Below are 55,876 nucleotides of genomic sequence, written 5' to 3' on the forward strand. Positions count from 1 at the left end.
TCCGGACAAAGTGTGGGCAACGACACCCAACACGGGCACACGCCCCGGAGGCCCCGTGGATCACGGCCCGACCCCGTACGGGCCCACGGTTCCGGGCCCGTACGGGGTGCGGCTCCGCCCTCCCGGGGACGCGATCGGCCCTCGTACGACGGGTGCCGTACGAGGGCCGTGAGGGGCGCCGGGGCGGGGGCGCGAGGCTCCCGGAGGGGCGCACGGACCGAGGTCACGCTCCGTGCGGGCGGGGCCGGATCAGACCTCCTCCTCGACGGGGACGGCATCGCTCGCCAGATCCCACTCGTCGGCGTCCCACGCCGCGTCGGGGTCGTAGTCGGCCCGTTCCTCGCAGCTCCAGGACGCCTGCGCGAGGGTCGTGCCGGGGACGGCGCTGACCAGGTCGGCCGGGTCGACGAGGTGGGCCAGCGCCTCCGCCGGGTCCTCGCGTACCGCCTCCTGGGCCTGCCGGCGTCCGCCGTCCGGGAGGGAGGGGTCGGCGGCGACGTGGTCGAGCGCCGCGGCGGTCAGCAGATCGGCGTCGGTGACCTCCATGACCAGTTCGATATGAAGCCGTACAAACCGTGATGTCTCGCCATTGTTCATGGGACGGAGGGTAAGCACTGCGGGGCCTGACTTTCCCGCGACCCGCGGCGGTCACTAACATCTGAGGTCAGCGGCCAATTCGCCGGATCTGCAAGGGGGATTGTTCTGTGACCGCACGCCGACCGCTGCTGACCGCCGCAGCCGCGGGGTCGGTGCTGATCGCCCTGTGGTTCGTCCCGTCCGCTCATGCGATCGTCGACGCCCCCGACACCGGTACGCGGACCACCGCCGCCACCGTCCCGAACGGCGGAACCCGGGCCTCCGATGCGGTGACCGCCGATCGGACCGCACCGGGGCACCACCCCGACGGCGCGTCCGCCCGCTCCCTCGCCGAGACCGGCTCCCCGGACACCACGCCGTACGTCATCGGCGGCGCCGCCTGCCTGGCCTTCGGCGCCGGACTGGTCAGCTACTCGGTCCGACGCAGCCACGGCGGGGCCCACTAGGGGACGGACTTCATGGGGCGGCCCTGGGGCCGGCCCATGAATTTTCGCTCCCGGCCGCTCAGTCCAGCGGGCCGGTGACCGTCTCCGCGGCCGTGATCGGCGCGCCGGAGCGGACGAACGCGTAGGCGCGCTCCAGGTCGGGGGCGAGGAAACGGTCACCGCCGGGGCCCGCGACACCGGCCGCGCGGGCCGCGTCCACGACGGCGCGGGTGGCGGGCGACAGACGGTCGCCGTCCCGCAGCTCCACCGCACGGGCCGCCGCGTACAGCTCGACGGCGAGGATCCGGGCGAGGTTGTCGACGGCGGTCCGCAGTTTGCGCGCCGCCGACCAGCCCATGGAGACGTGGTCCTCCTGCATCGCGGAGGACGGGATGGAGTCGACGGAGGCGGGCGCCGCCAGCCGCTTCATCTCGCTGACCAGCGCCGCCTGCGTGTACTGAGCGATCATCAGACCGGAGTCGACGCCCGGGTCGTCGGCGAGGAAGGCGGGCAGACCGTGCGAGCGGTTCTTGTCCAGCAGCCGGTCGGTGCGGCGTTCGGCGATGGAGCCGAGGTCGGCGGCGGCGACGGCGAGGAAGTCCAGGGCGTATGCGACGGGCGCGCCGTGGAAGTTGCCGTTGGACTCGACCCTCCCGTCGGGGAGAACGACCGGGTTGTCGACGGCCGCGGCCAGTTCGCGGTCGGCGACCAGCCGGGCATGGCCGATCGTGTCCCGGCCGGCGCCCGCGACCTGCGGGGCGCAGCGGATCGAGTAGGCGTCCTGGACGCGCGGCGCGTCGTCCTGGTGGTGGCCGGTGAGACCGGAACCGGCAAGGACCTTGCGCATGTTGGCGGCGGCCGCGGCCTGGCCGGGGTGCGGCCGGATGGTGTGCAGCTCGGGTGCGAGGACCTTGTCGGTGCCGAGCAGCGCCTCCAGGGAAAGCGCGGCGGTGATGTCGGCGCAGGTGTAGAGCCGGGTGAGGTCGGCGCAGGCCATGACCAGCATGCCGAGCATCCCGTCGGTGCCGTTGAGGAGCGCCAGGCCCTCCTTCTCGCGCAGTGCGACGGGGGTGATGCCGTGCGCGGCGAGGAGGTCGGCGGCGGGCGCCACGGTGCCGTCGGGCCCCTCGGCGTCGCCCTCGCCCATCAGCGTCAGGGCGCAGTGCGACAGCGGCGCGAGGTCGCCGGAGCAGCCGAGCGAGCCGTATTCGTGGACGAGCGGGGTGATGCCGGCGTTGAGCAGCGCGGCCATGGTCTCGGCGACGACGGGGCGGACGCCGGTGTGGCCCGAGGCGAGGGTCTTCAGGCGCAGGAACATCAGGGCGCGGACCACCTCGCGCTCGACGTACGGACCCATCCCGGCGGCGTGCGAGCGGACGATGTTGCGCTGGAGGCGGGCGCGCAGATCGGGGCTGATGTGGCGGACGGCGAGGGCGCCGAAGCCGGTGGAGACGCCGTAGACGGGGTCGGGCCGGGCGGCCAGGTCGTCGATGACGGCACGGGAGGCGGCGACGGCCGTGAGGGCGTCCTCGGAGAGCGCGACCCGGGCGGCGCCGCGGGCCACGGCGAGGACGTCCTCGGCGGTCACGCCGGACGTCCCGAGCACCACAGTGTGCATATCCATATTCACGAACAGTAGAGAGTGAATCTCGGGATGTCACCACCCCGCGTCCCACCGACCCCACCCCACCCCGAAGCCCCAACCTCCACCTGCGGACCGGCCGTTACGGGGTCGGACCACAGACCTCCGGTACGGACCGCGCCCCGCCCGCGACCGGGGCGCCCCGCACCGCACCGGCCCTCATCTGCGGAACCGCCGCCGCTCCGTCCCCGGCCGCCGCTCCGGCGTATCCGCGAGGCGGACCACCGGATCGTCCGCACCGCCGTGCCGGCCCGCCACCACCGGCTCCCGGGCGCGGGCGGCCTTCGCGCGGTACTGGGCGGCGTCGGCGAGGCGGAAGAGACGGCGGGCGGTGCGGACCGGGCCGATCGGGTCGCCGGTCGACGCGACACCGACCGCGACACCGTCCCCGAGCCCCAACTCCGCGGCCCGTACGCAGAGTTCGGCGGCGACCTCGACCACGTCGTCGGGCGGCGGGCCGACCGCGAGGAGGCAGAACTCGTCGCCGCCGAGCCGGGCGGCCAATGTGCCGGGCAGCCGGGCGCCGCAGAGCGAGAGGACCGAGCCGAATCGTTCCAGCAGCCGGTCGCCGACCGCGTGGCCGCGTGTGTCGTTGACCTGCTTGAGGCCGTTGAGATCGCAGACCACCAGGCTGACCACGGCCCCCTCCCGGCGGTGCGCCTCCAGCGCCTCGTCCAGCCGTATGTCGACGGCGCGGCGGTTGGCGAGCCCGGTCAGCGCGTCGGTGAAGGCCAGCCGCCGCGCCTCCGCCAGCCGCTCGGTCTGCGCGATCCCGGCGGCGGTCACGGCGGCCAGCACCGTCGCGAACTCCGCGTCCGCCGCCCCGAACACCGGCTCCCCCGCCGCCCGCGCCACATACAGCTCACCCCACGCCCGCCCGCGCAGCACCAGCGGCACCACCACACAGCAGCTCCGGCCCCGGCGGCGCAGCGCGGCCACCCGCCGCCGGTTGGCGCTGCCGGTGCGCCCGCCGCCCTCCGGCGCCACGGCCGTGACCTGCGCCGGGGCGGACAGCGGCGCCTCCTGGGGGCGGGCCGCCGAGGGCACCACCGTCAGCGGCGCGCCGCTCGCCGCACACGGGCCGTCGGCGCGCTCCACCCAGGCGTCGGGGCCGCCGCCGGGGCTCCGCCGCTCGTGCGGGAGGCCGACGATCTCGGGGAACTCGTGCACCGGGTACGACTCGTCCTCCGGGAATTCCTGCTCGTCGTCGGCGAGTTCCCCGACGTTGACCAGCACCCGCAGCTTTCCCCGCTCGCGCTCCCACTTCGAGATCGCGGCGAAGGAACCGCCCAGGGCCAGCCGTACGCTCTCCGCCGCGGCGTGCGCGGATTCGCGTGGTGTGTGCGCCGCCGCCATCGCCTGCGCCAGCCCCACCACGACCCGCAGCCTCGCGTCATCCGTCACCGGGCCCTCACATTCCGTCACCGTGAGCACACTCTGCACTACAGCGTAGGAATGTTTAACCCGTTTCGCCCCTTACGTGCGGCTCCACACGCGGAGATCGTCCTCACCCACGGTGATCTACGCCGCCCGCGGCGACGGCGGGGCGGACCGGGCGCGGGGCGCCGGGGCGCGCGGCGGCGGGCCGCCGGGGGCGCGGGGCGCCGCGCCCCGGGCCCGCGGTCTCACTCCCCGGGCCACTCCGGGTCCCGCTTCTCGTTGAACGCCGCGACGCCCTCGGCGCGGTCGCCGGAGAAGGCCACGCTGCGCCAGGCGGCGTCCTCGACCTCCAGTCCGGCGCGCAGGTCGAGACCGTGCCCCAGCCGCATCGCCCGCTTCGCGGCACGCAGCCCCACCGGCGAGTTCCGGGCGATCCGCGCGGCCAGCTCCAGGGCTCGGTCCCGGTCCGCACCGACGTCCGCGAGCTGGTCGACCAGCCCCAGCCGGACGGCCTCCTCGGCGCGCACCCGGCGCGCGGTGAAGACGAGCTCCGCGGCGCGCGCCGCCCCCACCCGCCGCGGCAGCAGCTGCGTCCCGCCGCCGCCGGGGACGACGCCCACCGACACCTCGGGCAGCCCGACCACCGCGCTGCCGTCCGCGACGATCAGATCGCAGGCCAGCGCCAGCTCGAAGCCGCCGCCGAGGGCGTAGCCGTGCACCGCGGCGACGGTGGGCTGCGGCAGCTCCAGGACGCCGGTGTAGGCGGCGCGGGTGCGCGGGCGCTGGCGCAGCAGGTCCGCGTCGGTGAAGGAGTTGCGCTCCTTGAGGTCGGCGCCGACGCAGAACGCCCGCTCATGGGTGGAGGTGAGGACGACCGCCCGTACGGCGGCGTCGGCGGCGAGCGCGGCGCACGCCTCGGACAGCGCGTCGGCCATCGCCGTCGAGACCGCGTTCATCGCCTCGGGCCGGTCCATGACCAGCTCCGCCACGTAGCCGTGCCGCTCCACGCGGACCCATTCGCCGAACCTCTGCATACGACCCTCCCGGTGTTAACGACCGTTGATTCGGTTCCGCCGGGATCATGTCAGCTCGGCGCGGGCGGGAACAGGGCCGACCGGCCCGGAACGGGCGCCCGGGCCGCCCCGGGCGCCCCGCCTCAGCCGCGCCGGCTCAGCTGCCAGGGCTCGATGACGCCCAGCCCACGCACCGGGCGCTGGTACATCGGCTGGAGCGCGAAGCGGTACGTCGGCAGCTCCGGCGTCAGACCGCTCGCCGCCGCCTCCGCCGCCGCCTTCTCGGCCGCCGCGGCGGCCGCCTCGGAGACCGGGGCGTCGCCGGTGCGGCCCAGCTCCTCCGCGAACGCCTGGTCCACGAAGACGGCGTCCTTCGGCGCTATCGACGTCAGCCGGCTGGCGAGATTGACGGTCGTGCCGAACACATCGCCCATCCGCGTCGTGACGGTGCCGAAGGCGATGCCGACGCGCAGCTCCGGCATGGTCTCGTCGTGCGTCATCGTCTCGATGAGCCGCAGCCCGATCTCGGCGGCGACCCCGGCGTCGTCGGCGGAGAACAGCACCTCGTCACCGAGCGTCTTGATCAGCCGTCCGCCGTGCGCCGCGACCAGGTCGGAGCAGGTGGTCTCGAACGCCTCGACCAGCTCGCCCAGCTCCTCCTCCTCCAGGCGCCGGGTCAGCCGGGTGAAGCCCACCAGGTCCGCGAAGCCGACGGCGAGCCGCCGGTCGACCATCTCGTCGTCGTCCTGCGCCCGCACGACCCGCCCGGTGGCGGCCGCCAGCTGGCGCCGCCAGACGTACACCAGGAACTCCTCCAGCTCCGGCAGGAGGAGTTCGACCAGCGGATAGGTGATCTCCGTACGGGTCATCCCGGAGTCCTGGGGCTCGGTGAGGCCCTCCAGGAAGGAGTCGATCTGCCAGTCGGCGAGCCGGGCGGTGGTCTGGCCCGTGGAGCGCGCCACCTGGACGGCCATCGCCTCGCTCAGCAGCCCTGCCTCGACCAGACCGGCCAGCCGCCGCAGCGCCAGCACATCGGCCTCGGTGAGCGCCTTGACCTGCCCGATGTCGGCGAAGCCCATGGCGCGCCAGAACCGGGCCGCCAGATCCATCGAGACCCCGGCGCTGCGGGCCGCCTGGAACGGTGTGTAGCGGCGGTCGGCGCCGAGGATCAGCTGTTCCAGGCGGATGGCGATGGTGTCGTCGGAGTCGGCGGCCGCGGGCGGGCCGCCGCCCGGCGCCCCGGAGCCCGCCCCGGGCGGGGGCTCGTCCGCGGCCGCGGGGGCCGCCGCGCCGCCGGGGCCCCGCTCGCCGGGGCCGTCGTCGGATGCGGCGTCGCCGGAGCCCGTGGCGGGTCCGTCCGGCGTGGCCGCGCTCTCGGGCGGTCCGCCCGCGTCGCCGGCGGTCACCCGCCGCTCCCTGTCCGCTCCCTGCGCACTGCCCTTCCGATCACTGCTCGCCGGTGGCCCGCTCCCTGGCGAGCCGCCTCAACGATACGGCAGGTGTGCTCTGGCTCACTCTCCCGTGCCCGGCCGGAGCCGTCCGGCCGGCGGCACCGTTCGGCGTTTCGGCCACCGGCGCCGCCGTCCGGGACGGTCAGCTGTAGCCGCCACCCTCCGTGTCGGGCCGCAGGTGGACGATGTCCCCGGCGCCCACCGGCTGCTGCACACCGTCCTCGGTCGCGAGGATCAGCCGCCCGTCACCGTCGAGGGCCACCGCCTCACCGCGGACCGTCCGGTCGCCGGGCAGCTCGGCGCGGACCGCGCGCCCCAGGGTCGCGCAGCCCGCGGCGTACGCCTCCTGCAACCCGCTCGCCACCGGGTCGCCGTCCGCGTCCTGCCAGGCGACGTACCAGGTCTCCAGGGAACGCAGCACGGCCCGCAGCAGGGTGTCGCGGTCGGTGGTGTGCGCACCGGCCAGGGCGAGGGAGGTGGCGGTCGGCACCGGCAGCTCGTCCTCGTGCAGCGACACGTTGAGGCCCATGCCGAGGACGACGCCGTCCCCGGCGCGCTCGGCGAGGATGCCGCCGGCCTTCCGCTCGGCGCCGCCCACGGTCAGCAGGACGTCGTTGGGCCACTTGAGTGCGGTGTCCACGCCCGCCGCCCGGGAGAGCGCGGTGGCGACGGCGACCCCGGCGAGCAGCGGCAGCCAGCCCCAGCGCTCCTGGGGGACGCGCGGGGTCAGCACCACGGAGACGAAGATCCCCGAGCGCGGCGGCGCGCTCCAGCGGCGGTCCAGGCGCCCGCGGGCCGCGGTCTGCTCCTCGGCGACGAGCACGGTGCCCTCGGGCTCACCGGCGGCGGCGCGCAGCGCGAGGTCGGTGTTGGTGGAGCCGGTGGCCTCGACGACGTCGAGCGCGGTCCACAGCGAGCCGGGCCGCACCAGCGCCCGCCGGAGCGCCCGGACGTCCAGCGGCGGCCGCTCCAGATCGCTCCAGCGGCCGCCGCCGGATGCGGCGGACGCGCCCGACGCGCCGGGGCCGTCCCCGGGCTCCGGCGAGCGGCCGTCTTTGTCCTGGTTTTCCGGCGGTTGAGGTGTCATGGGACCACCCTAGGTGTGGTCAACGACGCACTGCCGCCGAGCACCCCCGCCGATACGCTACGAAGCGGTAGCAAGGCCGTACGTCCCCCCGTACGCGCACCAGTCCAGGACGAGCAGGAGCCGCATCCCGATGTCCGAGCCGGAAGCACACCTCACCACCACCGCGGGCAAACTGGCGGATTTGCAGCGGCGGATCGACGAAGCCACCCACGCCGGTTCCGCCCGTGCGGTGGAAAAGCAGCACGCGAAGGGCAAGTTGACCGCGCGTGAGCGGATCGGGCTGCTGCTCGACGAGGGCTCGTTCGTCGAGCTCGACGAGTTCGCCCGGCACCGCTCGACCAATTTCGGGCTGGAGAAGACCCGCCCGTACGGCGACGGCGTGGTCACCGGCTACGGCACGGTCGACGGCCGTCCGGTGGCGGTGTTCTCCCAGGACTTCACGGTCTTCGGCGGCGCGCTCGGCGGGGTCTTCGGCGAGAAGATCGTCAAGGTGATGGACTTCGCGCTGAAGAACGGCTGCCCGGTCATCGGCATCAACGACTCCGGCGGCGCGCGCATCCAGGAGGGCGTGGTCTCGCTCGGCATGTACGGCGAGATCTTCCGCCGCAACACCCATGCCTCCGGCGTGATCCCGCAGATCTCGCTGGTCGTCGGCCCGTGCGCGGGCGGTGCGGTCTACTCCCCCGCGATCACCGACTTCACGGTGATGGTCGACCAGACCTCGCACATGTTCATCACCGGCCCGGACGTCATCAAGACCGTCACCGGTGAGGACGTCGGCTTCGAGGAGCTGGGCGGCGCCCGCACCCACAACGCCACCTCCGGCGTCGCGCACCACATGGCGTCCGACGAGAAGGACGCGATCGAGTACGTCAAGGCGCTGCTGTCGTACCTGCCGTCCAACAACCTCTCCGAGCCGCCCGCCTTCCCCGAGGAGGCGGACCTGGAGACGTCGGACCACGACCGCGAACTGGACACGCTGATCCCGGACTCGGCCAACCAGCCGTACGAGATGGTCACCGTGCTCGAGCACATCCTGGACGACGGGGAGTTCCTGGAGGTCCAGCCGCTGTACGCGCCGAACATCCTCACCGGCTACGGCCGGGTCGAGGGCCACTCGGTGGGCATCGTCGCCAACCAGCCGATGCAGTTCGCCGGCACCCTGGACATCAAGGCGTCCGAGAAGGCCGCCCGCTTCGTGCGGACCTGCGACGCGTACAACATCCCCGTCCTGACCTTCGTGGACGTGCCCGGCTTCCTGCCCGGCACCGACCAGGAGTGGGACGGCATCATCCGCCGCGGCGCCAAGCTGATCTACGCCTACGCGGAGGCGACGGTCCCGCTGATCACCGTCATCACCCGCAAGGCGTTCGGCGGCGCGTACGACGTCATGGGCTCCAAGCACCTGGGCGCGGACCTCAACCTCGCCTGGCCGACCGCGCAGATCGCCGTCATGGGCGCCCAGGGCGCGGTCAACGTCCTGCACCGCCGCACCCTCGCCGCCATCGAGGACCCCGAGGCCCAGGACGCCCGCCGCCAGGAGCTGATCCAGGAGTACGAGGACGCGCTGCTCAACCCGTACGTCGCGGCCGAGCGCGGCTACGTCGACGCGGTGATCATGCCGTCCGAGACGCGGCGCCACATCGTCCGCGGGCTGCGCGCGCTGCGCAACAAGCGCGAGGCGCTGCCCCCGAAGAAGCACGGCAACATCCCGCTGTAGCCCGCGCGTCACCGTCGCAGGAGGTCGAGACCATGATCAAGGTCGTACGGGGCAACCCCACGCCCGAGGAGCTGGCCGCCGCGCTCGCGGTGGTGCAGGTCCGCGCCGCCGCTGCCGGGAGCGCCGAGCCGGACGCGGCGCCGGTCTCGGAGTGGTCCGATCCGGCGGCGCGCATCCCGTCCCGCCGGCCCCCGCAGCCGGGGCCGCGCGCCTGGCGCACCAGCTACTGGCCGCGCTGAACCGGGGCCACTGCGGCGGTATGTGAGGTACGCCGCAGGCGCCGCGTCCGTCCGGCTCGTCCGGGTGCGGGCGATCCGTGCCCAGGGGCGCCTGAGTACGCGTACTCAGGCGCCCGCGGCGCCGCGGGCGCAGGATCGGAACCATGCTGTGGTCAGATCCGCCCGACGAGCCTCCCGAGGAGCTGCGCCATGCGCAGAGGCGCCTCCGCCGGCTGGGTCTGGTGATGGCGGTGGCCTCGATGCTGACCATGGTGTTGGTGGCCGGGCGCTGACGTGTAATCGTTCCCGCCGTCCCGCCCGGGACCGCTCCACCACCCAGGACGCGCGGCGGACCGCGGACGGTTCCCCGTCCGTCCCCGGCGGTTGTCCACAGGCCCCGCCGCGCCGCTCCGGCGCTCCGTACGATGGCGGGCATGACCGAAGAGCCCCGCCCCCGCCGTCTCGTCCTCGCCTCCCAGTCGCCCGCACGCCTGGGCCTGCTCCGCCAGGCCGGGCTGGCCCCCGAGGTGATCGTCAGCGGCGTCGACGAGGACGCCGTCACGGCACCCACCCCCGGCGAGCTGGCCCGCGTGCTGGCCGAGGCCAAGGCCACCGCCGTCGCCGCGCGCCCGGAGGCCGCCGGGGCGCTCGTCATAGGCTGCGACTCCGTGCTGGAGCTGGACGGCCGGGCGCTGGGCAAGCCGGTCGACGCCGAGGACGCCACCGCCCGCTGGAAGTCGATGCGCGGCCGCTCCGGCGTGCTGCAGACCGGGCACTGCGTCATCGACACCGCGAGCGGCCGCCGCACCTCCGCCACCGCCTCGACCACGGTCCGCTTCGGCGAGCCCGACGACGCCGAGATCGCCGCTTACGTCGCCGGCGGCGAACCGCTGCACGTCGCCGGTGCGTTCACCCTCGACGGCCGCTCGGCCCCGTTCATCGACGGCATCGACGGCGACCCGGGCAACGTCATCGGCCTCTCCCTCCCGCTCCTGCGCCGCCTCCTGGCGGAGCTGGACGTCCGCATCACGGATCTCTGGGCGTGAGGGGCGCGGAGGCGTAGGGGCCGCACCCCGCCGTCCCGCGGGCGCACGCCGAAGCGTCCGTACCCGCCGGGCTCACGCCGACGTGGGCGCCGCCGGGGCCGGATCCTCCGGCTCGGTCCGGAGGTCCGGGGCGGCGGGCCGCTCCCCGTACGCCACCAGCGTCAGCACCAGCAGCGCCAGGACGGCCATCAGCGCGGCGAAGGCGAGCCAGCCGGCCATGCCGACGGAGAAGGCGCCGAGCACCGCGTGCGCCACCGCGCAGACGATCAGCGCGATCCGGGCGAAGGTGCCGGGCGGGCGGTCGCGGAGGGCGGTGCGCAGCAGCAGGGCGGCGCAGCCGAGGAGGAAGAGCGCGGCGAGGGCGCCGGCCGCCAGCGCGCCCGCGGTCATCGCGCCGGGCCGCAACCCCGCCAGGGACATCTGCTGCCGGTCGACGACGATGCTCAGGATCCAGTTCAGCAGGACGATGCCGCCCGCCTCCAGGATCAGCACCACGGCCGCCACCACCGCCACCGGTCTCCGCACCACCGCCGCCACCTGCTTCCGTCCGTACCGAACCGCCCTTGCCGACGGGGCGTACGCCCACCGTCGTGCGCCCGCGCGCCGCGGGCCGTGCCGTGTTACCGCGAGTACAGAAGACAGCGCGCACGCTACTAACGGGTAATGGCGGGGGCAAGGGGTGTGCACGTCCCGGCCGGCGGGCGGGCCGACGCGCCGTCCGGGAGATCGCGGGCGCTGCGCCGGGCGCAAACTTTCCTTCGGCCATTCGTAGGGACTCCACAAAGAATTGACGGTCCGCCGCGCGCGGCGGCGCAGAGACCTAGACCACACGGAGGCGTCCGTCCGCCGCCGTGAAACCGGGCCTACCCTGGGCTGTCAGGGGGCTTCGCGCCCTCACTGGGCACACGTGCCACGCTCCGTGTGGGGAACGTCACCTCGGGGAACGGCTCGGCACGCGGTGTCGCCAGTCCCTAAACTCGCTGCGTTCAGTGTGTTGCGGCGTAGCGCCAAGGAAGGACCCATCGTGCGCAAGGTGCTCATCGCCAACCGTGGCGAAATCGCTGTCCGCGTAGCCCGTGCATGCCGGGATGCCGGAATCGGGAGTGTGGCGGTCTACGCCGACCCGGACCGGGACGCCCTGCACGTCCGCGCGGCCGACGAGGCCTACGCCCTGGGCGGTGACACCCCGGCCACCAGCTACCTGGACATCGCCAAGGTGCTGCAGGCGGCCAAGGACTCCGGCGCGGACGCCATCCACCCCGGTTACGGCTTCCTCTCCGAGAACGCCGAGTTCGCCCAGGCCGTCCTGGACGCCGGGCTGACCTGGATCGGCCCGCCCCCGCACGCCATCCGTGACCTCGGTGACAAGGTCGCCGCCCGCCACATCGCGCAGCGCGCCGGCGCGCCGCTGGTCGCCGGCACCCCCGACCCGGTCTCCGGCGCGGACGAGGTCGTCGCCTTCGCGAAGGAGCACGGCCTGCCGATCGCCATCAAGGCGGCGTTCGGCGGCGGCGGCCGCGGCCTGAAGGTCGCCCGCACCCTCGAAGAGGTCCCGGAGCTGTACGACTCCGCGGTCCGCGAGGCCGTCGCCGCGTTCGGCCGCGGCGAGTGCTTCGTCGAGCGCTACCTCGACCGCCCGCGCCACGTCGAGACGCAGTGCCTGGCCGACAAGCACGGCAACGTCGTCGTCGTCTCCACCCGTGACTGCTCGCTCCAGCGCCGCCACCAGAAGCTGGTCGAGGAGGCCCCGGCGCCGTTCCTGAGCGAGGAGCAGAACGCCGAGCTGTACCGCGCGTCGAAGGCCATCCTGAAGGAGGCCGGTTACGAGGGCGCGGGCACCTGCGAGTTCCTCGTCGGCCAGGACGGCACCATCTCCTTCCTGGAGGTCAACACCCGTCTCCAGGTCGAGCACCCGGTGACCGAGGAGGTCAGCGGCCTCGACCTGGTCCGCGAGATGTTCCGTATCGCCGACGGCGAGGAGTTGGGCTACGACGACCCGGCGGTGCGCGGCCACTCCTTCGAGTTCCGCATCAACGGTGAGGACCCGGGCCGCAACTTCCTCCCGGCGCCCGGCACCGTCACCACTTTCGAGGCGCCGTCCGGCCCGGGTGTCCGCCTGGACGCGGGTGTGGAGTCCGGCAGCGTCATCGGCCCGGCCTGGGACTCCCTGCTGGCCAAGCTGATCGTCACCGGCGCCACCCGGGAGCAGGCCCTGCAGCGCGCCGCCCGGGCGCTGAACGAGTTCACCGTCGAAGGCATGGCCACCGCCCTCACCTTCCACCGCGTGGTCGTCAAGGACCCGGCGTTCGCCCCCGAACTGACCGGCTCCACCGACCCGTTCACCGTCCACACCCGGTGGATCGAGACGGAGTTCGTCAACGAGATCCCGCCGTTCGCCGCCGCCGGCAGCGACGAGGCGGAGGCCGACGCCCGCGAGACGGTCGTGGTGGAGGTCGGCGGCAAGCGCCTGGAGGTCTCGCTGCCGTCCTCGCTCGGTATGCCGCTGGCCCGCGCCGCGGTCGCCGGGGGCGCCAAGCCCAAGCGCAAGGCGTCGAAGAAGTCCGGCTCCGCCGCCTCCGGCGACACGCTGGCCTCCCCGATGCAGGGCACCATCGTCAAGGTCGCCGTCGAGGAGGGCCAGACCGTCGCCGAGGGCGAGCTGGTCGTCGTCCTGGAGGCGATGAAGATGGAGCAGCCGATCAACGCGCACCGCGCGGGCACCGTCAAGGGCCTGACCGCCGAGGTCGGCGCCGCCCTCACCTCCGGCGCCGTCATCTGCGAGATCAAGGACTGACGTCCGGCCGTACGCAGCGGAAGGCCCCGGCACGCCTGTGCCGGGGCCTTCCGCGTACCCGGGCGGGCGCCGGGCCGCCGGGGGCGCGCAGGCGAGGTCCGCGCGCCCCCGGTCCGTCCGTCACGACGTCCCCACCACGTCCTCCGGGAACGTCAGCTCCTCGCTCATCCACCGCAGCGCGGCGGGCAGTTCACGGCGCCAGGTGGCGAAGTTGTGGCTGCCCTGGTCGAGGAGGACGGTGTCCGCCCGCATCGGCGGCCGGACGGCGGCCAGGAACTCGCGGGCCGCCGGGTAGTTCTTCTCGCCGTGGCGGCTGGTCCCGATCAGCACCGAGACCCGCGGCGGCGGCAGATGGCGCAACCGCCACAGCAGATCGTGCTCCTCGCGGCGGCGCACCCGGTCGCGCCCGCCGCCGAACAGATCGCCGGTGGTCGGGTCGGGGGTGACCTTGTAGTCCGGGGAGAGCGCGGCCGCCGCGGTGTACGTCCCGGGGTGGCGCATGGCGAGCTGGAGGGCACAGCTGCCGCCGGAGGAGTAGCCGAGGACGCCCCAGCCGCCGGGGTCGTGGCCGACCCGGTAGTGGGACCGCAGCGCGTCCGGTACGTCCGCGGCGAAGAACGTCTCGGCCTGCGGGCCCCCGGGCACGTCGACGCACTGGGTGTCCCGGGGCGGGGCGACGGTCGGCCGCAGCATCACGACGACGGTGGGCTGCATCCGGCCGGAGCGTTGCAGCGCCGCCGCGGTCTGCGGCAGCCGCAGATGCTGTCCCAGCAGGTAGATGCCGCCCGGGTAGCCGCTGAGCGCCACGACGACGGGGAATCTCTGGCGGGCGTAGGCGTCCTGGAAGTACTGCGGCGGCAGATAGACGTACGCCGGGTCCACCAGCCGGGTCCGCTTGCCGACGATGCGTACGGTCTCCACCTTCCCGGCGGTGGCGGGCGGCCCCTCGGGCAGGCCGTGGACCTTGTCGAGCCCTTCCGGGCCGGACGGCTGGACGAGGCCCTGCGCCGGGTCCCCGGCGGGGCCGGCGCCCGTGGTGCCGCCCCACTTGGCGACCGCGCCGGGGGCGTCGTCGTAGAGGCCGAGGAGTTCGTGCCAGGAGCCGTAGAACTGGAAGTTGGCGTTGACGGCGAGGGCGAGGGCCGCGACCAGGGCGAGCTGGGTGGCGAGGAGGGAGCCGAGCCGGCCGAGCAGCGCCCGCGGGCCGCGCCCGGCGAAGCGCGGCCACAGCCGGCAGGTCAGCGCGACCGCGGCCAGCGCGGCCAGGACGGTGGCGTACAGCAGCGGGCGGCTGGTGAGCCCCATGACGTCTTCCCCAGGTCTGATGGCGCCGCAGGGCGCGCGCCCGTCCCGGCTCCTCGGTGTACCGGCGGCCCGGGGCACGTACCGGCCCGGAACACCGTGTTGCGCCAGGTTTGAGGGTGTTCGGGGGCGGGGCGTTGCGACCGGCCGCGGTGTTCGGCGAGGTGTCGCCGGACGGCCACCGGGCATTGGGGCGCGGGACGCCGCCCGTCCACCGGCCGGGCCCGGGGCGCCCGTCAGGGGCGTGCGCGGCAGGTCCGTGCGCCCCCAGGTGGGCGGCCCGTCGCGGCCCCGGTCAGTGGCATCCTGGAGCCACCGGGCCGGGACCGGCCGGGGTGAGGAAGGACGGCGATGGCGACCGAGACGGCAGGGCGGCGGAGCGAGGCGGCGGGCGGCCCGCGGCCCATGCGGGCCGATGCCCGGCGCAACTACGAGCGACTGCTGGCCGCGGCCCGTACCGCCTTCATCGAGCACGGCACGGACACCTCGCTGGAGGAGATCGCCCGCCGCGCCGGGGTCGGCATCGGCACCCTCTACCGGCACTTCCCGCACCGTACGTCGCTGATGGGCGCGGTCTTCCAGAGCGAGGTGGACGCGCTGCTGGCGCAGGCGCGGGAGCTGGCGGACGCACCGCAGCCGTGCCGGGCGCTGGTCGAGTGGCTGCGCGCGATCATCACCCACGCCGGTACGTACCGGGGCCTGTCGCGGGCGCTGATGACGGCGACGGCCGACGAGAGTTCCGGGATGGCGCGGTGCAGCGTGCCGATGCGGGAGGCGGGCGGCGCCCTGCTGGCCCGCGCGCAGCGCACCGGCGCGGTCCGCCCGGACGTCACCATCGGGGATCTGATGCAGCTGACGAACGGCATCGCCCTGGCCGCGGAGGAGTCCCCGGACGACCCGCACCTCGCCGACCGTCTGCTGACCCTCACCCTGACCGGCCTGAAGGCTGACCGCCCCACGGCGGGGTGCTGACGTCCGCGACCGGAGGCGGCATACGGACCGACGCCGATGCGCCCAACCGGGCCGCGGAGAAGGAGAGTTCAAGGGGGCGCGGGCCCGTCCGCCCGGGCGGCCGATCGGCGAAGCGATCAGATCCGCAGGTCACGGGGGTACGTCACCGACCGCCACTCACAACCTATAGCGCACAGGGGGCCTTGCGGCAAGGCCCCCTGCGTGCCGCAGAATCGCAGGCCGTTGCCGGATCCTCCGGCATGGGGAGATTCACGAGGTGTGTGTGGTGTTGTCGGTTCATGGGCCGGGCGGTGGCATCGCGCCGCGGAGAGGGGCCGCGCCGTCCCGGCAGCGGCCCGTACGGCGGGGGTGCGCACCGGCGGCGCCGGTCTCCGCGACCCCGGATCGGAGCTGCTGAGATGACGACATCCCCGACCACCGGTGCGTTCGCGCTGCCCGAACGGCTCGCCGCCAAGGCCGACCCGGCGCTGATCGACGGCGACGAACGGCACTTCGCCGCCGTCGCCGCGACGCTGGAGGAGACCGTCGCCGAACTCTCCGAACGGCTCGACGAGGTGCGAAGAGCTCCCGGCGGCCTCGGCCGGGCGGCCCTGGACCGGGACACCGAGGTCCACCGGCTGACCGGCCGCCTGAACACCCTGCGCCGCTTCGGCCTCGACCTGTGCCTGGGCCACATCGTGCCCGCGGACGACCCCGAGCCCGTCTACATCGGCCGTCTCGGCCTCACCGACGCCACCGGCCGCCGGCTCCTGGTCGACTGGCGCTCCCCCGCCGCCGAGCCCTTCTTCGCCGCCACCCACGCCGACCCGATGGGCCTGGCGCGCCGCCGCCGCTACCGCTGGACCCGCGGCCGGATCGGCGACTACTGGGACGAGGTGTTCACCGCGGACGGCCGCGAGGGCCACGCCGCCCTCGACGACCAGTCCGCCTTCATCGCGAGCCTGGGCGCGGGCCGCTCGGAGCGGATGCGTGACGTCCTCACCACCATCCAGGCCGACCAGCACGCCGTCATCCGGGCCGGGTCGCGCGGCGCGCTCGTCGTCGACGGCGGCCCCGGCACGGGCAAGACCGTGGTGGCCCTGCACCGCGCCGCCCACCTCCTCCACTCCGACCCCCGGCTGGGCCACCGCCGCGGCGGCGTCCTCTTCGTCGGCCCGAGCCGCCCCTATCTCGCGTACGTCGCCGACGTCCTGCCCAGCCTCGGCGAGGAGGGCGTCCAGACCTGCACCGTGCGTGACCTCGTCGCCGAGGGGGCGCGGGCGGTGCCCGAGGCCGATCCGGAGGTGGCCCGGCTGAAGGCGTCCGCGGACATGGTGCGCGCCGTCGAACCGGCCGTCGCCCTCTACGAGGAGCCGCCCACCGAGGGGATGACGGTCAGGACGGACTGGTCCGAGGTGTGGCTCTCCCCCGCCGACTGGGCCGTCGCGTTCTCCGCCGTCGAGCCGGGCACCCCGCACAACGAGGCCCGCGACCAGATCCTGGAGGAGCTGCTCCCCCTGCTGGAGGAGAAGCACGGCACGGCGGGCGAGGGCCTCTCCCCCGCGCTGCTGCGCCGCTCGCTGCTGCGGAACCGGGAGCTGATCACCGCCCTCCACCGCGCCTGGCCGACGCTGGAGCCGACCGACCTGATCGGGGACCTCTGGTCGGTCCCCGCCTATCTGCGCCGGTGCGCGCCCTGGCTCGACCGCGACGAGGTGCGCCGCCTCCAGCGCGCCGACGCCCACGCCTGGACCGTCTCCGACCTGCCGCTCCTCGATGCGGCGCGGCAGCGGCTCGGCGACCCGGAGGCGTACCGGCGCAAGCGCCGCCACGCGGCCGCCGTCGCCGCCGAACGCGCCCGCCGGGCCGACGTCATCGAGGGCATCCTGCGGGCGGACGACGACGGCGAGGGCGCCGTGACGATGCTGCACGGCCAGGACCTCCAGGACACCCTGATCGACGAGGCCGGGCTGCCGACCGCCGAACCGGACCGGCTCGCCGGGCCGTTCGCCCATGTCGTGGTGGACGAGGCGCAGGAGCTGACGGACGCCGAGTGGCAGATGCTGATCCTGCGCTGCCCGTCCCGCAGCTTCACCGTCGTCGGCGACCGCGCCCAGGCCCGGCACGGCTTCACCGAGAGCTGGCAGGAGCGGCTGGCGCGGGTCGGGCTCGACCGGGCCACGGTGGCGTCCCTGAGCATCAACTACCGCACGCCCCAAGAGGTGATGGACGAGGCGGAGCCGGCCGTCCGGGCCGCGCTGCCGGACGCGAACGTGCCGACGTCCGTCCGCCGCAGCGGCATCCCCGTCACCCGTGCGTCCGTCGCCGAGCGGGACGCGATCCTCGACGCCTGGCTGGCCGCGCACGACGACGGGACGGCCTGTGTCATCGGGGTCGGGGACGGCGCCGGGGCGGCGGCGGTCCGCGGACGGCCCCGGGTCCGGGCGCTGACGCCGGAGCTGTCGAAGGGGCTCGAATTCGATCTGGTCGTCCTCATCGACCCGGAGTCGTTCGGGACGGGCATCGCGGGCGCCGTCGACCGCTATGTCGCGATGACCCGGGCGACCCGGCAGCTGGTGATCCTCACGCGCCCCTGATCCCCGGGCGTACTGAGCCCTCCCGGGGCCCCGCGGACGCACCGCCGGGCCCCGGGACGTCTCAGCGGCGGCGGGGGGCGAGATCGGCGACGCGGGGTGCGTCGCCGAGGGGGGCGGAGCGCAGGGAGGCGGGCGCGCCGCCGGGCGGGTGGTTGCGGCGCTGGCCCGGGAGCGGCACCTCCCGGCGGTGGCCGCGCCGGTCGGTGGCGCCGTCCGCCGTGGCGGTGGCCGCACCGGCGGCGGAGCCGGTCACCGCGATCTGTACGCCCTGGTCGGCGAGGGCCTGCAGCTCCGTCGCGGCGCGGTCGTCGTGGGCCGGGGGCTCGTCGGTGACCAGCCGGGTGATGAGGTCCGTCGGCACGGTCTGGAACATCGTGTCGGCGCCGAGCTTGGTGTGGTCGGCGAGGACCACCACCTCGCCCGCGGCCTGTACGAGGGCCCGGTCGACGCTGGCGGCGAGCATGTTGGACGTGGACAGACCGCGCTCGGCGGTCAGCCCGCTGCCCGACAGGAAGGCACGCGACACCCGCAGCCCCTGGAGCGACTGCTCGGCCCCGCTGCCCACCAGCGCGTAGTTGGAGCCCCGCAGCGTCCCGCCGGTCATGACGACCTCGACGCGGTTGGCGTGGGCCAACGCCTGGGCGACCAGCAGGGAGTTGGTGACGACGGTCAGTCCGGGCACCCGGGCGAGCCGGCGGGCCAGCTCCTGGGTGGTGGTGCCGGCTCCGACGACGATGGCCTCACCCTCCTCCACGAAACCGGCGGCGAGATCGGCGATGGCCGTCTTCTCCGCGGTCGAGAGATGGGATTTCTGGGGCAGACCGGATTCCCGGGCGAGCCCGCCCGGGAGGACCGCTCCGCCGTGGCGGCGGTCGAGGAGCCCTTCCGCTTCCAGCGCGCGTACGTCCCGGCGTACGGTCACTTCGGAGGTCTGGACGACACGGGCGAGCTCCCGGAGCGACACCGCTCCGTTGGCCCGCACCATTTCAAGGATCAATTGGCGACGTTCTGCAGCGAACACGAAACTGACAGTAACGCCAACGACCGTCTGTTTTCAGCAGGTTGCACCAATTAACGGAAATTGTGCACGTCGCGGGTGACCGAGTGGTATAGAGGGCCCCTACCCCGAACTCCCGCCCGGCAACGGCGACATGATCGCTGGTCAGCGCCGGGCGCCCGGGATCGCTCCCCCGCGCCCCTCACCCGCCGCACGCACCCGAGGCACAAACGTTCCAAGGCGCCGTGCCCCGAAGGCGGCTACTCGTTCGCCGCCTTACGGGTGTGCAGCTGCCGCGCGACCTCGGCGAGCGAGCCGGAGAGCGACGGGTAGACCGTGAAGGCGCTGGCGATCTGCTCGACGGTGAGGTTGTTGTCGACCGCGAGCGAGATCGGGTGGATCAGCTCACTGGCGCGCGGCGAGACGACCACACCGCCGACGACGATGCCGGTGCCCGGGCGGCAGAACAGCTTCACGAAGCCGTCACGGATGCCCTGCATCTTGGCTCGCGGGTTGCGCAGCAGCGGGAGCTTGACGACCCGGGCGTCGATCTTGCCCGCGTCGACGTCCGCCTGGGAGTAGCCGACGGTGGCGATCTCCGGGTCGGTGAAGACGTTCGCGGAGACCGTCCGGAGGTTCAGCGGCGCGACCGCGTCGCCGAGGAAGTGGTACATCGCGATGCGGCCCTGCATCGCGGCGACCGACGCCAGCGCGAAGACGCCGGTGCAGTCGCCCGCCGCGTAGACACCGGGCGCGGAGGTGCGCGAGACCCGGTCGGTGCGGATGTGCCCGGAGTCCTTCAGCTGGACCCCGGCCTCCTCCAGACCGATCCCGGCGGTGTTCGGGATGGAGCCGACGGCGACCAGGCAGTGGGTGCCGGAGATCGTCCGGCCGTCGGCGAGCGTCACCTCGACGCGGTCACCGGCGCGCTTGACGGCGGCGGCGCGGGAGCGGGCCATGACGTTCATGCCGCGGCGGCGGAAGACGTCCTCCAGGACCGCGGCGGCGTCCGGGTCCTCGCCGGGCAGCACCCGGTCGCGGGAGGAGACGAGCGTGACGCGGGAGCCGAGCGCCTGGTAGGCACCGGCGAACTCGGCGCCGGTGACACCGGAGCCGACCACGATCAGTTCCTCGGGCAGCTCGTCGAGATCGTAGAGCTGCGTCCAGTTCAGGATGCGCTCGCCGTCGGGGAGGGCGTCCGGGATCTCGCGGGGGTGCGCGCCGGTGGCGATCAGGACCGCGTCGGCGATCAGCGTCTGCTCGGTGCCGTCGGCGGCGGTGACCGTGACCTTGCGGGAGCCGTCCGTGGCCTGCCCCGGCTCCAGGCGCCCGCGACCGCGCAGCACGCGGGCGCCGGCGCGGGTCACCGAGGCGGTGATGTCGTGCGACTGGGCGAGCGCGAGGCGCTTGACCCGGCGGTTGACCTTGCCGAGGTCGACGCCGACGACGCGGGCGGGCCGCTCCGGGTCGGGCGTGCCGTCCTCGACGATGATGCCCAGCTCCTGGTACGAGGAGTCGAAGGTCGTCATCACCTCGGCCGTCGCGATGAGAGTCTTCGACGGGACGCAGTCGGTCAGCACCGACGCCCCGCCCAGACCGTCGCAGTCGACGACGGTCACCTCCGCGCCGAGCGAGGCGCCCACCAGGGCCGCTTCGTATCCGCCGGGTCCGCCACCGATGATCACGATCCGAGTCACGCCCTCCATTGTCCCGCACGCCGCGCGGTGCTTCCCGGCGGGGTGCGGCGGGCGCCGGATTTCCCGGCTCCGGATCCTCCGTTCCCCAGGAGCGCGCGGGCCCGCCTCCCGTACCCTCGAACCATGTCGCTCTACGCCGCGTACGCCGGCAACCTCGACGCGCGGCTGATGTCCCGCCGCGCACCGCACTCCCCGCTGCGCGGCACCGGCTGGCTCAACGGCTGGCGACTCACGTTCGGCGGCGAGCAGCTGGGCTGGGAGGGCGCCCTCGCCACCATCGTGGAGGCGCCGCGCTCACAGGTCTTCGTCGCGCTCTACGACATCGCCCCCATGGACGAGGACTCCATGGACCGCTGGGAGGGCGTCGGCCTCGACATCTACCGCCGGATGCGGGTGCGGGTGCACACCCTCGACGGCGAGGAGCCCGCCTGGCTCTACGTCCTCAACGGCTACGAGGGCGGGCTGCCGTCCGCCCGCTATCTCGGCGAGATCGCCGATGCGGCCGAGTCGGCGGGCGCCCCGCACGACTACGTCATGGAGCTGCGCAAGCGCCCCTGCTGAGGCACCGCGACGGCGCGCACCGCGGGGGCCTCCCCGACCGGCCGCCCCGGGTGCCCGCATCCCCTTTCCACCGGCGCCTTCCGGCCCCTTGTGCAGCGACATCTACGCGCGTAGGAGATTTCCCGCTACCCTCGTCCGCGTGAACGCATCTGTTACCACGGACCCCGCCCGCGACCCGCAGGCCGCCGCCGGGGACGCCGCCGCCCGCCTGCGCGAACTCACCGGCGCCACCAGCCACGACGTCGCCCTGGTCATGGGCTCCGGCTGGGCCCCGGCCGCGGAGGTGCTGGGCGCGCCCGAGCACGAGTTCCCCGTCACCGAGCTGCCCGGCTTCCCGCCGCCCGCCGTCGAGGGCCACGGCGGCACGATCCGCTCGTACCGCGTCGGTGACAAGCGCGCGCTGGTCTTCCTCGGCCGGACGCACTACTACGAGGGCCGCGGCGTGGCCGCCGTGGCGCACGGCGTGCGCACCGCGGTCGCCGCCGGGTGCAAGACGATCGTGCTCACCAACGGGTGCGGCGGTCTGCGCGACGGGATGCGTCCGGGGCAGCCGGTGCTCATCAGCGACCACCTCAACCTCACCGCCACCTCGCCGATCGCGGGCGCGAACTTCGTCGACCTGACGGACCTGTACTCGCCGCGGCTGCGCGCGCTGTGCAAGGAGGTCGACCCGACCCTGGAGGAGGGCGTCTACGCGCAGTTCCCCGGGCCGCACTACGAGACGCCCGCCGAGATCCGGATGATCCGCACGCTCGGCGCCGACCTGGTCGGCATGTCGACGGTGCTGGAGGCCATCGCCGCCCGTGAGGCGGGCGCCGAGGTGCTGGGCCTGTCCCTGGTGACCAACCTCGCCGCGGGCATGACCGGCGAACCGCTCAACCACGAAGAGGTCCTGCAGGCCGGCCGCGACTCCGCGACGCGGATGGGCAGCCTGCTGGCCCAGGTGCTCGGCAAGCTCTGAGCCCGGTGACCGGGGCGGGCGACCGGGCGGGCACTCCGCGCCCGGCCGGGCCGGGGCGGACCCCGCGCCCGGCCCGCCGCCCTCCCCGGTCCTGTACGCCGCCCGGGGCTTCCCGTACGCGCCCCGGTCCCGTCCCGCGCATCCCCGCCCCTCCCCACCCACCGTCGTCAGGAGCATCACGTGGCCACCGACCCCGCGGAGCTGATCCGTCTCGCCCAGACCTGGCTGGCCGAGGACCCCGACCCGCAGACCCGCGACGAGCTGTCCCGGCTGATCGACGCCGGTGACGTGACCGAGCTGGCCGACCGGTTCGCCGGGACGCTCCAGTTCGGCACCGCGGGGCTGCGCGGGGAGCTGGGCGCGGGCCCGATGCGGATGAACCGCGCGGTGGTCATCCGCGCCGCCGCCGGTCTCGCCGCGTACCTCAAGGGCCGCGGCGACGGCGACGGCCTCGTCGTCATCGGCTACGACGCCCGCCACAAGAGCGCCGACTTCGCGCGCGACACCGCCGCCGTGATGGTGGGCGCGGGCCTGCGCGCCGCGGTGCTGCCGCGCCCGCTGCCCACGCCGGTCCTGGCGTTCGCGATCCGGCATCTGGGCGCGGTCGCCGGCGTCGAGGTCACCGCCAGCCACAACCCTCCGCGCGACAACGGCTACAAGGTCTACCTCGGCGACGGCTCCCAGATCGTGCCGCCCGCCGACGGTGAGATCGCCGCGGAGATCGCCGCGATCGGCTCGCTGCACGACGTGGCGCGCCCCGACTCCGGCTGGCAGACCCTCGGGGACGACGTCCTCGCCGCCTACCTGGAGCGCACCGACGCGGTCCTCACCCCGGGCTCGGCGCGGGACGCCCGTGTCGTCTACACCCCGATGCACGGCGTCGGCCGGGACACGCTGCTGGCGGCGTTCGCCCGGGCCGGGTTCCCCGCGCCGCTGGTCGTCGCGGAGCAGGCCGAGCCGGACCCGGACTTCCCGACCGTCGCGTTCCCCAACCCGGAGGAGCCCGGCGCGATGGACCTGTCCTTCGCCACCGCCCGTGCCGCGGGCCCCGGCGTCGACCTCGTGATCGCCAACGACCCGGACGCCGACCGCTGCGCGGTGGCCGTGCCCGCCCCCGGCACCGACGCGGGCTGGCGGATGCTCCGCGGCGACGAGGTCGGCGCGCTCCTCGCCGCCCACCTCGTCAGCAAGCAGGCCGCCGGCACCTTCGCCACCACCATCGTCTCCTCCTCCCTCCTCTCCCGGATCGCAGCCGCCGCCACGCTCCCGTACGAGGAGACGCTGACCGGCTTCAAGTGGCTGGCCCGGGTGGACGGCCTGCGGTACGCGTTCGAGGAGGCACTGGGCTACTGCGTCGACCCCGAGGGCGTCCGTGACAAGGACGGCATCACCGCCGCCCTGCTGATCACCGAACTGGCCGCCGAGCTGAAGCGCTCCGGCCGGACCCTCACCGACCTGCTGGACGACCTCGCCGTCGAGTACGGCCTGCACGCCACCGACCAGCTGTCGGTCCGCGTCGAGGACCTCGCCCTGATCGCGAACGCCATGCGGCGCCTGCGCGAGACGCCCCCGGCCACGCTCGCCGGGCTGCCGGTGGCCGAGGCCGAGGACCTGGCCCGCGGCACCGCGTCGCTGCCGCCGACGGACGGCCTGCGCTACACGCTCGCCGGCGCGCCGGAGCGCGGCGTGGCGGCCGGCCGGGTGGTGGTCCGCCCGAGCGGCACCGAACCGAAGATCAAGTGCTACCTGGAGATCGTCCTCCCGGTCGCGTCACCCGAGGCCCTGCCGGAGGCCCGGGAGCGGGCGGCGGAGGTACTGGCCGCGCTGAAGGGGGACCTGGGGCGGGCCGCGGGGATCTGAGGGCGGCGGCCGGGGGCGGCGCGTCCCCGGCCCGCTACACCGCCAGCATCACGGCCAACCCGATCGCCCCCAGCACGCACGGGGCGATCACCCCGTAAGCCCACCGCACCACCGGCTCGCCGGTCGCACCCTCCCGGTGGGCCGCCTGCGCCTTGATCTCGCGCAGCTCGTCCATCGTCTGATCGGCCACGGCGCGCGGCACCGGACCGGCGTCGCCGCCCATCCCGAAGCGGCGCGGCGCCGCGCCGCGTGCCGCCTGCCGCCCCGCCTTCTTGCGCTGGCGCAGGGAGACCGGGACCGCCCAGAGCTGGTACTTGCGGCCGCCGGTGGTGAAGACCTCGCAGGAGAAGGACGCCCGGAGGTCCTCCACCGCGCCCCAGGGGAGCGTCAGGGTGCGGAACGGGTTGCGGACCAGCAGGCGGTCCTCGCCCGCCTTCACCACGGGGCGCAGGGTGAACGCGGCCACCAGGGGCACGCCGAGCACCAGCGCGAAGAGCGCCGTCAGCTTGGTCTCCGGGGCACCGCGCACCAGGGCGTCGCCGCCGAGCCAGAGGCCCAGCGCGATCAGCAGCGCGCCGCCGACCAGGCCCATGGGCGAGCGGTAGCTGCGCTCGGCGTATTTCTGCGGGGCCGTGCTGGCGGAATCCTGGCGCGTCATGCTGCCGATTCTGCCTGACCGTCCGGATGCCGGACATTGCGTTACGGCATCAGTCGGGCGGAGCGCCGCAGCCGGTCCGGGCGGGGCGCGCGGGTGCGGCCCGTACGCCCGAAGCGCCCGCCCCGCGCCCGCACGTCCGACCTCACCACGGGGGATGACAGGCCGCTACGCGCGTAGATATGCTCCCCTCGTGACCATGCCCACCACAGTTCCCGCATACGGCAAGGAAGCCGCGGGGCGGCTTGCGTCGATGGCGGACGTGACCGCCGACGACGGCGCGCTGCGCCGCTTCCTGCACGGCCTCCCCGGCGTCGACAAGGTCGGCCTCGAAGCCCGTGCCGCCACCCTCGGTACCCGTTCGGTCAAGACGACGGCGAAGGCGTACGCCATCGACCTCGCCGTCTCGATGATCGACCTGACGACGCTCGAAGGAGCCGACACCCCCGGCAAGGTGCGGGCGCTGTGCGCCAAGGGCATCAACCCGGACCCCACCGACCGCACCGTCCCCGAGGTCGCCGCGATCTGCGTCTACCCGGACATGGTCGCGACGGCCAAGGAGGCGCTCGCCGGCTCCGGCATCCATGTCGCGTCCGTCGCGACCGCCTTCCCGGCGGGCCGCGCCGCGCTGCCGGTCAAGCTGGCCGACGTCCGGGACGCGGTCGCCGCCGGCGCCGACGAGATCGACATGGTCATCGACCGTGGCGCGTTCCTCGCCGGCCGCTATCTTTCGGTCTTCGAGGAGATCAAGGCCGTGAAGGAGGCGTGCGCCCGTCCCGACGGGAGCGCCGCCCACCTCAAGGTGATCTTCGAGACCGGTGAGCTCCAGACGTACGACAACGTCCGCCGGGTCTCCTGGCTCGCGATGCTCGCCGGCGCCGACTTCATCAAGACGTCGACCGGCAAGGTCTCCGTCAACGCCACCCCGCCGGTCACCCTCCTGATGCTGGAGGCGGTCCGCGACTTCCACGAGGCCACCGGCGTCCAGGTCGGCGTGAAGCCGGCCGGCGGCATCCGGACGACCAAGGACGCGCTGAAGTATCTGGTCATGGTCAACGAAACGCTCGGCGGCCGCTGGCTGACCCCCGACTGGTTCCGGTTCGGCGCCTCCAGCCTGCTCAACGACCTGCTGATGCAGCGCCAGAAGCTCAGCACCGGCCGCTACTCCGGCCCCGACTACGTCACGGTGGACTGAGGCTCCCATGACTTTCGACGCATCCACCCCCTTCACCTACGCCCCGGCGCCCGAGTCCCGTGCGGTGGTCGACATCGCGCCGTCGTACGGACTCTTCATCGACGGAGAGTTCGCCCCGGCGGCGGGCGGCAAGGTCTTCAAGACCGTCTCCCCCGCGACCGAGGAGGTGCTGTCCGAGGTCGCGCAGGCCGAGGCCGCCGACGTCGACCGCGCCGTCGCCGCCGCCCGCAAGGCGTTCGTGACGTGGTCCGCGCTGCCCGGTGCCGAGCGGGCCAAGTACCTCTTCCGGATCGCCCGGATCATCCAGGAGCGCTCGCGGGAGCTGGCCGTCCTGGAGACGCTGGACAACGGCAAGCCGATCCGCGAGTCGCGCGACGCGGACCTGCCGCAGGTCGCCGCCCATTTCTTCTACTACGCCGGCTGGGCCGACAAGCTGGAGCACGCGGGCTACGGCCCGGACCCGCGCCCGCTGGGCGTCGCCGGGCAGGTCATCCCGTGGAACTTCCCGCTGCTGATGCTGGCGTGGAAGGTCGCCCCGGCGCTGGCCACCGGCAACACCGTGGTGCTGAAGCCCGCCGAGACGACGCCGCTGTCGGCGCTGTTCTTCGCGGACATCTGCCGTCAGGCGGGGCTGCCGAAGGGCGTCGTCAACATCCTGACCGGTGACGGCTCCACGGGCGCCGCGCTGGTCGCGCACCCGGACGTGAACAAGGTCGCCTTCACCGGCTCCACCGAGGTCGGCAAGGCCATCGCCCGGACGGTCGCCGGGACCGACAAGAAGGTGACGCTGGAGCTGGGCGGCAAGGCGGCGAACATCGTCTTCGACGACGCCCCGCTCGACCAGGCCGTCGAGGGCGTCGTCAACGGCATCTTCTTCAACCAGGGCCATGTCTGCTGCGCCGGTTCGCGGCTGCTGGTCCAGGAGTCCGTCGCGGACGAGCTGCTGCACGCGCTCAAGCGCCGGATGCGGACGCTGCGGGTCGGCGACCCGCTCGACAAGAACACCGACATCGGCGCGATCAACTCCGCCGAGCAGCTGGCCCGGATCACCGCGCTCGCCGACGCCGGCGAGGCCGAGGGCGCCGAGCGCTGGTCCCCCGAGTGCGAGCTGCCCTCGTCCGGCTACTGGTTCGCGCCGACGCTCTTCACCGGCGTCACCCAGGCACACCGCATCGCCCGCGAGGAGATCTTCGGCCCGGTGCTGTCGGTGCTGACGTTCCGTACGCCGGAGGAGGCCGTCGCCAAGGCCAACAACACGCCGTACGGACTCTCCGCCGGTATCTGGACGGAGAAGGGTTCACGGATGCTGTGGATGGCGAACAAGCTGCGCGCCGGGGTCGTCTGGTCCAACACCTTCAACAAGTTCGACCCGACGTCGCCGTTCGGCGGCTACAAGGAGTCGGGCCACGGCCGTGAGGGCGGGCGCCACGGTCTGGCGGCGTATCTGACCCCGTCGACCCCGAAGGGCGAGCACCATGGCTGACCGACTCTCCGTCTTCAAGACCTACAAGCTGTACGTCGGGGGGAAGTTCCCCCGTTCCGAGAGCGGGCGGGTGTACGAGGTGACCGACTCCGAGGGCAACTGGCTGGCGAACGCGCCGCTGGCGTCCCGTAAGGACGCGCGGGACGCGGTCGTCGCGGCCCGTAAGGCGTTCGGCGGCTGGTCGGGCGCGACGGCGTACAACCGCGGGCAGATCCTCTACCGCGTCGCGGAGATGCTGGAGGGCCGCCGGGCGCAGTTCACGGCGGAGGTCGCGGCGGCCGAGGGGCTGCCGGAGGCCGTGGCCGCCGCGCAGGTGGACGCGGCCGTGGACCGCTGGGTCTGGTACGCGGGCTGGTCCGACAAGGTCGCCCAGATCGCGGGCTCCGCCAACCCGGTCGCGGGCCCGTACTTCAACCTCTCGTCGCCCGAGCCGACCGGTGTGGTCGCGGTGCTGGCGCCGCAGGAGTCGTCGTTCCTGGGCCTGGTGTCGGTCCTCGCGCCCGCGATCGTCACGGGCAACACCGTGGTCGCGGTGGCGTCGGAGGAAGCCCCGCTGCCCGCGCTGTCGCTCGCCGAGGTGCTGGCCACCTCCGACCTGCCCGGCGGGGTGGTCAACCTGCTCTCCGGCCGCACCGCGGAGCTGGGCGCGCCGCTCGCCGCCCACCAGGACGTCAACGCCCTCGATCTGGCGGGCGCGGACGCGGAGTTGGCCGCGGAGCTGGAGGCCGCGGCGGCGGACAACCTCAAGCGGGTGCGCCGCCCGGCCCCGGTGGACTGGTCCGCCGACCCCGGTACCGGCCGTCTCCTCTCCTTCCTGGAGACGAAGACGGTGTGGCACCCGATGGGTGTCTGACGCCCCGGTGACACGCCACGGCAAACGGGCCCCGATCCTCCGCGGATCGGGGCCCGTACGGCTTTCCGGCCCCGCTCTTACGGCAGGAGGCGGGTGACCGGGCCGATCAGCGGCAGGTCCTGGAGGGCGCCGCCCTTGGTGAGCGGATCGGTCGCCAGCTGGGTGCCGACGGGCTTGAAGTCGGCGATCTGGGTGCCGACGGTGTTGGCGAGCGGGTCGGCGGAGGTGTTGGCCAGCGGGTCCAGCTGGAGGCTCTTGACCGGTGCGGTGACGCCGGCCAGGGAGTGGGTCAGCGCGCCGGTGAGCGCGGACGCGGTGGCGCCGGTGTCGGTGGACTTCACCGGTGCCGCGTGCGCCGCGCCGTCGCCCGCCACGAGCGCGGCCCCGGCCGCGGAGACCGCGAGCGAGGCCCGCAGGAGCGTACGGGGGAGCCGGGCGGGCTTGGGACGTGCGTGTGAGGCCATGCGCTGCCACCTGCCTGTGGGGGAAGGCGCCCGACGGGGAACCTTCCACGGGAGAGGGAACCATTGGTAATCGTTTGACCGCACAGCGTAGTTGATGGGCCACCGGTCGATCCAGTCCGCGGCGGGACGGCGGGGCACCGTCACGGCCCCGCCCGCAGCCGCACGTCCCCGACCAGGCACGACACCATCGGTCCCGCCCCGGGGGGTGGCCCGGCGGGCCTCATACCGGAGAATGGGCTCCCGTGAGCTTTCCGTCCGCCGCCCGGCGCCCCGCCGCCCGCGTCCTGCTGCTGACCGGCCCCTCCGGGTCCGGCAAGTCCTCCCTCGCCGCCCGCACGGGCCTGCCGGTGCTCCGGCTCGACGACTTCTACAAGGAGGGCACCGACCCGACGCTGCCGCAGCTGCCCGAGGGCGGCGGCGCGGACTGGGACTCGCCGCTCTCCTGGGACGCGGACGCCGCGGTCGCCGCCGTCACCGCGCTCTGCCACAAGGGCCGCGCGGCCGTCCCGGTCTACGACATCGGGGCCAGCGCCCGCACCGGCGCCGCGGACGTCACGCTGGACGGCGCCGCGCTCTTCGTCGCGGAGGGCATCTTCGCCGCCGAGGTGATCGACCGCTGCCGCGCGGCCGGGCTGCTCGCCGACGCGCTCTGCCTGCGCGGACGGCCCACCACGACGTTCCGCCGGCGGCTGCTGCGCGATGTGCGCGAGAGCCGTAAGCCGGTGCCGTACCTGATACGCCGCGGGCTGCGGCTGCTGCGCACCGAACGCTCCGTGGTGGCGCGGCAGACGGCCCTCGGCGCCCACCCGTGCGCCCGGCCCGAGGCGCTGGACCGGATAGCGGCGGCGCGGGCGGCGGAGCCGGGCGGTGCGCTGCCCGGGGGTGCGGAATCCCCCGCGGAGGCGGGCGCCTCCCGTACCGGCGGCGGGCCGGGAGTGACGCCCGTAGGCTCCTGAGCCCGGCGGCCGGATCCGGCCGCCGGCACGCGTACGGCGTCTCAGGAGGACGTTCATGCCGAAGGCCAGGGAACACACCTACCGCACCCGCGTCGTCTGGACCGGCGACCTGGGGTCGGGCACCAGCGGCTACCGCGACTACGACCGCGGGCACGAGGTGAGCGCCGAGGGCCCGCCGCCGCTCTTCGGCACCGCCGACCCGGCGTTCCTGGGCTCCACCGGGGCCTGGAACCCCGAACAGCTGCTGCTCGCCTCGCTGTCGCAGTGCCACATGCTGACCTATCTGGCGCTGTGTGCCCTGAACGGTGTGACGGTCAACGGCTACGAGGACAACTCGGGCGCCACGATGGCGGAGGACGGCGCCGGGGGCGGCGCGTTCACGGAGGCGGTGCTGCACCCGAGGGTGCGGGTGGTGTCGGAGAGCATGCGCGAGCGGGCGCTCGCCCTCCACGAGGAGGCGCACCGCAAGTGCTTCATCGCCAACTCCGTGGCGTTCCCGGTCCGGTGCGAGCCGACGGTCGAGGTGCAGGCGGAGGTCTGCCGGTAACGGTTCCTGCCGGTGCGGTCCCTGCGGGCGGGGATCCTCCCGGCGCGGGCGCGACGGAACGACGGAGCGGGTCCGGACAGCCCCCCGGCTGTCCGGACCCGCTCCGTCTTCCCCCGTGTTCCCCCGTTTTCCCCTTGTTCGCGGACGCGTCCCGGGTGACGTCCGGCCGTCGCGGAGTGCTCCGCTCGGGCCGGTTTCCCCCGTATCCCCCGTTTCCGGGACGTGTCCGCAGCCCCTTGTATCCCCTCGGGCTTCTTCCCGTCCTTCAGGCCACCAGCTCGCCGAAGGACTCCTCCTCGTCACGGCCGAAGCTGAGGACCTCGTCCTCGCGCAGCCGGCGCAGCGAGCGCCAGATGCTGGACTTGACCGTGCCGACACTGATGTTGAGGATGTCCGCGATCTCCGGGTCGGTGCGGCCCTCGTAGTAGCGCAGGACCAGCATCGTGCGCTGCGGCTCGGGGAGCCGGGCCAGCGCCTGCCAGAGCACCGCACGCAGTTCCGTGCCGCGCATCGCGTCCACGTCGCCTGCCGTCTCCGGCAGTTCCTCGGTGGGGTATTCGTTCAGCTTGCGGCGGCGCCACGCGCTGATGTGCAGGTTCGTCATGGTGCGCCGCAGATAGCCGCCGAGCGCCGCCTTGTCGCTGATCCGGTCCCAGGCGCGGTAGGTCGAGAACAGTGCGCTCTGCAGCAGGTCCTCGGCCTCGTAGCGGTCGCCGGTCAGGTGGTAGGCGGTGGCGTAGAGCGCGGCGCGGCGCTCCTGCACGTAGGCGGTGAAGTCGGCGTCGGAGGCGGCAGACGCGGCGGACGCGGCGGACTCGTCGCGTTCCGGGGCCGCTCCGGCGGGTGCCGGGCCGTTCACCGTGGCATCGACGGCGATCCGGTACGGCTGCCGCTGCCGTCCGGTGCCGCGGAAGCACCCCCGCCCTCCCGCAGCACCGGACTTCTCGGAGGCCCGTGCGACGTCGTGGAGACGCGTGACCACCGCGCTGGTGCTCTTGGCGTGCTTGGTGTTCATCTCGCGCCCCCCGTCGGTAGAGCCTGGTTCGTCGGTCCGTCCCGGTCGGTGTCCCTCCCGGTGCCAAGAACCCTGCCAACCCAGTTTCATCGCGTTGTCCGTCGACTGTCACAGCCGTGTCACAGGGGGCCGCGACATGCTCGATGCGCACGTCACAGCGGTGGGAGATGTGCCTCGGGGGGTCTTTTGGGCTCTTCGTGGAGCGGTCCGCGGCGCCCGGGGAACAGGTCGGCGTTCCGCGCCACCGGCCGGTCGATGCGGCGGGGGGCCATGGGCCAGAATGGCGGGCGTGCCTTTCCTGTTGCTGATCGAGGACGACGACGCCATCCGCACGGCTCTCGAACTCTCCCTGTCGCGCCAAGGTCACCGTGTGGTGACCGCGGCGTCGGGCGAGGACGGCCTCCAGCTGCTGCGCGAGCAGCGGCCGGACCTGATCGTGCTGGATGTGATGCTGCCGGGCATCGACGGTTTCGAGGTGTGCCGGCGGATCAGGCGTACGGACCAACTGCCCATCATTCTGCTGACCGCGCGCAACGACGACATCGACGTCGTGGTCGGTCTGGAGTCCGGGGCGGACGACTACGTGGTCAAGCCCGTGCAGGGCCGGGTGCTGGACGCCCGGATCCGGGCCGTGCTGCGCCGGGGGGAGCGGGAGTCCAACGACTCGGCGACGTTCGGTTCGCTGATGATCGACCGCTCGGCGATGACGGTCACCAAGAACGGCGAGGACCTCCAGCTGACCCCGACCGAGCTGCGGCTGCTGCTGGAGCTGAGCCGCCGGCCCGGTCAGGCGCTCTCCCGCCAGCAGCTGCTGCGGCTGGTGTGGGAGCACGACTACCTGGGCGACTCGCGGCTGGTGGACGCCTGTGTGCAGCGGCTGCGGGCCAAGGTCGAGGACGTCCCGTCGTCGCCGACGCTGATCCGTACGGTCCGCGGGGTCGGCTACCGGCTGGACACCCCGCAGTGACGGACGGCTCCCCCGGGGCGGACGACCGCGCCCGGCGGCTGCCGACGTTCCGGCGGCGGGCGGCGGGGCTGCTGCGCTGGACGAGCCTGCGGATGCGGCTGGTGTTCGTCTTCGCGCTGGTCGCGCTGACGGCGGCGGTCTCCGCGTCCGGGATCGCGTACTGGCTCAACCGCAACACCGTGCTGGAGCGTACCCAGAACGCGGTGCTCAAGGACTTCCGTACAGCGCTGGGCGAGCGGGCCGGGGCGCTGCCGGTGCAGCCGCGGTGCGGGGAGCTTCAGGACGCGGCGCAGCAGATGGCGGGCGGGCCGCAGAACTACGCGGTGCTGCTGATCGGTACGGACTCCGAGGGCAAGGAGTGTGTGGCCGCCACCGACCGGAAGCTGCTGACGCCGGCGAGTGTGCCGGCGTCGCTGCGTACGGCGGTGGACACCGCGCGCCCGGTCGACGACGCCAACCGCTTCTCGCACCATCTGTACTGGCAGCGCAAGGAAGTCGGGGACGTGCCGTATCTGGTCGCCGGGGCGAAGGTGACCGGCGGCGGGCCGACCGGCTATCTGATGAAGTCGCTGGCGACGGAGCGGCAGGACCTCAACTCGCTGGCCTGGTCGCTGGGGATCGCGACGGCGCTGGCGCTGGTCGGCTCGGCGCTGCTGGCGCAGGCCGCCGCGACGATGGTGCTGCGTCCGGTGCAGCGGCTCGGGCATGCGGCGCGGCAGCTGGGCGAGGGGCGGCTGGAGACCCGGCTGCGGGTGACCGGCACCGATGAACTGGCCGATCTGTCGCGGACGTTCAACCGTACGGCGGAGCAGGTCGAGCAGCGGGTGGAGGAGCTGAGCGCGCGGGAGGCGGCGTCGCGGCGGTTCGTCGCGGACATGTCGCACGAGCTGCGGACACCGCTGACGGCGATCACCGCGGTCTCGGAGGTCCTGGAGGAGGAGGCCGACTCCCTCGACCCGATGATCGAGCCCGCGGTGCGGCTGGTGGTCAGCGAGACCCGGCGGCTGAACGACCTGGTGGAGAACCTGATGGAGGTGACCCGTTTCGACGCGGGCACCGCCCGGCTGGTGCTGGACGACGTCGACGTCGCGGACCAGGTGACGGCGTGCATCGACGCGCGGGCCTGGCTGGACGCGGTGGAGCTGGACGCCGACCGCGGCATCGTCGCCCGCCTCGACCCGCGCCGCCTCGACGTCATCCTCGCCAACCTCATCGGCAACGCCCTCAAGCACGGCGGTTCGCCGGTGCGGGTGTCGATCCGGACCGAGGACGCGGCGGGGGCCGAGCACCGGTGCCCGCCCGGCGCGGTCCGCGCGGGCAGCAGCGCGGCGCCGTCCGGTGCGGAGCCGGAGGAGCGCCCGGCGGACGGCCCGGCACCCGGCGGCGCCCTGCTGATCCGGGTGCGCGACCACGGCCCGGGCATCCCCGAGGAGGTCCTGCCGCACGTCTTCGACCGCTTCTACAAGGCGAGCGCGTCGCGGCCGCGCTCCGACGGCAGCGGTCTGGGGCTGTCGATCGCCCTGGAGAACGCGCACATCCACGGCGGCGAGATCACCGCGGCCAACCTCCCCGAGGGCGGCGCGGTCTTCACCCTGCGGCTGCCGATGGACGCCTCCCGGCTGGCCGGCGACGACCGCGCGGAGGACGGCGGCGCTTCACGTGAGGCCGATGACGGCGCTCACGGCGCGGAGGGCGGCCGGTGAGCCGGAACGGACGGCTGCGGCGTCCCGCGGCCGGTGCGCTGAGCGCGGTCGCCGCCCTGACACTGGCCGGCTGCGGGGTGCGCGGGACGACGGTTCCGGTGGACGCCGGCGGCGCGCCGTCGCGGATCAGCTGTGAGGTGCGGGAGCCGGGCGCGGCGGAGCGGGCGCCCGGCCGGATACCGGCCACGGTGTTTCTGGTGTGCAGCGGGACGCTGGTCCCGGTCACCCGCACGGTGCCGCACACCGCGGACCGTCCCGCCGCGACGGCGCCGCTGCGGGCGGCGCGGGTGCTCCTCGAAGAGCTGCGGCGCCCGCCGTCGCCGCGCGAGGAGGAGGCCGGTTTCGCGTCCGCGGTGCCGGAGGATCTGACGGTCGCGCCGGCGCGGCCGGGCGATCCCGGGGGGACCTTGCGGCTGAGCGTCCCGCCGGACGCCCTGCCGTCCTTCGCGCTGGCCCAGCTCGCCTGCACCTTCGGCGACTCCCGGGCGCTCGGCCACCACCGGGCGGCGGTCCTCGGCGGCCCGGACGACAGCGATCCGCACCGCTACGCCTGCACGGCGGACGTCCGCGCCCACCCGGACGCCGGGCGGGACACGGTCGAGGAGACGCCGATCGTGCCGTAGGGCGGGACGTGCTGCGGGCGTCCGGCGGGATTACGGCCGCCTTGCCCGACTCGGGCGGATGCGGGCGGAACCGCGGCCGCCGCTCGCGGCGTCCTGGGCTGTGTGCAGCATGGCCCCGGCGTTTTCGCCACCTTCCGTATGCGCGCCACCGGACGGCTCCTCCTCGTGGTGCATCTGCTGGTCGTCGGCCGTCTGACGCTGTGGCCCCGGCAGGTGCCCTGGGTCCCGGAGGCCAATCTCGAACCGCTGGCGACGATCGGCGCCGCGCTGGCCCGCGGCCCGTGGGCGGCGCTGTACGGCATCGGTGTCCCGCTGCTGATGCTGGCGCCGCTGGGCGTGCTGCTGCCGCTCGCCGGGGGCCGCCTGAACGTTTCCCCGGTGCTGTCCCTGCTGCGTACGGTCGGTGCGGGCGGGCTGCTGGCGCTGATCCTCCAGGGGGTGCAGGGGTCGGTGCCGGGCCGGGTGGCGGACATCGACACGCTGCTGCTGAACGTCCTGGGCCTGGCCCTGGCGCATCTCGCCGTCGTCCCCAGGGCCCGGGCGCGGCTCCGCCGCCGGGCTGAGGATCTCAGGGGTCCGACCCCGAAAATCACCAGGGTCGGCCCCCTTCCGAAGGCTGATGTCCTCTCCGCGTCGCGTACCTACCTTTGAGGTGTCGGGGCAACCGCCCCGCACCGTCGAGAAGGAGTAGCCCTCATGGCCGCCGCACTGGTCCGCCCCCGCAACAACCGCATGATCGCCGGAGTCTGCGCGGGCCTGGCCCGTCGCTTCGGTACGACGCCGGCGACGATGCGCGTGATCTTCGTCGTCTCCTGTCTGCTCCCCGGTCCCCAGTTCCTCGTCTACCTGGCGCTGTGGCTGCTGCTGCCGTCCGAGACGGAGAGCGCCGCCTCCGCCTGGTGAGCCGCCGCCCGCACCCTGACACGGCGGTGCCCCGGCCCGTACGGGGTGTCGGACCGGGGCCCCGGGCGGCGTGAGCCGGATCAGCCGCCGAGGGGGAGCGCCTTGCCGAGGGCGGCGGTGGGCAGGCCGCCCAGGAGGTGGTTGCCCTTGGCCTGGGGGGTGGCCCGGATGTCGCCGGTGGCCGGGTGGGTGCGCTTGGAGAGGCCGGAGACGGTGTCGGCCGTCTGCTTCACGGGCAGCTTGTGGAGCGCGCCGCCGAGCTGACCGACATCGATCGCGGAGGCGGAGCCCGCGGCGGTGGCGGCGAAGGCCGCGCCGAGGAGGGCGGTGCCGAGCATCTTGATGGGTGCCTGCTTCATCGCAATTACGTCCTTGTGAGGGGGAGTCGACCGGCACCGCAACGTAGAAGGCCCCCCCGTGGTGCCGCAAACATCCCCGGGCACCGGAAAACGGCCGGTGCGCACCGCACCGGCCGTTCCGTCCGCTCCCCCGCGGTGCGGCTCACGCCCGCTCAGAAGCCGTGCCTCAGACGGAAGTTGGCGCCGCCTTCGGGAAGAGCCACTCCGCGCGCAGCTCCGCGTAGCCCGGCTTGATGACGTCGTTGATCATGGCAAGACGTTCATCGAAAGGAATGAATGCTGATTTCATCGCATTGACCGTGAACCACTGCATGTCGTCGAGGGTGTAGCGGAACGTCCGCACCAGGTGCTCGAACTCCCGGGACATGGTCGTGCCGCTCATCAGCCGGTTGTCGGTGTTGACGGTGAGCCGGAACTGCAACCGCCGCAGCAGCCCGATCGGGTGCTCCGCGTACGAGGGGGCGGCGCCGGTCTGGAGGTTGGAGCTGGGGCACATCTCCAGCGGGATGCGCTTGTCACGGACGTAGGAGGCGAGGCGGCCGAGCGTGATGGCGCCGTCGTCGCCGACCTGGATGTCGTCGATGATCCGTACGCCGTGGCCGAGCCGGTCGGCGCCGCACCACTGGAGCGCCTGCCAGATCGACGGCAGCCCGAACGCCTCGCCCGCGTGGATGGTGAAGTGGTTGTTCTCGCGCTTGAGGTACTCGAAGGCGTCGAGGTGGCGGGTGGGCGGGTAGCCCGCCTCGGCGCCCGCGATGTCGAAGCCGACGACGCCCAGGTCGCGGTAGCGGTTGGCGAGTTCGGCGATCTCCAGGGCGCGGGCGGCGTGCCGCATCGCGGTGAGCAGCGCGCCCACGCGGATGCGGTGACCGGCCGCGCGGGCCCGGCGCTCGCCCTCGCGGAAGCCGTCGTTGACCGCCTCGACGACCTCTTCGAGGCTCAGTCCGCCCTCCAGGTGCTGCTCGGGGGCGTAGCGGATCTCGGCGTAGACGACGCCGTCGGCGGCCAGGTCCTCGGCGCACTCGGCGGCGACCCGGGTCAGTGCCTCGCGGGTCTGCATGACGGCGCAGGTGTGCGCGAAGGTCTCCAGATAACGCTCCAGCGAACCGGAGTCGGCCGCCTCGCGGAACCAGATGCCGAGCTTCTCCGGGTCGGACTCGGGCAGTCCGGCGTAGCCGCAGGCGCGGGCGAGGTCGACGACGGTGGCGGGGCGCAGTCCGCCGTCGAGGTGATCGTGGAGCAGCACCTTCGGTGCGCGCCGGATCTGGTCACTGGTCGGGAGGGTGCTGGTCTCGCTCGTCATTGCGGCACTCTAGCGCCTACGCGCGTAGAACTCACCGAACGATACGTAACGGTGACCCCTCTGCGGGGTGGCCCCCTCGCCACGATCTGCCATCGTTCTGGTCATGGCTCAGCAAGCACTGCCGGCGCGCGACGCCCGGCTGGGAAAACCGCTGGGAGCGTCCGGTGACGAGGGGGCCCGCGCCACGCTGCGAAGCGGCGCGGGCCGGTCCGGGCGTTCGGTGAGCGGGGTGGCGCTGTTACTGCCGGACGGCTCCCCGGACGGCACGGGACGTCCGTCGCCGCTGTCGGCGCTCGCGGTCCGGCCGCTCGCCGGACGGCTGGCCCGCGCGGGGCGCGCCGAGGGGTTGACCGCCCATGTGGTGCGCTACCGCCGCCGCGGCTGGAACGGCGGCGCGGCGGATCCGGCGCGGGACGCCGCCTGGGCGGTCGCGGAGGTCGTCCGCCGCTACGGCGACGTACCCGTCTGTCTGGTCGGCGCGGGCATGGGCGCCCGGGCCGCGCTGCACGCGGCGGGCCATCCGGCCGTCGGCGCGGTGCTGGGGCTGGCGCCGTGGTTCCCGGAGCCGGACGCGGACGGCGGCCCCCCGGAGGCCACGGACGAGACCGGGCCGGAGGGCGCCGGGGCGTCCGCTCCGGAGGCGTCCGGTGACGGTCCGGCCCGCCGTGCGGCCGATCCCGTCAAGCAACTGGTGGGCCGCCACGTCCTGTTGGTCCACGGGACGAACGACCGCCGCACCGACCCCGAGCTGTCGTACCGCTACGCCGAGCGCGCCAAGAAGATCAACCGGGACACCTGCCGGTTCGAGGTGCACTCGGACGGCCATGCGCTGCTCCAGCACCGTTCCGAGGTCCATGCGCTGGCCGTCGACTTCCTGCTCGGCGCGCTCTTCGCGCAGGACTTCGCGCGTCCGGTGCAGGACGCGATGGCCGCGCCGCCGCCGCTGGGCCTGCGGATGCCGCTGGCCGCCGGGTTCGGGGCGTCGCTGCGGCGGTAGCGCCCCGGCTCTTCCCGTCCGCGGGAGGGCCGGCGGGTCACCGCAGCAGCAGCCCCCGGCGGCTGAGCAGGAACTTCTTGAAGGCGGCGACCGGCGGGGTGTCCGGGTGGCCGTCGAGCCAGGCGACGCCGATCTCGCGGACCGCGCGGGGCGCGGTGACGGTCAGTTCGGCGACGCCGGGCCGGGGCACCGCGGGCGGCGGCAGCAGCGCCACGCCGAGCCCGGCGGCGACCAGTCCGCGCAGCGTCTCCGCCTCCTCGCCCTCGAACGCGATCCGCGGCGCGAACCCCGCCTCGGCGCAGAGCGCGTCGGTGATCCGGCGCAGCCCGTAGCCCGGCTCCAGGGTGACGAAGAGTTCGTTCGCCGCCTCGGCCAGCCGGATGCGTTTGCGGACCGCGAGCGGGTGGTCGTCGGGGACGACGAGCCGCAGCTTCTGCTCGTCGAGGCGGCGGGCGACGAGGTCGGGGTAGTCGGGCACCGGCGAGGTCAGGCAGAGGTCGAGGTCGCCCACGCGCAGCCGTTCGATCATCGCCTCGCCGTGGTTCTGGACGAGCTGGAAGCGGACCCGTGGGTGGTCGGCGCGGAAGGTGCGCAGCAGTCCGGGGACGGTCTCGGAGCCGAGGGTGTGGAGGAAGCCGAAGGCGACCTTGCCGGCGGCGGGGTCGGCGTCGGCGCGGACGCCCTCGGTGGCACGGTCCAGATCGGCGAGCGCCTTCTCCGCCTGGACGCGGAAGGCGCGGCCCGCCGGGGTGAGCGAGAGGGTGCGGCCGTGCCGGGCGAAGAGCGCGACGCCCAACTCGTCCTCCAGCCGCACCAGCGCCCGGCTGAGCGTCGGCTGCGGCATGCCGAGTTCCTGCGCGGCGCGGGTGACGTGCTCGTACCGGGCGACCGCGGTGAACTGCGCGAGACGGGGCGCGAGCGCGAGCGCCCACGAGCCGTCACCGATGTCGACGCCGTCGGGTGCCTCGGCGGGGGCGCGGGTGGCGCCGGATGCGCCGGTGGCCGGGCTCGCGGCGGCCCGGGATCCGCCGCCGGACGGCCGCCCCGGAGCCCGCCGCCCGGTGGACGGATGGGCCGCGCGGGACGTCCGCCCCGCCCCGGCGCCCGCTCCCCCGGTCCGCCCCCGTGTCCGCTCCTTCGTCATCGTCCGGCCTCCTTCCGCTGTCCGCCCGCATGTCTTTTCTGTTGCGAAGCGGTGACACAGCCCTCGCTGAGCTGCTGTCATACGTCACCACATCGATTATGGCGTTTCCATGCATTGGACGCATAAAACGCGGACGGCCTACGTTCGGACCATGCCTCCCGCTGATACCGGGGCGACCGCCACCACCCGTGCGGCCGCCTCTCCCCTGCCGTCCCCCGACTCCTCCTCCGTGGCCGCCGCCGTCGACCCCGACGCCGCCAAGCTGCACCCGGGCGGCCCCGGCTACCGCCGGATGAGCTTCGCCCTCTTCGCCGCGGGGCTCGCGACCTTCGCGCTGCTGTACTCGACGCAGGCGCTGCTCCCCGCGATCTCCACGTCCCTGCACGTCTCGCCGGACCAGGCGAGCTGGACGGTCTCCGGCGCCACCTTCGGACTGGCCCTCGCGGTGATCCCGCTCAGCGCGGTCTCCGAACGCTTCGGCCGCCGCACGATGATGACCGCCTCGCTGACCGTCGCCGCGCTGCTCGCCCTGCTCGTGCCGTTCGCACCGTCGCTGGGCTGGCTGATCGCACTCCGCGTCGCGCAGGGTGTGGCGCTGGCGGGGCTGCCGGCGTCGGCGATGGCGTTCCTCGCGGAGGAGGTCCGCCCGCGGGCGCTGGTCGGCGCGATCGGCCTGTTCGTGGCGGGCAACAGCATCGGCGGGATGTCCGGCCGGATCGTCACCGGCTGGGTCGCCCAGGCATGGGGCTGGCGGGCGGCGCTCGCCGCGGTCGGCCTGATGGCCGTGGTCTGCGCGGTGGTCTTCCGGGTGCTGGTGCCCCGCGCCCGGCACTTCGCGCCCCGCGCGGTCGGCCCGCGCGCCCTCGCCCGTACCCTCGGCGGCCATCTCGCCGACCCGCTGCTGCGGCGGCTGTACGGCATCGGCGCGCTGTTCATGACGGTCTTCGGCGCGGTCTACACGGTGATCGGCTACCGCCTGGTCTCCGAACCCTTCAACCTGCCGCAGGGCATCGTCGGTTCGATCTTCCTGGTCTACCTGGTCGGCACGGTCTCGTCCGCGGCGGCGGGCAAGCTGGTCGGCCGGACGGGCCGCCGCGGCGCGCTCTACCTGGCGGTCGGTACGACGACGACCGGGCTGCTGCTGACCCTCTCCGACGCGGTCGCCGGAGTGCTGGCCGGACTGGTGCTCATCACCGCCGGCTTCTTCGCCGGCCACGCGGTCGCCTCGTCCTCGGTCAGCCGCGCCGCCAAGACGGCCCGCGCCCAGGCATCGGCGCTGTACCAGTGCGCGTACTACGCGGGCAGCAGCGTCGGCGGTGCGCTCGGCGCGGTCGCCTTCCACGCGGCGGGCTGGGACGGCACCGTCGTCCTCGGCCTGCTGGCGATGGTCGCCGCCGCCTCGATCACCCTCTACGCCACCCGCAAGGCGCTGGCCGAACAGCGGATCCTGCGCCTCCGGAAGGCCGCGTAACCGCCCCTGAACCCGGAGGGCCCGCCCCGCCACCTGTCCTGGTGGGGCGGGCCCTTCGTCGTGGGGTGGGTCGGCCGGGCAGAAAGCTGGAGGTGTCGAGGGTGCGGCCGAACGGCTCCGGGAGGTCGAGCGGTTCCCCGGACTTGGCCACGCTCAGGGGCCGGTAGACCTCGTCCTTCGGCTCCCCGAAGAGCGTGCCGGCCGGCCCGGACGGAGCCCACCTGCCGGTGAGCAGGTGACGCGGGGCGCCCGCCCGGGCGTAGCCCGCGGCCTTGCCGATCCGGTCGTGGGCCGCGTGCGGCGGGGAAGTGATCTCTACGAGGAGCTCACACGCCGCAGCCGGCAGGCACCCTCCCGAATCGCTCCTGACCAGCTGTTTCGGCGCGACGACATCCGGGGTCGTCGGCGGGGCGGGGAGGCGCCGTGCGGATCGCGCGGACGGACGCACTCCCCGGTCCGGGGCCACCTCCGCCCCCCTCGGGGGGCATTCGAACAGAACCCCTGAACCCCTCCGGGAATCCCCTTAATCCGCCCTCTACGTAGTGTGCGCGGGCCGTTACGGGTCGTACGTTGAAGAGGCAGGCGCTCCCGCGGAGCCGAGAGGCCGCGTCCCTTCCCGCACCCTCCCCTCGAAGAGAGACCATGTCCGACGTAGCCCCCACTCCCGCACCCCCCGCACAGGGCCTCGACGCGCTGCGCGCCACCGAATTCGGTTACCTCGACGAGCAGGGCCACGTCTATCTCGACCACGCGGGCGCCGGCCTCCCGGCCCGCAGCAGACTGCGGGCCCACGCCGAGCGGATATCCGCCGGCTGCTTCGGCAACCCGCACTCCGCCAGCCCCGCGTCCGCCGCCTCCACCGCGCTGGTCGAGCGGGCCCGCGCGGCGGTGCTGCGGTATCTGCGGGCCGATCCCGCCGAGTACGCCGTCGTCTTCACCGCCAACGCCACCGGCGCCTGCCGCCTGGTCGGCGAGGCGTTCCCGTTCGCGTCCGGCGGGCGGCTGACGCTGACGCTGGACAACCACAACTCCGTGGTCGGGCTGCGCTCGTTCGCCACCGCGGGCGGTGCCTCCGTCGCGTACATCCCGTTCGCGGGGCGGGAATTACGGATATCCGAGGCGGACGTGGACCGCGCGCTCGGCGAGGCGGACGCGGGCGGCGCGCCCCGGCTGTTCGCCTATCCGGCGCAGAGCAATTTCACCGGCGTCCGGCATCCGCTCGACTGGATCGGGCGGGCGCGCGAGCGTGGCTGGCAGGTGCTGCTGGACGCGGCCGCCCATCTGCCGACCAACCGTCTCGACCTGAGCCGGGTGCACCCCGACTTCGTGGCGCTCAGCTGGTACAAGATCTTCGGCTATCCCACCGGGCTCGGTGCGCTCGTCGCCCGGCGGGAGGCGCTGGCGGCGCTGCGGCGGCCGTGGTTCTCCGGCGGTACGGTCCAGCTCGCCAGCGCCCGGGGCGGCTGGCACCGGATGACCGACGACGAGAGCGCCTTCGAGGACGGCACCCTCAACTACCTCAGCATCCCGGACGTCGCCACGGGCCTGGAGTGGCTCGACGCCGTCGGGATCGACGCGGTCCACGCGCACGTCACGGCGCTCACCGCCCGCCTCCTCGACGGGCTGCGGGCGCTGCGCCACGGCAACGGCGCGCCGATGGTGCGGCTGTTCGGACCGGAGAGCACCCGGATGCGGGGCGGCACGGTCGCGCTGCACCTGCTCGCCCCGGACGGCGCGGTCCTCGACGAGCGGGCCGTCGCCCGGGACAGCGCCGCCCGCGGTATCTCGCTCCGTACGGGCTGCTTCTGCAACCCCGGCGCGGGCGAGTCCGCCTTCGGCATACCCCGCGCCGCCCTGGAGGCGGCGAACCACCGCGGGACGGACACGGTCGACGACTACGTACGGGCGCTGGGACTGCCGTTCGGCGGCGCGGTGCGGGTGTCGCTGGGCGCCTCGTCCGGTGCGGGCGACGTCCGGGCGTTCCTGGAGTTCGTGGCGGAGACGTACCGGGACCGGCCCGCCGACGAACGGGGGCTGCCGCCGCGGGTGCACTGCTGAGGAGGGGCGGACCGGCCCGGTGACGGACCGGCCCGGCGAGGACCCGGTCGGGGACGCCGGGGCCGGCGGGCGGGCCGGAAACGGGCCGGCAGGCAGGCGGGCGGGCGGGCCGGAAACGGGCCGGCTGGCGGGCGGGCGGGCCGGAAACGGGCCGGTGGGTTGGCCGGTCGGGAGGCCGGGGCCCGTAACGGGCCGGCGGGCGGGCCCGGAGGCGCGGAACATCCGCCTCCGGCCCGCCCACCCCGGGCCCGGCCACCTCCGGCCCGCCCGCCCCGCCTCAGGCGATCCGCTCCAGCACCACCGGCGTGGCCGCGAACGCCGCGTCGGCCGGGCCGACGACGACCTGGCCGTCGAGGGCTTCGAGCGCGTAGGGCAGCTTCTCGGGGGTGTCGGTGTGCAGGGTCAGCAGCGGCTGTCCGGCGGCGACGAAGTCGCCCGGCTTGGCGTGGAGTTCGACGCCCGCGCCGGCCTGCACCGGGTCCTCCTTGCGGGCCCGGCCCGCGCCCAGTCGCCAGGCGGCGAGCCCGACGGCGTAGGCGTCCAGCTCGGTGAGGATGCCGGTGGAGGTGGCGGTGACGGTGTGCTGCTCGTGGGCGACGGGCAGCGGCGCGTCCGGGTCGCCGCCCTGGGCGATGATCATGCGGCGCCAGTGGTCCATGGCGGAGCCGTCGGCGAGCGCCTTGGCCGGGTCGGCGTCGGGCAGTCCGGCCGCGTCCAGCATCTCGCGGGCGAGCGCGAGGGTGAGGTCGACGACGTCGCGGGGGCCGCCGCCGGCCAGCACCTCGACGGATTCGCGGACCTCCAGGGCGTTGCCCGCGGTGAGACCGAGCGGGGTGGCCATGTCGGTGAGCAGAGCGGTGGTGCGCACACCGTGGTCGGTGCCCAACTCGACCATGGTGGAGGCGAGTTCACGGGCGTCGTCGAGGTTCTTCATGAACGCGCCGGAGCCGACCTTGACGTCCAGGACGAGGGAGCCGGTGCCCTCGGCGATCTTCTTGGACATGATCGAGGAGGCGATGAGCGGGATCGCCTCGACGGTGCCGGTGACATCGCGCAGCGCGTAGAGCTTCTTGTCGGCGGGGGCGAGCCCGTCACCGGCGGCGCAGATGACGGAACCGACGTCGCGCAGCACGTCCAGCATCTCGGGGTTGCTGAGCTGGGCGCGCCAGCCGGGGATGGCCTCCAGCTTGTCGAGGGTGCCGCCGGTGTGGCCCAGTCCGCGCCCGGAGAGCTGCGGGACGGCGGCGCCGCAGGCGGCGACCAGCGGGGCGAGCGGCAGGGTGATCTTGTCGCCGACGCCGCCGGTGGAGTGCTTGTCGGCGGTGGGGCGGGTCAGTGAGGAGAAGTCCATCCGCTCACCGGAGTTGATCATCGCGGCGGTCCAGCGGGCGATCTCCGTGCGGTTCATGCCGTTGAGGAAGATCGCCATGGCCAGGGCCGACATCTGCTCGTGGGCGACCTCGCCGCGGGTGTAGGCGCCGATGACCCAGTCGATCTGATCGGCGGTCAGCTCGCCGCGGTCGCGCTTGGTGCGGATGACGGAGATGACGTCCATGGAGACTTCCTTTCGAACGGTTATCCCTTGTTCTACACGCATAGAACGGTCGGGGCGAGGGCGGATGGCGCGGAACACCACCCCGGGCGGCGTGCGCCGGTACGACGGACCGGCACGGCCCGGCGGGACCGGTGCGGAAGCGCCCGGCGCGCACCGCCCCGGGCGCCGCCGGGCCCGCGGCGAAGGCGCCCCGCACGCGCGCTCCGGGGCGCCCCCGCCCCGTCCCGGAGAATGCCCGGAAAGAGGCCGGAGCCGCCCCGGGGACATGTCCCTGAGGCTCCCCGGGCCGTCAACCGCCCTCAGCCGGCCAGGTGGTGCGGGCCGAACGGATCCGGCAGCAGTTCCGCGAGCGGACGGATGCCGGACACGGTGTCGACCAGCAGCCCGGGGCCGCCGTGCTCGTACAGCAGCTGACGGCAGCGCCCGCACGGGATCAGTACCTCGCCCTCCGCGTCCGCGCAGGTGAACGCCGTCAGCCGACCGCCGCCGGTGGCGAACAGCGCTGAGACCAGGCCGCATTCGGCGCACAGCCCGAGGCCGTACGAGGCGTTCTCGACGTTGCAGCCGGTGACCGTCCGCCCGTCGTCGACGAGCGCCGCGGCCCCTACGGGATACCCGGAGTACGGGGCGTAGGCCCGGGACATCGCGCCCCGGGCCCGCGCGCGCAGAGCGGTCCAGTCGACCGGCTCCTGTGAGGTCATGCGCCCTGTCCTCGGCGGTAGGGCCGGCCCCCCGCCTTCGGCGGCCGCAGCCGCTGCGAGAAGAGCGCGAGCACCAGCAGGGTGGCGATGTACGGGCTGGCCTCCACCAGCTCCAGCGGCACCGTATCGGCGACGGCGTACCAGACCACCAGCGCCACGGCGACGACGGCGGACACCGCTGCCTGCGCCCGCTTGGCGGCGCGCAGCCGCAGCAGGGCGAGGACGGCGAGCAGCGCCGCCAGGCCGAGCAGCAGCGCGTGGACGGTGGGGCCGCCGCTGCGCAGCTGCATCGCGTCCATGAAGCCGAAGAGCCCGGCGCCCATCGCGACGCCGCCCGGCCGCCAGTTGCCGAAGATCATGGTGGCGAGGCCGATGTAGCCGCGGCCGCCGGTCTGGCCGTCCTGGTAGAAGTGCACGCCGATGGAGAGGAACGCACCGCCGAGCCCGGCGAGCGCGCCGGAGACCAGCACCGCCGCGTACTTGTACGCGTAGACGTTGACGCCCAGCGACTCCGCCGACAGCGGCGCCTCACCGCAGGAGCGCAACCGCAGGCCGAACGACGAGCGCCACAGCAGGTAGAAGGTGGCGACGAAGAGGCCGAGGGTGCCGAGGGTGAGCCAGGAGACGTTGGTGACGGCCGCGCCGAGGATCCCGGCGAGGTCGGAGACGAAGAACCAGTGGTGCGCCTCGATCGAGTTCAGCCAGTCGGAGAGGCCCGGGACGGTGAACGTCGGCATGTCCGGCATCGGCGGCGACTGCTTGTCGTTGCCGCCCGCCGCCTGCGCCGCGCTGCCCTCCTGGCCGAACCAGAGGGTGGCGAGGTACTGGGTGGCGCCCAGCGCGAGGATGTTGATCGCGACACCGGAGACGATGTGGTCGACGCCGAAGGTGACCGTGGCGATCGCGTGGACGAGGCCGCCGAGCGCGCCGCCGATGATGCCCGCGGCGGCAGCCGCCCACGGCCCGTGCTGCCAGCCGATCCAGCCGGCGGCGAACGAGCCGAGCATCATCATGCCTTCGAGGCCGATGTTGACCACACCGGCCCGCTCCGACCAGAGGCCGCCCAGACCGGCGAGGCCGATCGGTACGGCGGCGGAGAGCGCGGCGCCGAACTGGCCGGTGGAGGTGAGGTCCGCGGTGCCGGTCAGGGCCCGCAGACCGGAGACGGCGAGCAGGGCGACCGCGAGGATCAGCAGGATCCAGGGGTAGGTCAGCTTGCGCCGCCCGCCCTTCGCGGTGGCCGCGGCGGGCTGCGCCGCGGGCTTGAGGTCCGCGCTCACGCCGACACCTCCGACTTGTCGTTGTTGCCGGTCGCGTCACCCGTCGCGCGGGCCGCCGCGGCCAGTTCCTCGCCGACCTTGCGCTGCTGGAGCCGCAGGCCGTAGCGGCGCACCAGCTCGTACGCGATGACGACGCAGAGCACGATGACGCCCTGGATGACGCCGACGATCTCCTGGGCGTAGCCCTCGAACTCCAGGCGGGAGCCGGTGCGGTCGAGGAAGGCCCACAGGAGCGCGCCGAAGGCCATGCCGACCGGGTGGTTGCGGCCGAGCAGGGCGATGGCGATGCCGGTGAAGCCGATGCCCGCCGGGAAGTCGGTGCCGTACTGGAAGGACTCGCCGAGCAGGGTGGGCATGCCGACCAGACCGGCGGCGGCGCCGGAGAGCAGCATCGAGATGACGACCATCCGCTTGACGCTGACGCCGCTGGCCTCGGCGGCCGGTTCGGAGGCGCCGACGGCCCGCAGGTCGAAGCCGAAGCGGGTGCGGGAGAGCAGGAACCAGTACAGGGCTCCGGCGATCACCGCGATCACCACGAAGCCGTAGACCGGCTTGGGGTGGGTCGGGAAGGAGAAGAAGTGGCTGGATTCCGGCAGGAACTTGGTGTGGAGGAGGTTGCCGTCCTTGATGGCGAGGCGGCCGTCCTGGAGGAAGTAGCCGATGACCGACGCCGCGATGGAGTTCAGCATGATCGTGGTGATCACCTCGCTGACCCCGCGGGTGGTCTTCAGCAGTCCGGCGATCCCGGACCAGACCGCGCCGACCAGCATCGCGATCAGGATGAGCAGCACGATCTGGAGCGCGCCGGGCAGCACCAGCGAACCGCCGACCGCCGCGGCGGCGAACGCCGCGAGGCGGTACTGACCGTCGACGCCGATGTTGAAGAGGTTCATCCGGAAGCCGATGGCGACCGCGAGCGCCGACAGGTAGTACGGGACCGCCTTGTTGACGATCCACACCTGGCTGTCGCTGTAGTGGCCGTAATCGGCCATGATCCCGTACGCGCGGAACGGGTTCTCGCCGGACGCCAGGAAGACCAGCGAGCTGATCACTATCGCGGCGACGACGGCGAGCAGCGGGGCGGCGAGGGCGAGGACCACCTTGTCGCGGGTGGCGCTGCGGGCAGCGCCCGGCGCGGGCAGCTTGGCGGCGGTCATGCCTGGTCACCGCCGTTCGGCTCGGTCCCGGCGGACGCGGGACGGCCGGCGTCGGCGTCCCCGTCCGCGGTGAGGTGGCCGCTGACGGCACCGGTCATGGCGGAGCCCAACTCCTCCGGGGTGATCACGGCGGGATCCGCGTCCGCGACCAGCCGGCCCCGGTACATCACCCGCAGGGTGTCGGACAGGCCGATCAGCTCGTCCAGGTCGGCGGAGATCAGCAGCACGGCCAGTCCGTCACGGCGGGCCGTGCGGATCTGCTCCCAGATCTGCGCCTGCGCGCCGACGTCGACCCCTCGGGTGGGGTGCGCGGCGATCAGCAGCTTGGGGTGGTGGCTCATCTCGCGGCCGACGATCAGCTTCTGCTGGTTGCCGCCGGAGAGCGAGGCGGCGGTGACCTCGATGCCGGGGGTGCGCACGTCGTACTCCTCGACGATCCGCGCGGTGTCCTTGCGGGCACCGGCCGGGTCGAGGAGCTTGCCCTTGCTGTTGGGGCGTTCGGTGACGTGGCCGAGGATACGGTTCTCCCACAGCGGCGCTTCGAGCAGCAGGCCGTGGCGGTGGCGGTCCTCGGGGACGTAGCCGATGCCGCCCTCGCGGCGGCGGCGGGTGGAGGTGCCCGACAGATCGGCGCCGTCGAGGGTGACGGTGCCGCGGTCGGGGGTGCGGGTCCCCATGATCGCCTCGACCAGTTCGGCCTGGCCGTTGCCCTCCACCCCAGCGACGCCGAGGACTTCGCCCTTGTGGATGGTGAAGCCGATGCCGTCGAGGACGGTACGGACCACGCCGTCGGAGTCGGTGGCCGACAGATGCACCCCGTCGACCTGGAGCATCGGCTCGTCCGTGACGGTCGACTCGCGGGTCTCGGGCGAGGGCAGTTCGCTGCCGACCATCAGCTCGGCGAGCTGCTTGGGCGTGGTGTCGCCGGGGGTGACGGAGGCGACGGTGGTGCCGCGGCGGATGACGGTGATGTCGTCGGCGACCGACAGCACCTCGCCCAGTTTGTGCGAGATGAAGATGACGGTCAGGCCCTCGGACTTCAGCTCCCGCAGGTTGGCGAAGAGCGCGTCGACCTCCTGCGGGACGAGGACCGCGGTCGGCTCGTCGAGGATGAGGGTGCGGGCGCCGCGGTAGAGGACCTTGAGGATCTCCACGCGCTGGCGGTCGGCGACGCCGAGGTCCTCGACGAGGACGTCGGGCCGGACGGCGAGGCCGTACGCGTCGGAGATCTCCATGATCTTCGTGCGGGCGCGCCCGCCGATGCCGTGCAGCTTCTCTGCGCCCAGGACGGTGTTCTCCAGGACGGTGAGGTTGTCGGCGAGCATGAAGTGCTGGTGGACCATGCCGATGCCGTGGGCGATGGCGTCGCCCGGGGTGTTCAGCGCGGTCTCGGCGCCGTCCAGCGCGATGATGCCCTCGTCCGGCTTCTGCATGCCGTAGAGGATCTTCATCAGGGTGGACTTGCCGGCGCCGTTCTCGCCGCAGAGGGCGTGGACGGTGCCGCGGCGGACGGTCAGGTGGATGTCGTGGTTGGCGACGACGCCCGGGAACCGTTTGGTGATTCCGCGGAGTTCTACGGCAGGGGCGTCCGGCCGGGCCGGGGCGCTGCTCGTGGGTGCTGCGTTGATGGCGCACTCCCCTCGGGGATGAAGGAGCGGAAGGGGCGGGTGTGACACGCGTGGGTCACGAAGGGGCGCGGCTGAGCCCCCGGGGCCCGGGCCGGGCCGCCGGGACGGTGCCGTCCCGGGCTACGGCGTCTCCTTGACCTTCACCTTGCCCTCGACGATCTTCTTCCGGGCCGCGTCGATCTGCGGCTGGATGTCCTTGATGAAGCCGCCGGACGTGGCGAGCTTGACGCCGTTCTTCTTGAGGTCGTAGGCGTGGATGCCGGTCAGCGGCTTGCCGTCCTCGACGCTCTTGATCAGGTCGTACACGGCCACGTCGACGTTCTTCACGACGGACGTGAGGATGCAGTCGCGGTACTTCGCGAGGCCCGCCTGCTGGTACTGGTCGGAGTCGACACCGATCGCCCAGGCGCCCTTGCGCTTGCTGATCGCCTCGATGGACCCGGCGCCGGACTGACCGGCCGCGGAGTAGATCACGTCGATACCGCTGTCGAGCATGCCGGATGCCTTGGCCTTCGCCGCCGCCGGGTCGTTGAAGCCCTTGTCGTTGTTCGGGTAGAGGTACTGCGAGACGACCTTGGCCTTCGGGTCGGTGGCGCGCACCCCCTGCTCGAACCCGGCCTGGAACTTCTGGATCAGCGCGTTGTTGACGCCGCCGATGAAGCCGACCTTGTGGGTCTTGCTCTTCAGCGCCGCGGCGACGCCCGCCAGATACGAGCCCTCGTGCTCGGCGAAGACCATCGCATCGACGTTCTTGCCCGTCGGCACCGCGTCGACCACGCCGAACGTCGTCTCCGGGAAGTCCTTCGCGACGTTCTGCACCGACTGGCTGTACGCGAAACCGACGCCGATGACGGGGTTGTACCCGGCCTCCGCGAACGACGACAGCCGCTGCTCGCGGTCGGCCTCGGTCTCGCCGTTCTTCGCGGTCAGCATCTTGACGTTGACGCCGAGATCCTTCCGGGCGTTCTCCGTGCCCCGCGCGGCCGCCTCGTTGAACGAGTGGTCGTCGCGGCCGCCGATGTCGAAGGCGAGCCCGACGCCCGCGTGCTTGGCGCGATTCGCCTCGGCGAAGCTCTGCCCGCACGCGGTGGCGGTGAGCGCGAGAACCACGGTGGCGCTGGCCGCGGCGGCAATCCTGGTGACCCGACGCACGGGGCCTTCCCTTCGCTCCCGGAGCCCCCTGTGGCTCCGGCTTAGCGGGAGATTAACGCGCGTAGACATGGCGCAAAACCCTCTACGACGGTGCCGTTATCGATTCGTCGCGAAGGGGGCGGCGGCCCGGCACCGCCGGTCCGGGCCCGTCCGGCTCCTGTGGCGGGCGGACTGCGCGGACCGGACCCCGCCCGCCGCTCCGGGCCGGGGACCGCCGCGGCTTCCGTTCGCTCGTGGCGCAGTGCGGCGCGGGGGTGCGGGCAGAACGGGGAAGGTGGACCCGGTTCGACCGTCGTGCCCCAGGGGCAAAGGGTGAGGAGCCCAGGTGAAGACAGCAGTAGGTACCCGGTCGGTGATCCCGGAGCCCGCCGATGTGTGGATGCTCGTACGGGAGCACCCGACGGTGCTGGGGAACGCCACCCAGGCACTCGCCACGGCTCTGGCCGCCGCTCACGGCCCCCGCTTCGCGGTCTGGCACACCGATGAACTCCTCTTCGGCGTGGCGGACGGCCGGTTGGTACTGCGCACCCTGGGCGGCGCGGACGTCCCCGCCCCCCAAGTGGTGTGCGTACGCCAGATGCCGGGCTCGATGCGTGACCACCGCGAGGTCACCCTGGTGCGGCACCTGGAGCGGATGGGCAGCAGGCTCCTCAACCGCCCCGACGCCCACCTCAGCTGCCGCAACAAGATCTGGCAGATGCAGGAACTCGCGGCGGCCGGGCTGCCGGTCCCCGACACCCTCTCCTACGCGACCGCCCCGTTGGAGGGTGTGGTCCGCAACGTGGCGGCGCCCTGCGTGGTGAAGGCCGTCCGCGGCACCAAGGGGCGTCAGGTCTTCCTCGCCCCTGATCAGCGGCTGTTACGCGACCTGGCCGGCAGCCTCACGCAGGAGGTCCCGTTCCTCTTCCAGGAACACGTGGCCACCTCGCACGGCCGCACCCTGCGCGTGGTGGTGGTCGAGGGTGAGCCCGTGGGCGCCGTCCTGCACACCTCCGGCGGTGACGCCCTCGCCGCCAACATCGGCAACGGCGGCTCCGCCACCCTGTGTCCGGGCCGCTATCCGGCCGCGGAGAGACTGGCGGTCGAGGCCGCGACCGCTCTGGGCCTGGACATCGCCGGGGTGGACCTGCTCCTCACCGCGGACGACGGCTACACCGTCTGCGAGGTGAACGCCGTCCCTGGCTGGCGTCCGGCGATGACCACGGTCGTGCCCGCCGTCACCGCCTGCATCGCCCGCCACCTGGCGGCCCGCGGCCCGGCTGCCCGAGGAGGCGGTACGGCCCGCCCGGAGCGGGCCTGAGCCCGGTCGATGCCCCGGAAGCCGCACCTCACCCCGAGGCCGGCTCCTCCCCCGTGGCCGCCCTGCGCTTCAGCCCCGTCGCCGCGGTCAGCACGAGCGTGGTGCCGGTGGCGATGAGGACGGCGGTGTCGGGGCCGGTGACGGCGAGGAGGAGGCCGGTGACGGCGAGGAGGAGGCCGGTGGCGGCGGCGCTGAGGCCGTAGCCGATACCGCTTCCCGCGTAGAGGGCGGAGTAGCCGAGGGGGTGGAGGTCGGCGGGGAGTTGTTCGCGGAGGGTGAGGTTACGGGTGATCAGTACGGCTGCCTGGAGCAGACCGGTCAGGGCGAGGAGGGCGGCGATGGCCGGCCAGGTGGAGGCGAGGGCGGTGGCGGCGACGCCCGCGATCATCAGCAGGAGCATGACCAGGCTCTGGCGTTGCACACTGCCGGGCCAGGTGCGGGCGCCGTAGACCAGCCCACCGGCGATGCTCGCCAGGGCGAAGCCGGTCAGGATCGGGCCGCTGTAGGCGACGGGCAGGTCCCGGTGTTCGAGCAGGGCGGGCAGCGTCAGCTCGATGCTCGCCAGCAGGTACATGGCGGCGGTGCTGGTCAGGTAGACGGGCCAGGCCGAGAGGGCCTGCCGGAGCGGGGCGCGTTCGCCCTCCCCCGTGGCGCCCGTCCTGTCCGGCAGCAGCCACAGCGCCGCGGCGGCGGCGAAGGTGGCGGTGGTCGCGAGGAAGAACGGCGCCTGCGGACCGACGCCGAGCGCCAGCGCCGACACCAGCGCCGGTGAGGCCGCCCAGACGGCCATGTTGAGGGTGGATTCCAGGCTGAGGGCGGTGTGCAGATGCGGGCCGGGCGCGAGGTGCTCGGCCATGGTCCGCAGCGCACCCGGCGCCGCCGCCGCGGTGGCGCCGGCGACCGCGGCCAGCGCCACGGCGAGCCCGGTGCCGGGGTGCGGAACGGTCCCCAGCAGGGCGAACGCGCAGGCGGAGACGGCGAGTCCGACCGCGATCTCGCGTCGGTGGGGACGCGACCGCAACCGGGTGCTGAGCAGCGGTGCTCCTATCGCCTCGGCGAGCGCGTACGCCGCCGCCATCGCCGCTCCGCCGCTGTACCCGGTGTCCGTACCGCGCCCGTAGAAGAGGAACGCCAGCGGCGCCATCGCCACCGGGAGGCGGCTGGCCGTGACGACCGCGGCCCAGATCGAGACGTGTCGGGTGAACAGGCCGCGGTACGCCACGGAGGGGAATCCTTACCTGTCAGGCCGGGTGAGGAGGGCGGGCAGTCGGGCTTCGGGGACGTCGGCCGATGCTAGTCAGGACACCGGGACCGAGGCGGCGGAAATCGGCCCTTCCACAGAGCGGACCACCGGCGGGGGCTCCTGCGGCGTTCCCCCGCGCCGGGCGCAGGGGCGCGACCGGGTGTGAGCCGTCACCGGTACCAGCAGGTCACACCGGCGGGCCGGCCGGGTCTTCCGCCTCTCCCTCGTCCGGCTGCACCATCCGCAGCCCCCGGGACGCGGCGACGCACAACGCGTCCCGCAGGCATTCGGCGAGGCGGACACCGGCGTAGCGCAACTCTCCGTATGGCGACATGGGGTCGGAGAGTACGGCGTGTGCCTGGTCCAACACATCACGTCCGGTCGTGAGTTGGGTCTCTTCGAGGCTGTCGGCGAGGCGGGAGAGGAAGCTGCCGGGGCCGCTGGTGCTGAGGACACAGAGCTTGCCGTCTGCGGTCCACGGCAGGACGCGGACATGGTGATCCGGGCCGGGGTCGGCGAGGTACGGGACGGCCGCGGGCCGGCCCTCGGGGGCTTCATGCATGGCTAACTCCAGGGATCTTCGGCGAGCGGGGGCGAGAGCGTTCGAACGGTGCCCAGGACGTGTGAAGCGGTGCGTGCGGAGCCGAACGGGCCTCTTCCGCACCGGATTTCGGCGGCATGGACCGTCATCGCAGGTCACCTCCGGAGCGCGGGGTGGCGCGGAACCTGGCGGACCCCTGGCGTTCCAGGGGCCCGCGCCCGGCGATCCCGGCAATTACGACAGGCATGGCCATCCCTCTCCGTAGTCGTGTCACTACTGAGGAGGGTTAGCGTGGCTTGGCGTCGGCCCCGTCTTCAACGTTCTGGAATCGGAGGGCACGTTGGTCAACATCAAGGAACTGAATCCCGAGGCAAGCCCGCAAGCGGCCTTCGGTGCGCGCGTCCGCAGCGCCCGCGAAGCGCGAGGCTGGAAGCAGGACGATCTCGCCGAGGTGGTCGGCTACTCGGGCAGGCACATCTCGGCAATCGAAACCGGCCGCAAGCCGCCGACTCTGCGGTTTTCGCGCAGTCTTGATACGGCGTTGGGGCTAGCTGGGACCCCGGAGTCGTTCGAGCGAGGGTGGGGCGAGATCCGCAACGGGAGCTTGATGGAGGGGTTTCCGGAGTACGTCACGCACGAGGCACGCGCGGCGGAGATACGACTGTTCGATGTGGGGGCGATTCCTGGACTGCTTCAGACGCCGGAGTACGCGCGGGCCTTGGAGGAAGGCAACGTGCGGCGGGGCACCCTCACTCCCGAAGAGGCCCGTGAACGGGTGGAGTTCCTGGTCGAACGGCAATCGGCTCTGGAGCGCCGGAACCCGCCCATGATGATCGTGGTACTGGACGAGAGCTGCGTCCGGCGCCTGGTGGGCGGCTCCGAGGTCTTGAAGCGCCAGCTGGCCCGCCTGGTTGAGTTCGCTGAACAGCCGAACTCCGTTCTTCAGTTGGCCCCGTACGCCATGGGCGAGCGTCGCCCGTTCAATGGACTGGTGAACCTGCTGACCCTGCCCGACCGCTCCGTCATGTCCTATGTGGAGTCCCAGATCAGCGGGCATCTGGACAGGGAAATCACCTCTGTGCTGCCGCTGGTGAGGGCCTACCATCAGCTACAGGCGGAAGCGCTTTCCCAGGCGGAATCCGTAGCCATGATCGAGCAGTTGCGAAAGGGCACCCCGTGACGACCGAATCCCTCCCCCTGACCTGGATCAAGTCCTCCTACAGCGGCAACGGTGGCTCCTGCGTCGAGTGGGCCCCGGCGCACGCGGCGGCCACCGGCGTAGTTCCCGTCCGCGACTCCAAGGACCCGCAGGGCCCCGCACTGAGCGTCCCCGCCGCCGCGTTCGCGTCCTTCGTCGCGGGCGTCAAGGCCGGGGAGTTCCGCGGCTGAGCCGGACGACTCCGCCGTATTAGTGAGCTGTTAGCGGAACGCCAAGCCCGTCTCCCAGAGTGGTGAACGTCCAGGAGCGAAACGAACGACACCGCAACGGAGCCCATGATGATCACCGCCACCGCCCACCGCTTCCGCGGCCGCGCCGGCCGCCGTATCGCCCTCGCCGTCGCCGCCGCGGCGGCGCTCGGGATGGGCGTCACCGCCTGCGGGCAGAACGACACCGGGGCGGGCAAGGTGAACGCGTCGTCGGCGACGCAGGACGACGGGAACGCGCAGTCCGGTGGGCAGGGGACGCCGAAGAGCGCGGGGGCCGGGGAGCACCACACGCCGGAGGGCGCCGAGGGCGGGACCACCGGGGGCGGCAACGGTGGCGGATCGACCGGAGGCGGTGACAACGGGTCCGCGGGTGGCGGCAACGCGGCCCCGGACCAGCAGCCCCGCACGGGCGAGAAGACGCTCGTCGGGAAGCTGTCCTACCTCGCGCCCGGCAAGGTGATCGTCAAGCCGGACGACGGCGGCATGGACCAGGCGTTCCTGGTCGCCAACGCCACGAAGATCCTCGGTGCGGCCGCGATCTGCGGGGACAGCGAGGGCAACGTCTCCATCGACAAGGAGGGCTTCGGCACCTACCGGTGCACCGTGGACCAGCTGGAGGCCGCGGCCAAGACCAACAGCGTGACCGTCCGCGTCACCATGGACACCAACTCCGGCGGCGCCGAAGTCGTCGCGGAGAAGTACCACCCGTAAATCCCGTACCAGACGTTCCACGCCGCGCGCCCGGTGGGCTTTCGCCCCGTCGGGCGCGAGGGCGTGGGCGGGGCCCGTCGGTCTCGCCCCCGTGTCCGGAGCAGGGCGCGCCGCCCCCGCCGGCCCTCGGACAGGGCGATTCGATTCGCGGCGATATGGGCAAAACGGCCTCAGTGCCAAGGTGT

Annotated in this window: 52 protein-coding genes; 28 read left to right on the forward strand and 24 right to left on the reverse strand. The window is 73.7% G+C overall.

The features are described from left to right. Positions 1-249: 249 nt before the first annotated feature. Positions 250-597 (reverse strand): hypothetical protein, encoded by a 348-nt coding sequence (locus ACF1BH_RS02520; protein ID WP_391640533.1) that lies wholly within the window; start codon positions 595-597, stop codon positions 250-252. Between the two features lie 107 nt (positions 598-704). On the opposite strand from ACF1BH_RS02520, the gene ACF1BH_RS02525 reads away from it, so the two are divergent. Continuing rightward, positions 705-1,043, forward strand: coding sequence for an LAETG motif-containing sortase-dependent surface protein (locus ACF1BH_RS02525; protein ID WP_391640534.1), 339 nt, complete (start codon positions 705-707; stop codon positions 1,041-1,043). A gap of 58 nt (positions 1,044-1,101) precedes the next feature. Here ACF1BH_RS02525 and hutH read toward each other — a convergent pair whose 3' ends face one another. From hutH to ACF1BH_RS02550, 5 genes are all read right to left on the reverse strand, one after another. Beyond that, positions 1,102-2,640: a histidine ammonia-lyase gene (gene hutH, locus ACF1BH_RS02530; protein WP_391640989.1), complete on the reverse strand. Its 1,539-nt coding sequence runs from the start codon at positions 2,638-2,640 to the stop codon at positions 1,102-1,104. 183 nt (positions 2,641-2,823) lie between these two features. After that, complete coding sequence (locus tag ACF1BH_RS02535; protein WP_391640535.1) at positions 2,824-4,068, reverse strand: diguanylate cyclase domain-containing protein; 1,245 nt, start codon at positions 4,066-4,068, stop codon at positions 2,824-2,826. 221 nt (positions 4,069-4,289) lie between these two features. Further along, positions 4,290-5,078, reverse strand: coding sequence for an enoyl-CoA hydratase/isomerase family protein (locus ACF1BH_RS02540; RefSeq protein ID WP_391640536.1), 789 nt, complete (start codon positions 5,076-5,078; stop codon positions 4,290-4,292). A gap of 122 nt (positions 5,079-5,200) precedes the next feature. Further along, positions 5,201-6,463 carry an adenylate/guanylate cyclase domain-containing protein gene (locus ACF1BH_RS02545; protein WP_391640537.1) on the reverse strand — a complete coding sequence of 421 codons (1,263 nt, stop codon included), beginning with the start codon at positions 6,461-6,463 and terminating at the stop codon, positions 5,201-5,203. Between the two features lie 187 nt (positions 6,464-6,650). Continuing rightward, positions 6,651-7,595 carry a biotin--[acetyl-CoA-carboxylase] ligase gene (locus ACF1BH_RS02550; protein ID WP_391640538.1) on the reverse strand — a complete coding sequence of 315 codons (945 nt, stop codon included), beginning with the start codon at positions 7,593-7,595 and terminating at the stop codon, positions 6,651-6,653. Positions 7,596-7,725: 130 nt separating this feature from the next. On the opposite strand from ACF1BH_RS02550, the gene ACF1BH_RS02555 reads away from it, so the two are divergent. The 4 genes from ACF1BH_RS02555 (at position 7,726) to ACF1BH_RS02570 (ending at position 10,579) form a co-directional block, all read left to right on the forward strand. After that, positions 7,726-9,315 (forward strand): acyl-CoA carboxylase subunit beta, encoded by a 1,590-nt coding sequence (locus ACF1BH_RS02555; RefSeq protein ID WP_391640539.1) that lies wholly within the window; start codon positions 7,726-7,728, stop codon positions 9,313-9,315. A gap of 32 nt (positions 9,316-9,347) precedes the next feature. After that, positions 9,348-9,554 carry an acyl-CoA carboxylase subunit epsilon gene (locus ACF1BH_RS02560; RefSeq protein WP_391640540.1) on the forward strand — a complete coding sequence of 69 codons (207 nt, stop codon included), beginning with the start codon at positions 9,348-9,350 and terminating at the stop codon, positions 9,552-9,554. 143 nt (positions 9,555-9,697) lie between these two features. Then, positions 9,698-9,826 carry a morphogenic membrane protein MmpB gene (mmpB, locus tag ACF1BH_RS02565; protein ID WP_391640541.1) on the forward strand — a complete coding sequence of 43 codons (129 nt, stop codon included), beginning with the start codon at positions 9,698-9,700 and terminating at the stop codon, positions 9,824-9,826. 141 nt (positions 9,827-9,967) lie between these two features. Next, positions 9,968-10,579, forward strand: a complete 612-nt coding sequence (locus ACF1BH_RS02570; RefSeq protein ID WP_391640542.1) for a nucleoside triphosphate pyrophosphatase — start codon at positions 9,968-9,970, stop codon at positions 10,577-10,579. Positions 10,580-10,651: 72 nt separating this feature from the next. Here the strand turns inward: ACF1BH_RS02570 and ACF1BH_RS02575 are convergent, their stop codons facing one another. Beyond that, positions 10,652-11,107 (reverse strand): hypothetical protein, encoded by a 456-nt coding sequence (locus ACF1BH_RS02575; RefSeq protein WP_391640543.1) that lies wholly within the window; start codon positions 11,105-11,107, stop codon positions 10,652-10,654. A gap of 496 nt (positions 11,108-11,603) precedes the next feature. Between ACF1BH_RS02575 and ACF1BH_RS02580 the strand changes: the two genes are divergently transcribed. After that, complete coding sequence (locus ACF1BH_RS02580) at positions 11,604-13,373, forward strand: acetyl/propionyl/methylcrotonyl-CoA carboxylase subunit alpha (protein ID WP_391640544.1); 1,770 nt, start codon at positions 11,604-11,606, stop codon at positions 13,371-13,373. Positions 13,374-13,493: 120 nt separating this feature from the next. On the opposite strand, the gene ACF1BH_RS02585 is transcribed toward ACF1BH_RS02580, so the two are convergent. Continuing rightward, a complete protein-coding gene (locus tag ACF1BH_RS02585; protein ID WP_391640545.1) occupies positions 13,494-14,678 on the reverse strand; it encodes an alpha/beta hydrolase in 1,185 nt (394 codons plus the stop codon). Positions 14,679-15,026: 348 nt separating this feature from the next. Here ACF1BH_RS02585 and ACF1BH_RS02590 point away from each other — a divergent pair, with 348 nt between their 5' ends. Both ACF1BH_RS02590 and helR read left to right on the forward strand, forming a co-directional pair. Further along, positions 15,027-15,647, forward strand: coding sequence for a TetR/AcrR family transcriptional regulator (locus tag ACF1BH_RS02590; protein WP_391640546.1), 621 nt, complete (start codon positions 15,027-15,029; stop codon positions 15,645-15,647). 398 nt (positions 15,648-16,045) lie between these two features. Then, the gene (gene helR, locus ACF1BH_RS02595) at positions 16,046-18,223 is read left to right on the forward strand and encodes an RNA polymerase recycling motor ATPase HelR (RefSeq protein WP_391640547.1); all 2,178 of its coding nucleotides are present in this window, start codon (positions 16,046-16,048) and stop codon (positions 18,221-18,223) included. 61 nt (positions 18,224-18,284) lie between these two features. On the opposite strand, the gene ACF1BH_RS02600 is transcribed toward helR, so the two are convergent. Continuing rightward, positions 18,285-19,208: a DeoR/GlpR family DNA-binding transcription regulator gene (locus ACF1BH_RS02600; protein WP_391640990.1), complete on the reverse strand. Its 924-nt coding sequence runs from the start codon at positions 19,206-19,208 to the stop codon at positions 18,285-18,287. Between the two features lie 272 nt (positions 19,209-19,480). Continuing rightward, positions 19,481-20,926 (reverse strand): NAD(P)H-quinone dehydrogenase, encoded by a 1,446-nt coding sequence (locus ACF1BH_RS02605; protein WP_391640548.1) that lies wholly within the window; start codon positions 20,924-20,926, stop codon positions 19,481-19,483. A 114-nt stretch (positions 20,927-21,040) separates the two neighbouring features. Here ACF1BH_RS02605 and ACF1BH_RS02610 point away from each other — a divergent pair, with 114 nt between their 5' ends. The 3 genes from ACF1BH_RS02610 to ACF1BH_RS02620 all read left to right on the forward strand — a co-directional run bounded on the left by ACF1BH_RS02610 (position 21,041) and on the right by ACF1BH_RS02620 (position 24,299). Beyond that, positions 21,041-21,478: a gamma-glutamylcyclotransferase gene (locus ACF1BH_RS02610; protein WP_391640549.1), complete on the forward strand. Its 438-nt coding sequence runs from the start codon at positions 21,041-21,043 to the stop codon at positions 21,476-21,478. Between the two features lie 139 nt (positions 21,479-21,617). After that, the gene (locus tag ACF1BH_RS02615; protein ID WP_391640550.1) at positions 21,618-22,439 is read left to right on the forward strand and encodes a purine-nucleoside phosphorylase; all 822 of its coding nucleotides are present in this window, start codon (positions 21,618-21,620) and stop codon (positions 22,437-22,439) included. A gap of 180 nt (positions 22,440-22,619) precedes the next feature. Further along, on the forward strand, positions 22,620-24,299 hold the full coding sequence (locus ACF1BH_RS02620; protein ID WP_391640551.1) for a phospho-sugar mutase: 1,680 nt from the start codon (positions 22,620-22,622) through the stop codon (positions 24,297-24,299). A gap of 34 nt (positions 24,300-24,333) precedes the next feature. Here ACF1BH_RS02620 and ACF1BH_RS02625 read toward each other — a convergent pair whose 3' ends face one another. Further along, positions 24,334-24,957 carry a PH domain-containing protein gene (locus tag ACF1BH_RS02625; protein WP_391640552.1) on the reverse strand — a complete coding sequence of 208 codons (624 nt, stop codon included), beginning with the start codon at positions 24,955-24,957 and terminating at the stop codon, positions 24,334-24,336. Positions 24,958-25,153: 196 nt separating this feature from the next. Between ACF1BH_RS02625 and deoC the strand changes: the two genes are divergently transcribed. Genes deoC through ACF1BH_RS02640 form a run of 3 tightly spaced genes read left to right on the forward strand, consistent with a single transcriptional unit; the run spans position 25,154 to position 28,485 of the window. Then, a complete protein-coding gene (deoC, locus tag ACF1BH_RS02630) occupies positions 25,154-26,149 on the forward strand; it encodes a deoxyribose-phosphate aldolase (RefSeq protein WP_391640991.1) in 996 nt (331 codons plus the stop codon). A gap of 7 nt (positions 26,150-26,156) precedes the next feature. Beyond that, on the forward strand, positions 26,157-27,632 hold the full coding sequence (locus ACF1BH_RS02635; RefSeq protein ID WP_391640553.1) for an aldehyde dehydrogenase family protein: 1,476 nt from the start codon (positions 26,157-26,159) through the stop codon (positions 27,630-27,632). Further along, positions 27,625-28,485: an aldehyde dehydrogenase family protein gene (locus tag ACF1BH_RS02640; protein WP_391640554.1), complete on the forward strand. Its 861-nt coding sequence runs from the start codon at positions 27,625-27,627 to the stop codon at positions 28,483-28,485. The genes ACF1BH_RS02635 and ACF1BH_RS02640 overlap by 8 nt, the downstream gene beginning before the upstream one ends. A gap of 77 nt (positions 28,486-28,562) precedes the next feature. Here the strand turns inward: ACF1BH_RS02640 and ACF1BH_RS02645 are convergent, their stop codons facing one another. Then, positions 28,563-28,949 carry a hypothetical protein gene (locus ACF1BH_RS02645; RefSeq protein ID WP_391640555.1) on the reverse strand — a complete coding sequence of 129 codons (387 nt, stop codon included), beginning with the start codon at positions 28,947-28,949 and terminating at the stop codon, positions 28,563-28,565. A gap of 242 nt (positions 28,950-29,191) precedes the next feature. On the opposite strand from ACF1BH_RS02645, the gene ACF1BH_RS02650 reads away from it, so the two are divergent. Both ACF1BH_RS02650 and ACF1BH_RS02655 read left to right on the forward strand, forming a co-directional pair. Beyond that, complete coding sequence (locus ACF1BH_RS02650; RefSeq protein WP_391640556.1) at positions 29,192-29,905, forward strand: ATP-binding protein; 714 nt, start codon at positions 29,192-29,194, stop codon at positions 29,903-29,905. Positions 29,906-29,960: 55 nt separating this feature from the next. After that, a complete protein-coding gene (locus ACF1BH_RS02655) occupies positions 29,961-30,452 on the forward strand; it encodes an OsmC family protein (RefSeq protein WP_391640557.1) in 492 nt (163 codons plus the stop codon). Positions 30,453-30,717: 265 nt separating this feature from the next. Here ACF1BH_RS02655 and ACF1BH_RS02660 read toward each other — a convergent pair whose 3' ends face one another. Then, positions 30,718-31,467, reverse strand: a complete 750-nt coding sequence (locus ACF1BH_RS02660; RefSeq protein WP_391640558.1) for a SigE family RNA polymerase sigma factor — start codon at positions 31,465-31,467, stop codon at positions 30,718-30,720. A 289-nt stretch (positions 31,468-31,756) separates the two neighbouring features. On the opposite strand from ACF1BH_RS02660, the gene afsQ1 reads away from it, so the two are divergent. The 5 genes from afsQ1 (at position 31,757) to ACF1BH_RS02685 (ending at position 35,663) form a co-directional block, all read left to right on the forward strand. Continuing rightward, a complete protein-coding gene (gene afsQ1, locus ACF1BH_RS02665; RefSeq protein ID WP_211266165.1) occupies positions 31,757-32,434 on the forward strand; it encodes a two-component system response regulator AfsQ1 in 678 nt (225 codons plus the stop codon). Next, complete coding sequence (locus ACF1BH_RS02670; RefSeq protein ID WP_391640992.1) at positions 32,332-34,137, forward strand: ATP-binding protein; 1,806 nt, start codon at positions 32,332-32,334, stop codon at positions 34,135-34,137. The genes afsQ1 and ACF1BH_RS02670 overlap by 103 nt, the downstream gene beginning before the upstream one ends. Next, complete coding sequence (locus ACF1BH_RS02675; RefSeq protein WP_391640559.1) at positions 34,134-34,760, forward strand: hypothetical protein; 627 nt, start codon at positions 34,134-34,136, stop codon at positions 34,758-34,760. Before ACF1BH_RS02670 ends, ACF1BH_RS02675 begins: the two co-directional genes overlap by 4 nt. Before the next feature lie 138 nt (positions 34,761-34,898). Continuing rightward, the gene (locus ACF1BH_RS02680; RefSeq protein WP_391640993.1) at positions 34,899-35,411 is read left to right on the forward strand and encodes a VanZ family protein; all 513 of its coding nucleotides are present in this window, start codon (positions 34,899-34,901) and stop codon (positions 35,409-35,411) included. A 45-nt stretch (positions 35,412-35,456) separates the two neighbouring features. After that, positions 35,457-35,663, forward strand: coding sequence for a PspC domain-containing protein (locus ACF1BH_RS02685; protein WP_391640560.1), 207 nt, complete (start codon positions 35,457-35,459; stop codon positions 35,661-35,663). An 80-nt stretch (positions 35,664-35,743) separates the two neighbouring features. Here the strand turns inward: ACF1BH_RS02685 and ACF1BH_RS02690 are convergent, their stop codons facing one another. Together ACF1BH_RS02690 and ACF1BH_RS02695 are read right to left on the reverse strand one after the other, a co-directional pair. Continuing rightward, positions 35,744-36,022, reverse strand: a complete 279-nt coding sequence (locus ACF1BH_RS02690; RefSeq protein WP_391640561.1) for a hypothetical protein — start codon at positions 36,020-36,022, stop codon at positions 35,744-35,746. A 166-nt stretch (positions 36,023-36,188) separates the two neighbouring features. Beyond that, on the reverse strand, positions 36,189-37,325 hold the full coding sequence (locus ACF1BH_RS02695) for an adenosine deaminase (RefSeq protein WP_391640562.1): 1,137 nt from the start codon (positions 37,323-37,325) through the stop codon (positions 36,189-36,191). Between the two features lie 103 nt (positions 37,326-37,428). Here ACF1BH_RS02695 and ACF1BH_RS02700 point away from each other — a divergent pair, with 103 nt between their 5' ends. Then, on the forward strand, positions 37,429-38,322 hold the full coding sequence (locus tag ACF1BH_RS02700) for an alpha/beta hydrolase family protein (protein WP_391640563.1): 894 nt from the start codon (positions 37,429-37,431) through the stop codon (positions 38,320-38,322). Positions 38,323-38,359: 37 nt separating this feature from the next. Here the strand turns inward: ACF1BH_RS02700 and ACF1BH_RS02705 are convergent, their stop codons facing one another. Then, entirely contained in the window at positions 38,360-39,466 is a 1,107-nt protein-coding gene (locus ACF1BH_RS02705; protein WP_391640564.1) for a LysR substrate-binding domain-containing protein, read from the reverse strand. 151 nt (positions 39,467-39,617) lie between these two features. Here ACF1BH_RS02705 and ACF1BH_RS02710 point away from each other — a divergent pair, with 151 nt between their 5' ends. Together ACF1BH_RS02710 and ACF1BH_RS02715 are read left to right on the forward strand one after the other, a co-directional pair. After that, positions 39,618-40,937, forward strand: a complete 1,320-nt coding sequence (locus ACF1BH_RS02710; RefSeq protein WP_391640565.1) for an MFS transporter — start codon at positions 39,618-39,620, stop codon at positions 40,935-40,937. A 642-nt stretch (positions 40,938-41,579) separates the two neighbouring features. Then, complete coding sequence (locus ACF1BH_RS02715; RefSeq protein WP_391640566.1) at positions 41,580-42,995, forward strand: aminotransferase class V-fold PLP-dependent enzyme; 1,416 nt, start codon at positions 41,580-41,582, stop codon at positions 42,993-42,995. 277 nt (positions 42,996-43,272) lie between these two features. On the opposite strand, the gene ACF1BH_RS02720 is transcribed toward ACF1BH_RS02715, so the two are convergent. The 6 genes from ACF1BH_RS02720 to ACF1BH_RS02745 form a co-directional block, all read right to left on the reverse strand. Next, positions 43,273-44,550, reverse strand: coding sequence for a thymidine phosphorylase (locus ACF1BH_RS02720; protein ID WP_391640567.1), 1,278 nt, complete (start codon positions 44,548-44,550; stop codon positions 43,273-43,275). 299 nt (positions 44,551-44,849) lie between these two features. After that, positions 44,850-45,251 (reverse strand): cytidine deaminase, encoded by a 402-nt coding sequence (locus tag ACF1BH_RS02725; RefSeq protein ID WP_391640568.1) that lies wholly within the window; start codon positions 45,249-45,251, stop codon positions 44,850-44,852. After that, positions 45,248-46,531 carry an ABC transporter permease gene (locus ACF1BH_RS02730; RefSeq protein ID WP_391640569.1) on the reverse strand — a complete coding sequence of 428 codons (1,284 nt, stop codon included), beginning with the start codon at positions 46,529-46,531 and terminating at the stop codon, positions 45,248-45,250. The genes ACF1BH_RS02725 and ACF1BH_RS02730 overlap by 4 nt, the downstream gene beginning before the upstream one ends. Continuing rightward, positions 46,528-47,688 carry an ABC transporter permease gene (locus tag ACF1BH_RS02735; RefSeq protein WP_391640570.1) on the reverse strand — a complete coding sequence of 387 codons (1,161 nt, stop codon included), beginning with the start codon at positions 47,686-47,688 and terminating at the stop codon, positions 46,528-46,530. The genes ACF1BH_RS02730 and ACF1BH_RS02735 overlap by 4 nt, the downstream gene beginning before the upstream one ends. Further along, positions 47,685-49,364: an ABC transporter ATP-binding protein gene (locus ACF1BH_RS02740; RefSeq protein WP_391640571.1), complete on the reverse strand. Its 1,680-nt coding sequence runs from the start codon at positions 49,362-49,364 to the stop codon at positions 47,685-47,687. Before ACF1BH_RS02740 ends, ACF1BH_RS02735 begins: the two co-directional genes overlap by 4 nt. A 72-nt stretch (positions 49,365-49,436) precedes the next feature. Continuing rightward, entirely contained in the window at positions 49,437-50,468 is a 1,032-nt protein-coding gene (locus ACF1BH_RS02745) for a BMP family protein (protein ID WP_391640572.1), read from the reverse strand. A gap of 325 nt (positions 50,469-50,793) precedes the next feature. On the opposite strand from ACF1BH_RS02745, the gene ACF1BH_RS02750 reads away from it, so the two are divergent. Further along, positions 50,794-51,768: a RimK family alpha-L-glutamate ligase gene (locus tag ACF1BH_RS02750; protein ID WP_391640573.1), complete on the forward strand. Its 975-nt coding sequence runs from the start codon at positions 50,794-50,796 to the stop codon at positions 51,766-51,768. Positions 51,769-51,796: 28 nt separating this feature from the next. Here the strand turns inward: ACF1BH_RS02750 and ACF1BH_RS02755 are convergent, their stop codons facing one another. Further along, positions 51,797-52,990, reverse strand: a complete 1,194-nt coding sequence (locus ACF1BH_RS02755; RefSeq protein ID WP_391640574.1) for an MFS transporter — start codon at positions 52,988-52,990, stop codon at positions 51,797-51,799. Between the two features lie 208 nt (positions 52,991-53,198). Continuing rightward, complete coding sequence (locus tag ACF1BH_RS02760) at positions 53,199-53,573, reverse strand: hypothetical protein (RefSeq protein WP_391640575.1); 375 nt, start codon at positions 53,571-53,573, stop codon at positions 53,199-53,201. A gap of 319 nt (positions 53,574-53,892) precedes the next feature. Between ACF1BH_RS02760 and ACF1BH_RS02765 the strand changes: the two genes are divergently transcribed. The 3 genes from ACF1BH_RS02765 to ACF1BH_RS02775 all read left to right on the forward strand — a co-directional run bounded on the left by ACF1BH_RS02765 (position 53,893) and on the right by ACF1BH_RS02775 (position 55,691). Continuing rightward, the gene (locus ACF1BH_RS02765) at positions 53,893-54,732 is read left to right on the forward strand and encodes a Scr1 family TA system antitoxin-like transcriptional regulator (RefSeq protein WP_391640576.1); all 840 of its coding nucleotides are present in this window, start codon (positions 53,893-53,895) and stop codon (positions 54,730-54,732) included. Continuing rightward, positions 54,729-54,941, forward strand: a complete 213-nt coding sequence (locus ACF1BH_RS02770) for a DUF397 domain-containing protein (RefSeq protein WP_391640577.1) — start codon at positions 54,729-54,731, stop codon at positions 54,939-54,941. Before ACF1BH_RS02765 ends, ACF1BH_RS02770 begins: the two co-directional genes overlap by 4 nt. A gap of 105 nt (positions 54,942-55,046) precedes the next feature. After that, on the forward strand, positions 55,047-55,691 hold the full coding sequence (locus ACF1BH_RS02775; RefSeq protein ID WP_391640578.1) for a hypothetical protein: 645 nt from the start codon (positions 55,047-55,049) through the stop codon (positions 55,689-55,691). Positions 55,692-55,876 lie beyond the last annotated feature (185 nt).

The organism is Streptomyces sp. NPDC014733 (assembly GCF_043083385.1).
Classification (GTDB): domain Bacteria; phylum Actinomycetota; class Actinomycetes; order Streptomycetales; family Streptomycetaceae; genus Streptomyces.

Bases quoted from the DNA above. Each gene is read 5' to 3' on its own strand.
- ACF1BH_RS02520 (WP_391640533.1), bottom strand. From the start codon at position 597: ATGAACAATGGCGAGACATCACGGTTTGTACGGCTTCATATCGAACTG.
- hutH (WP_391640989.1), bottom strand. From the start codon at position 2,640: ATGCACACTGTGGTGCTCGGGACGTCCGGCGTGACCGCCGAGGACGTC.
- ACF1BH_RS02540 (WP_391640536.1), bottom strand. From the start codon at position 5,078: ATGCAGAGGTTCGGCGAATGGGTCCGCGTGGAGCGGCACGGCTACGTG.
- ACF1BH_RS02550 (WP_391640538.1), bottom strand. From the start codon at position 7,595: ATGACACCTCAACCGCCGGAAAACCAGGACAAAGACGGCCGCTCGCCG.
- ACF1BH_RS02555 (WP_391640539.1), top strand. From the start codon at position 7,726: ATGTCCGAGCCGGAAGCACACCTCACCACCACCGCGGGCAAACTGGCG.
- ACF1BH_RS02560 (WP_391640540.1), top strand. From the start codon at position 9,348: ATGATCAAGGTCGTACGGGGCAACCCCACGCCCGAGGAGCTGGCCGCC.
- mmpB (WP_391640541.1), top strand. From the start codon at position 9,698: ATGCTGTGGTCAGATCCGCCCGACGAGCCTCCCGAGGAGCTGCGCCAT.
- ACF1BH_RS02570 (WP_391640542.1), top strand. From the start codon at position 9,968: ATGACCGAAGAGCCCCGCCCCCGCCGTCTCGTCCTCGCCTCCCAGTCG.
- ACF1BH_RS02585 (WP_391640545.1), bottom strand. From the start codon at position 14,678: ATGGGGCTCACCAGCCGCCCGCTGCTGTACGCCACCGTCCTGGCCGCG.
- ACF1BH_RS02590 (WP_391640546.1), top strand. From the start codon at position 15,027: ATGGCGACCGAGACGGCAGGGCGGCGGAGCGAGGCGGCGGGCGGCCCG.
- helR (WP_391640547.1), top strand. From the start codon at position 16,046: ATGACGACATCCCCGACCACCGGTGCGTTCGCGCTGCCCGAACGGCTC.
- ACF1BH_RS02600 (WP_391640990.1), bottom strand. From the start codon at position 19,208: ATGGTGCGGGCCAACGGAGCGGTGTCGCTCCGGGAGCTCGCCCGTGTC.
- ACF1BH_RS02605 (WP_391640548.1), bottom strand. From the start codon at position 20,926: ATGGAGGGCGTGACTCGGATCGTGATCATCGGTGGCGGACCCGGCGGA.
- ACF1BH_RS02610 (WP_391640549.1), top strand. From the start codon at position 21,041: ATGTCGCTCTACGCCGCGTACGCCGGCAACCTCGACGCGCGGCTGATG.
- ACF1BH_RS02625 (WP_391640552.1), bottom strand. From the start codon at position 24,957: ATGACGCGCCAGGATTCCGCCAGCACGGCCCCGCAGAAATACGCCGAG.
- deoC (WP_391640991.1), top strand. From the start codon at position 25,154: ATGCCCACCACAGTTCCCGCATACGGCAAGGAAGCCGCGGGGCGGCTT.
- ACF1BH_RS02635 (WP_391640553.1), top strand. From the start codon at position 26,157: ATGACTTTCGACGCATCCACCCCCTTCACCTACGCCCCGGCGCCCGAG.
- ACF1BH_RS02640 (WP_391640554.1), top strand. From the start codon at position 27,625: ATGGCTGACCGACTCTCCGTCTTCAAGACCTACAAGCTGTACGTCGGG.
- ACF1BH_RS02645 (WP_391640555.1), bottom strand. From the start codon at position 28,949: ATGGCCTCACACGCACGTCCCAAGCCCGCCCGGCTCCCCCGTACGCTC.
- ACF1BH_RS02655 (WP_391640557.1), top strand. From the start codon at position 29,961: ATGCCGAAGGCCAGGGAACACACCTACCGCACCCGCGTCGTCTGGACC.
- ACF1BH_RS02660 (WP_391640558.1), bottom strand. From the start codon at position 31,467: ATGAACACCAAGCACGCCAAGAGCACCAGCGCGGTGGTCACGCGTCTC.
- ACF1BH_RS02680 (WP_391640993.1), top strand. From the start codon at position 34,899: ATGCGCGCCACCGGACGGCTCCTCCTCGTGGTGCATCTGCTGGTCGTC.
- ACF1BH_RS02685 (WP_391640560.1), top strand. From the start codon at position 35,457: ATGGCCGCCGCACTGGTCCGCCCCCGCAACAACCGCATGATCGCCGGA.
- ACF1BH_RS02690 (WP_391640561.1), bottom strand. From the start codon at position 36,022: ATGAAGCAGGCACCCATCAAGATGCTCGGCACCGCCCTCCTCGGCGCG.
- ACF1BH_RS02695 (WP_391640562.1), bottom strand. From the start codon at position 37,325: ATGACGAGCGAGACCAGCACCCTCCCGACCAGTGACCAGATCCGGCGC.
- ACF1BH_RS02700 (WP_391640563.1), top strand. From the start codon at position 37,429: ATGGCTCAGCAAGCACTGCCGGCGCGCGACGCCCGGCTGGGAAAACCG.
- ACF1BH_RS02705 (WP_391640564.1), bottom strand. From the start codon at position 39,466: ATGACGAAGGAGCGGACACGGGGGCGGACCGGGGGAGCGGGCGCCGGG.
- ACF1BH_RS02710 (WP_391640565.1), top strand. From the start codon at position 39,618: ATGCCTCCCGCTGATACCGGGGCGACCGCCACCACCCGTGCGGCCGCC.
- ACF1BH_RS02715 (WP_391640566.1), top strand. From the start codon at position 41,580: ATGTCCGACGTAGCCCCCACTCCCGCACCCCCCGCACAGGGCCTCGAC.
- ACF1BH_RS02720 (WP_391640567.1), bottom strand. From the start codon at position 44,550: ATGGACGTCATCTCCGTCATCCGCACCAAGCGCGACCGCGGCGAGCTG.
- ACF1BH_RS02725 (WP_391640568.1), bottom strand. From the start codon at position 45,251: ATGACCTCACAGGAGCCGGTCGACTGGACCGCTCTGCGCGCGCGGGCC.
- ACF1BH_RS02735 (WP_391640570.1), bottom strand. From the start codon at position 47,688: ATGACCGCCGCCAAGCTGCCCGCGCCGGGCGCTGCCCGCAGCGCCACC.
- ACF1BH_RS02760 (WP_391640575.1), bottom strand. From the start codon at position 53,573: ATGCATGAAGCCCCCGAGGGCCGGCCCGCGGCCGTCCCGTACCTCGCC.
- ACF1BH_RS02775 (WP_391640578.1), top strand. From the start codon at position 55,047: ATGATGATCACCGCCACCGCCCACCGCTTCCGCGGCCGCGCCGGCCGC.